54 protein-coding genes and 2 riboswitches (1 of these 56 only partly in view) are annotated in these 57,671 nt (G+C 40.6%); of the genes, 10 read left to right on the forward strand and 44 right to left on the reverse strand.

Annotated features, from left to right (window positions below; translation table 11 throughout):
• Nucleotides 1-34 precede the first annotated feature (34 nt).
• From IWB18_RS00280 to IWB18_RS12680, 3 genes are all read right to left on the reverse strand, one after another.
• Nucleotides 35-415 carry a metallopeptidase family protein gene (locus IWB18_RS00280; protein WP_195681584.1) on the reverse strand — a complete coding sequence of 127 codons (381 nt, stop codon included), beginning with the start codon at nt 413-415 and terminating at the stop codon, nt 35-37.
• A 15-nt stretch (nt 416-430) separates the two neighbouring features.
• Entirely contained in the window at nt 431-1,048 is a 618-nt protein-coding gene (locus IWB18_RS00285) for a hypothetical protein (RefSeq protein ID WP_195681585.1), read from the reverse strand.
• Between the two features lie 198 nt (nt 1,049-1,246).
• Nucleotides 1,247-2,338 (reverse strand): GerMN domain-containing protein, encoded by a 1,092-nt coding sequence (locus IWB18_RS12680; RefSeq protein ID WP_195681586.1) that lies wholly within the window; start codon nt 2,336-2,338, stop codon nt 1,247-1,249.
• Nucleotides 2,339-2,626: 288 nt separating this feature from the next.
• Between IWB18_RS12680 and IWB18_RS00295 the strand changes: the two genes are divergently transcribed.
• Entirely contained in the window at nt 2,627-3,904 is a 1,278-nt protein-coding gene (locus IWB18_RS00295; protein ID WP_195681587.1) for a serpin family protein, read from the forward strand.
• Nucleotides 3,905-3,968: 64 nt separating this feature from the next.
• Here the strand turns inward: IWB18_RS00295 and IWB18_RS00300 are convergent, their stop codons facing one another.
• The 7 genes from IWB18_RS00300 to IWB18_RS00330 form a co-directional block, all read right to left on the reverse strand.
• A complete protein-coding gene (locus tag IWB18_RS00300; protein ID WP_195681588.1) occupies nt 3,969-5,372 on the reverse strand; it encodes a LysM peptidoglycan-binding domain-containing protein in 1,404 nt (467 codons plus the stop codon).
• Between the two features lie 135 nt (nt 5,373-5,507).
• Nucleotides 5,508-6,650: a DUF2974 domain-containing protein gene (locus IWB18_RS00305; RefSeq protein WP_195681589.1), complete on the reverse strand. Its 1,143-nt coding sequence runs from the start codon at nt 6,648-6,650 to the stop codon at nt 5,508-5,510.
• An 81-nt stretch (nt 6,651-6,731) separates the two neighbouring features.
• Nucleotides 6,732-7,469 carry an ABC transporter ATP-binding protein gene (locus tag IWB18_RS00310; protein WP_225877712.1) on the reverse strand — a complete coding sequence of 246 codons (738 nt, stop codon included), beginning with the start codon at nt 7,467-7,469 and terminating at the stop codon, nt 6,732-6,734.
• The gene (locus IWB18_RS00315; protein WP_195681590.1) at nt 7,459-8,154 is read right to left on the reverse strand and encodes an ABC transporter permease; all 696 of its coding nucleotides are present in this window, start codon (nt 8,152-8,154) and stop codon (nt 7,459-7,461) included. The genes IWB18_RS00310 and IWB18_RS00315 overlap by 11 nt, the downstream gene beginning before the upstream one ends.
• 13 nt (nt 8,155-8,167) lie before the next feature.
• Complete coding sequence (locus IWB18_RS00320; RefSeq protein WP_195681591.1) at nt 8,168-9,037, reverse strand: substrate-binding domain-containing protein; 870 nt, start codon at nt 9,035-9,037, stop codon at nt 8,168-8,170.
• A 73-nt stretch (nt 9,038-9,110) separates the two neighbouring features.
• Nucleotides 9,111-10,190 (reverse strand): substrate-binding domain-containing protein, encoded by a 1,080-nt coding sequence (locus IWB18_RS00325; RefSeq protein WP_195681592.1) that lies wholly within the window; start codon nt 10,188-10,190, stop codon nt 9,111-9,113.
• A gap of 129 nt (nt 10,191-10,319) precedes the next feature.
• Nucleotides 10,320-11,510, reverse strand: coding sequence for a cation:proton antiporter (locus IWB18_RS00330; RefSeq protein ID WP_195681593.1), 1,191 nt, complete (start codon nt 11,508-11,510; stop codon nt 10,320-10,322).
• A gap of 196 nt (nt 11,511-11,706) precedes the next feature.
• Here IWB18_RS00330 and IWB18_RS00335 point away from each other — a divergent pair, with 196 nt between their 5' ends.
• From IWB18_RS00335 to IWB18_RS00345, 3 genes are all read left to right on the forward strand, one after another.
• On the forward strand, nt 11,707-12,873 hold the full coding sequence (locus IWB18_RS00335) for a YibE/F family protein (RefSeq protein ID WP_195681594.1): 1,167 nt from the start codon (nt 11,707-11,709) through the stop codon (nt 12,871-12,873).
• A 113-nt stretch (nt 12,874-12,986) separates the two neighbouring features.
• Nucleotides 12,987-13,070: riboswitch (cyclic di-GMP riboswitch) on the forward strand.
• A gap of 256 nt (nt 13,071-13,326) precedes the next feature.
• Nucleotides 13,327-15,789, forward strand: coding sequence for a heavy metal translocating P-type ATPase (locus tag IWB18_RS00340; protein ID WP_195681595.1), 2,463 nt, complete (start codon nt 13,327-13,329; stop codon nt 15,787-15,789).
• 24 nt (nt 15,790-15,813) lie between these two features.
• On the forward strand, nt 15,814-16,020 hold the full coding sequence (locus IWB18_RS00345) for a copper ion binding protein (protein ID WP_195681596.1): 207 nt from the start codon (nt 15,814-15,816) through the stop codon (nt 16,018-16,020).
• A gap of 48 nt (nt 16,021-16,068) precedes the next feature.
• On the opposite strand, the gene IWB18_RS00350 is transcribed toward IWB18_RS00345, so the two are convergent.
• The 14 genes from IWB18_RS00350 to IWB18_RS00415 all read right to left on the reverse strand — a co-directional run bounded on the left by IWB18_RS00350 (nt 16,069) and on the right by IWB18_RS00415 (nt 31,285).
• Nucleotides 16,069-16,371 (reverse strand): hypothetical protein, encoded by a 303-nt coding sequence (locus tag IWB18_RS00350; protein ID WP_195681597.1) that lies wholly within the window; start codon nt 16,369-16,371, stop codon nt 16,069-16,071.
• A 123-nt stretch (nt 16,372-16,494) separates the two neighbouring features.
• Nucleotides 16,495-17,424, reverse strand: a complete 930-nt coding sequence (gene rbsB, locus IWB18_RS00355) for a ribose ABC transporter substrate-binding protein RbsB (RefSeq protein ID WP_195681715.1) — start codon at nt 17,422-17,424, stop codon at nt 16,495-16,497.
• A gap of 62 nt (nt 17,425-17,486) precedes the next feature.
• Nucleotides 17,487-18,455 (reverse strand): ribose ABC transporter permease, encoded by a 969-nt coding sequence (gene rbsC, locus IWB18_RS00360; RefSeq protein WP_195681598.1) that lies wholly within the window; start codon nt 18,453-18,455, stop codon nt 17,487-17,489.
• Entirely contained in the window at nt 18,456-19,931 is a 1,476-nt protein-coding gene (locus IWB18_RS00365) for a sugar ABC transporter ATP-binding protein (RefSeq protein ID WP_195681716.1), read from the reverse strand.
• A 48-nt stretch (nt 19,932-19,979) separates the two neighbouring features.
• Complete coding sequence (rbsD, locus tag IWB18_RS00370; RefSeq protein WP_195681599.1) at nt 19,980-20,387, reverse strand: D-ribose pyranase; 408 nt, start codon at nt 20,385-20,387, stop codon at nt 19,980-19,982.
• Nucleotides 20,388-20,389: 2 nt separating this feature from the next.
• Nucleotides 20,390-21,325, reverse strand: a complete 936-nt coding sequence (gene rbsK, locus IWB18_RS00375; protein WP_195681600.1) for a ribokinase — start codon at nt 21,323-21,325, stop codon at nt 20,390-20,392.
• A 13-nt stretch (nt 21,326-21,338) separates the two neighbouring features.
• Nucleotides 21,339-22,349 (reverse strand): LacI family DNA-binding transcriptional regulator, encoded by a 1,011-nt coding sequence (locus tag IWB18_RS00380; protein ID WP_195681601.1) that lies wholly within the window; start codon nt 22,347-22,349, stop codon nt 21,339-21,341.
• A 143-nt stretch (nt 22,350-22,492) separates the two neighbouring features.
• A complete protein-coding gene (locus tag IWB18_RS00385) occupies nt 22,493-24,364 on the reverse strand; it encodes an ABC transporter ATP-binding protein (protein ID WP_195681717.1) in 1,872 nt (623 codons plus the stop codon).
• Between the two features lie 43 nt (nt 24,365-24,407).
• On the reverse strand, nt 24,408-26,141 hold the full coding sequence (locus IWB18_RS00390) for an ABC transporter ATP-binding protein (protein WP_195681602.1): 1,734 nt from the start codon (nt 26,139-26,141) through the stop codon (nt 24,408-24,410).
• Between the two features lie 159 nt (nt 26,142-26,300).
• Nucleotides 26,301-27,662 (reverse strand): PTS fructose transporter subunit IIC, encoded by a 1,362-nt coding sequence (locus IWB18_RS00395; protein WP_195681603.1) that lies wholly within the window; start codon nt 27,660-27,662, stop codon nt 26,301-26,303.
• A gap of 17 nt (nt 27,663-27,679) precedes the next feature.
• A complete protein-coding gene (locus IWB18_RS00400; RefSeq protein ID WP_195681604.1) occupies nt 27,680-28,123 on the reverse strand; it encodes a PTS sugar transporter subunit IIA in 444 nt (147 codons plus the stop codon).
• A gap of 3 nt (nt 28,124-28,126) precedes the next feature.
• Nucleotides 28,127-29,062 carry a 1-phosphofructokinase gene (gene pfkB, locus IWB18_RS00405; protein ID WP_195681605.1) on the reverse strand — a complete coding sequence of 312 codons (936 nt, stop codon included), beginning with the start codon at nt 29,060-29,062 and terminating at the stop codon, nt 28,127-28,129.
• 13 nt (nt 29,063-29,075) lie between these two features.
• Nucleotides 29,076-29,834: a DeoR/GlpR family DNA-binding transcription regulator gene (locus IWB18_RS00410; protein ID WP_195681606.1), complete on the reverse strand. Its 759-nt coding sequence runs from the start codon at nt 29,832-29,834 to the stop codon at nt 29,076-29,078.
• Nucleotides 29,835-30,814: 980 nt separating this feature from the next.
• A complete protein-coding gene (locus IWB18_RS00415) occupies nt 30,815-31,285 on the reverse strand; it encodes an HD domain-containing protein (RefSeq protein ID WP_195681607.1) in 471 nt (156 codons plus the stop codon).
• A 153-nt stretch (nt 31,286-31,438) separates the two neighbouring features.
• Here IWB18_RS00415 and IWB18_RS00420 point away from each other — a divergent pair, with 153 nt between their 5' ends.
• The gene (locus tag IWB18_RS00420; protein WP_195681608.1) at nt 31,439-31,999 is read left to right on the forward strand and encodes a TetR/AcrR family transcriptional regulator; all 561 of its coding nucleotides are present in this window, start codon (nt 31,439-31,441) and stop codon (nt 31,997-31,999) included.
• Entirely contained in the window at nt 31,992-34,844 is a 2,853-nt protein-coding gene (locus tag IWB18_RS00425) for an efflux RND transporter permease subunit (RefSeq protein ID WP_195681609.1), read from the forward strand. The genes IWB18_RS00420 and IWB18_RS00425 overlap by 8 nt, the downstream gene beginning before the upstream one ends.
• Nucleotides 34,845-34,922: 78 nt before the next feature.
• Here the strand turns inward: IWB18_RS00425 and IWB18_RS00430 are convergent, their stop codons facing one another.
• From IWB18_RS00430 to IWB18_RS00520, 19 genes are all read right to left on the reverse strand, one after another.
• Nucleotides 34,923-35,129: a hypothetical protein gene (locus IWB18_RS00430; protein WP_195681610.1), complete on the reverse strand. Its 207-nt coding sequence runs from the start codon at nt 35,127-35,129 to the stop codon at nt 34,923-34,925.
• Nucleotides 35,129-36,244, reverse strand: a complete 1,116-nt coding sequence (trpD, locus tag IWB18_RS00435; RefSeq protein ID WP_225877713.1) for an anthranilate phosphoribosyltransferase — start codon at nt 36,242-36,244, stop codon at nt 35,129-35,131. The genes IWB18_RS00430 and trpD overlap by 1 nt, the downstream gene beginning before the upstream one ends.
• Before the next feature lie 14 nt (nt 36,245-36,258).
• On the reverse strand, nt 36,259-37,281 hold the full coding sequence (locus IWB18_RS00440) for an alcohol dehydrogenase catalytic domain-containing protein (RefSeq protein WP_195681611.1): 1,023 nt from the start codon (nt 37,279-37,281) through the stop codon (nt 36,259-36,261).
• A gap of 89 nt (nt 37,282-37,370) precedes the next feature.
• Nucleotides 37,371-37,542, reverse strand: a riboswitch (cobalamin riboswitch).
• A 58-nt stretch (nt 37,543-37,600) separates the two neighbouring features.
• Nucleotides 37,601-38,536, reverse strand: coding sequence for a cyclase family protein (locus IWB18_RS00445; protein ID WP_195681612.1), 936 nt, complete (start codon nt 38,534-38,536; stop codon nt 37,601-37,603).
• Between the two features lie 59 nt (nt 38,537-38,595).
• A complete protein-coding gene (locus IWB18_RS00450; RefSeq protein WP_195681613.1) occupies nt 38,596-39,453 on the reverse strand; it encodes a BKACE family enzyme in 858 nt (285 codons plus the stop codon).
• Nucleotides 39,450-40,640 carry an acetyl-CoA C-acetyltransferase gene (locus IWB18_RS00455; protein ID WP_195681614.1) on the reverse strand — a complete coding sequence of 397 codons (1,191 nt, stop codon included), beginning with the start codon at nt 40,638-40,640 and terminating at the stop codon, nt 39,450-39,452. The genes IWB18_RS00450 and IWB18_RS00455 overlap by 4 nt, the downstream gene beginning before the upstream one ends.
• Nucleotides 40,641-40,652: 12 nt before the next feature.
• Nucleotides 40,653-41,588: a 3-hydroxyacyl-CoA dehydrogenase family protein gene (locus tag IWB18_RS00460; RefSeq protein WP_195681615.1), complete on the reverse strand. Its 936-nt coding sequence runs from the start codon at nt 41,586-41,588 to the stop codon at nt 40,653-40,655.
• An 18-nt stretch (nt 41,589-41,606) separates the two neighbouring features.
• On the reverse strand, nt 41,607-42,395 hold the full coding sequence (locus IWB18_RS00465) for an SDR family NAD(P)-dependent oxidoreductase (RefSeq protein WP_207740698.1): 789 nt from the start codon (nt 42,393-42,395) through the stop codon (nt 41,607-41,609).
• 22 nt (nt 42,396-42,417) lie between these two features.
• A complete protein-coding gene (locus IWB18_RS00470; RefSeq protein WP_195681616.1) occupies nt 42,418-42,756 on the reverse strand; it encodes a cupin domain-containing protein in 339 nt (112 codons plus the stop codon).
• Nucleotides 42,757-42,775: 19 nt separating this feature from the next.
• On the reverse strand, nt 42,776-43,426 hold the full coding sequence (locus IWB18_RS00475) for a 3-oxoacid CoA-transferase subunit B (protein WP_195681720.1): 651 nt from the start codon (nt 43,424-43,426) through the stop codon (nt 42,776-42,778).
• Nucleotides 43,427-43,431: 5 nt separating this feature from the next.
• Entirely contained in the window at nt 43,432-44,085 is a 654-nt protein-coding gene (gene atoD, locus IWB18_RS00480) for an acetate CoA-transferase subunit alpha (RefSeq protein WP_195681617.1), read from the reverse strand.
• Between the two features lie 262 nt (nt 44,086-44,347).
• Nucleotides 44,348-45,883, reverse strand: coding sequence for a sigma-54 interaction domain-containing protein (locus IWB18_RS00485; protein ID WP_225877714.1), 1,536 nt, complete (start codon nt 45,881-45,883; stop codon nt 44,348-44,350).
• Nucleotides 45,884-45,953: 70 nt separating this feature from the next.
• A complete protein-coding gene (buk, locus tag IWB18_RS00490) occupies nt 45,954-47,015 on the reverse strand; it encodes a butyrate kinase (protein WP_195681618.1) in 1,062 nt (353 codons plus the stop codon).
• 22 nt (nt 47,016-47,037) lie between these two features.
• Entirely contained in the window at nt 47,038-47,727 is a 690-nt protein-coding gene (locus IWB18_RS00495; protein ID WP_225877715.1) for a hypothetical protein, read from the reverse strand.
• Nucleotides 47,724-48,296 (reverse strand): indolepyruvate oxidoreductase subunit beta, encoded by a 573-nt coding sequence (locus IWB18_RS00500; protein ID WP_195681619.1) that lies wholly within the window; start codon nt 48,294-48,296, stop codon nt 47,724-47,726. Before IWB18_RS00500 ends, IWB18_RS00495 begins: the two co-directional genes overlap by 4 nt.
• Nucleotides 48,297-50,078, reverse strand: coding sequence for an indolepyruvate ferredoxin oxidoreductase subunit alpha (iorA, locus tag IWB18_RS00505; RefSeq protein ID WP_195681620.1), 1,782 nt, complete (start codon nt 50,076-50,078; stop codon nt 48,297-48,299).
• A 12-nt stretch (nt 50,079-50,090) separates the two neighbouring features.
• Entirely contained in the window at nt 50,091-51,002 is a 912-nt protein-coding gene (locus tag IWB18_RS00510) for a bifunctional enoyl-CoA hydratase/phosphate acetyltransferase (protein WP_195681621.1), read from the reverse strand.
• 150 nt (nt 51,003-51,152) lie between these two features.
• Nucleotides 51,153-53,006: a sigma 54-interacting transcriptional regulator gene (locus tag IWB18_RS00515; RefSeq protein ID WP_195681622.1), complete on the reverse strand. Its 1,854-nt coding sequence runs from the start codon at nt 53,004-53,006 to the stop codon at nt 51,153-51,155.
• A 68-nt stretch (nt 53,007-53,074) separates the two neighbouring features.
• Nucleotides 53,075-53,695, reverse strand: a complete 621-nt coding sequence (locus IWB18_RS00520; protein ID WP_195681623.1) for a hypothetical protein — start codon at nt 53,693-53,695, stop codon at nt 53,075-53,077.
• Between the two features lie 186 nt (nt 53,696-53,881).
• Between IWB18_RS00520 and IWB18_RS00525 the strand changes: the two genes are divergently transcribed.
• The 4 genes from IWB18_RS00525 (at nt 53,882) to IWB18_RS00540 (ending at nt 57,105) form a co-directional block, all read left to right on the forward strand.
• On the forward strand, nt 53,882-54,778 hold the full coding sequence (locus tag IWB18_RS00525) for a LysR family transcriptional regulator (protein ID WP_195681624.1): 897 nt from the start codon (nt 53,882-53,884) through the stop codon (nt 54,776-54,778).
• 253 nt (nt 54,779-55,031) lie between these two features.
• Nucleotides 55,032-55,868 carry an acetyl-CoA hydrolase gene (locus IWB18_RS00530; protein WP_195681625.1) on the forward strand — a complete coding sequence of 279 codons (837 nt, stop codon included), beginning with the start codon at nt 55,032-55,034 and terminating at the stop codon, nt 55,866-55,868.
• A gap of 18 nt (nt 55,869-55,886) precedes the next feature.
• Complete coding sequence (locus IWB18_RS00535) at nt 55,887-56,819, forward strand: flavodoxin family protein (protein ID WP_195681626.1); 933 nt, start codon at nt 55,887-55,889, stop codon at nt 56,817-56,819.
• A 61-nt stretch (nt 56,820-56,880) separates the two neighbouring features.
• The gene (locus tag IWB18_RS00540; protein WP_195681627.1) at nt 56,881-57,105 is read left to right on the forward strand and encodes a DUF2798 domain-containing protein; all 225 of its coding nucleotides are present in this window, start codon (nt 56,881-56,883) and stop codon (nt 57,103-57,105) included.
• Between the two features lie 47 nt (nt 57,106-57,152).
• Here IWB18_RS00540 and IWB18_RS00545 read toward each other — a convergent pair whose 3' ends face one another.
• Nucleotides 57,153-57,671, reverse strand: the 3' portion of a protein-coding gene (locus tag IWB18_RS00545; protein WP_195681628.1) for a LysR family transcriptional regulator. The gene runs 405 nt beyond the window's last position; the window shows 519 of its 924 coding nt (coding positions 406-924); its start codon lies beyond the right edge, outside the window; the stop codon is at nt 57,153-57,155.

Below are 57,671 nucleotides of genomic sequence, written 5' to 3' on the forward strand. Positions count from 1 at the left end.
AATAAAGATCCGATACCGAAAAACAGATATCGGATCATAAATTATTTTTTTTATTGTTCAGGTAGTTTTCCAAATATTTTCGATCTTCGATTTCCAAATGTCTCTCTCCTGCCATTGACTCCAGATGATGAATAAATTCGTGCTTCAAAGTTTTGGTCAACTTCTCCTTCAATTTTTTCTTACTCAAATTACCGTATATTCTCATAAAAGACCCGTAATACAGGGTTATGTACCTTCCCATAACTCCCCCCCGATGATACTGACCCAGGATAAAGAGATCTCCACTATCCGAGATATCGTTGGTTTTAACCTCTGGCAATAGAATGATCCCTCCGTTCAAGTCTTTGAACAATAATTCCGGGAACTCTTCGATTATTTCCTCAAGCAAAATTTCCATTTCATCTATTGTGATCATTCAAATCCTCTTCATTCAATTTTTTGCAAACTGCACCAACTCGTCGTTCATATCCCGCATTTCCTTGGATGTAAATCCATTATGATTCCAAATCCGGGTATTATCGCAAGTTTCACTTACCAGTTTTAAAAGATGGTCCAATTGCTCAGCATCTTTAAAGGCTATTCCCCTGTGCTCGAATAATTCCATGAATTCTTCAGCTGAAAAGCACATTTCACAATAGCCTTGTATGTCTTCAGCCAACATCGTAGCCTTTTTCCGGTCCCCGTCATAAAAATTTAGCGTGATGTGATCCAGCAATCGGGTGTACTCTTCGGTGATTTCAAAATATAAACCATTCTTATATTTAAGCAATTCCTCCTTGTCGGGGACATAGAAGGGTTTATTCTTTTTTTCTTCCATGTAAAACTCAAATTCATCAAATTCCATTATGGTCTCGTGAACAAAATAATTGCCAAATACCTCGATAAAATTCTTTTCCATCTCCCGATGAGCCGTATTTAAATAGCTGTCAATGGTTTTTGTGCTGATTTTGTCTGAATGTTGCATGTTATATATCTGCACCACCCTGTTTTTATGCACGAATCCATATAAATTTGTCAACGATATGATGTAGTCTACAACTCTCTCCATTAAATATCCCCCCGGAAAAGGCACGGCTCCAATACTATTAGTATCGGAGCCTTTTGTACGCTGGTGCATATCAGACAAAACTCTGCTATCATGTTGAAATGAAACGTCTTGTCGTAAAAACCCCTCGAAAACTATTATTGCATTAATCTCGGGATTTTACAAGATTCAAAAGCTGATTTTTGGTCAATTTCTTTAATTTTATTCCAACTCTTCCGCATCTTCCATATTTACTGTAAGATACTCACCTTGCTGCAACAAAATATGACCTGATTCATATAGGTCGCCATCTAGAGTCAAAAGAATCCTCTCTACACCGTAGTAGTTTCCTATAGTATTCGCCAATGCTTGCAATATCATGCTTTCATATGCTGCACCAGCATTCATTTCAGTTACAAAATCTCCGCTCACATCTATGTATACCATGCCGTCGTTATTCAAATAGAGCCAGTTTATTTCGGTATTCTCGGTCAAGACAGTGCTTGGAGATTCATTTTTATATTCTTTTTCCAAAACCTTTCGGGTTATGTCATTGGTTTCGAATTCTACCGGTTTTGTCTGATAGTAGTAAGTTTCATCATCGAGAGAAGGATAGAAAAACATTATATGCTGAGTTAATTTTACATCTTCATACATATTTTTCAAAGTAGATGTTATCTCTTCTCCTTCAGTTTTGAAAACTGACTTAATGAGACCCAAATCTTTTGCGTAATAATCTGTCGAAGTTTGACCTTCCACCTGGGCAAACTCAGTACTTACCTCTATAGCTTTATAAACGCCCATTGGTGTCGTAACGCTTACATCAATACTTGTTATGGTACGAACACTTCCATCCTCTAAAGTCCAACTGTTGCCGACTTCTATGGGTTCGGCAAGAAGCACTTCGTTTCTGTTTACTTTGTTTATCTTGTTCTCCCGATAGTAAACCTCGCCTTCAAAATATAATTTAGTAATTTTGTCGTCCCCAACTTCAATCACTTGTATGGTTTCGCTTCCACCATTGTTTATCCTTGATTGAACCTTGTTTCCTTCAAGATAATCGATATACAAATCGTAAGAAGCGAATTCATTTCCCATGCCTTCGTACACGTAGTGAACATTTTCTCTCAATGGATAATAATCCTCCACATTTAAAACGATGGGTTCATTATCGCCGTCTCCGTTGCCACCGTTATCTCCATTGTCACCGTTGTCACCATTGTCTCCGTTGTCCGTCTGACCATTTCCACAAGCCGCTGCAACAAAAATCATTGCCAAAACCAAAAACACGATAAAAAGCTTGCTGTTCTTCACCGCTTTTCCTCTCCTTTACACTTATTTTCCAGTTATGATTCATCTCTTTCTAATTTCTTCTTTATTCTTAATTCTTTTCGCCTACTGCTCTTTTCTCCCCACTTGGATCTCACACCTTACTTATACTACCTTGCGACCTTCATCAATCATGTTTACAGTAAATTTACCATTTTGATGCGATTATGACGAACTAATTTGATAAAAGTGTATTGTAAAAATTAATATTCGGGAACTTTTTCTCTTTCCCTGCGTCAAAATCATTGAAGATACAAAAGGAGTGACTCAGAATTGAAAAATAATAATGTTTCATTTGGAAGATTGGTACTTGTATTCGTGTTGGTCGGGATCATCCCTGCGATTCTTTTTCTGACTTCTTGTTCAACGACTTCAATTCAGATCGAATCTACGGATTTAATGAAAGGCATGACTCCAGTGGTCACGGACGGCAAGGAAACCGACTCCATTTTCATTGAGCGCAATATGGACTTTTCTTTAGATTTGCTCAAAGGATCGTTAAAAGATGATAAAAACACATTGCTTTCTCCCTTATCGGTAATGCTAGCCCTATCCATGACCGCCAACGGAGCGGAAAACAATACTTTATCACAAATGGAAGAAGTGCTTGGTCAAGACCTTACTATCCAGGTTTTAAACGAATACCTGCATACGTACACGAACAACTTGCCCAGCAAAGACAAGTCAAAGCTTTCCATAGCCAACTCCATCTGGTTTAGAGATGATGAGGACAGATTGCACGTTGAGGATGAATTTTTACAAACTAATGCCGATTACTACGGCGCCTCTGCCTATAAATCGGCATTTGACGAACAGACACTGACAGATATAAATCATTGGGTCAAAAATAAAACTGATGGGTTGATCGAAAAAATCATCGATCAAATCGATGAAGATACGGTCATGTATTTGATCAATGCAATGGTGTTTGATGGTGAATGGAAAAACATCTACCGCGAAGAACAACTTAGTACCGGCATTTTCACTGCATCAGATTCCAAAGAACAAAATGCAAGTTACATGACTTCTGAAGAAAACATTTTCTTGTCAGATGGATCTTCAACTGGTTTTATAAAACCTTACGTCGACGAAGATTACAGCTTTTTTGCCATACTGCCCAACGAAAATACGACTGTCGAAAAATATTTAAACGGCCTGGACTCCCAATCGCTGTTAAACATGTTTGACAACAAAGAGGATACTTTAGTAACGGCTACCACACCCAAGTTCAAATTTGAATACGAGCTAAAAATGAATGACCTTCTAAAATCTTTAGGAATGACTGACGCATTTGATCCGAAAGTCGCCGATTTATCCAAATTGGGCAGATCCTCAAGAGGAAATCTGTTTATTGGTGATGTTATTCATAAAACTTTCATAAGCGTTGACGAAAAAGGTACAAAGGCCGGTGCCGTGACCAAGGTTGAGGTAAAGGACGAATCCTACGTGGAAACAAAAACAGTCAAACTTGACAGGCCTTTTATATTCGGAATTTTGGACAATCGAACTGACCTGCCACTGTTTATAGGAGTCCTTAACAAACTCGATTGATTTCGAAATTTAAATATCACCATATAAAATGAGCAGTCGCCCTGTAGCGCCTGCTCGTTTTTGTTTATTGAGGAATTATCAAAACCTGACCTACGTAAATATAATTTGTATTTGTGATCTTATTGGCTACGGCTATCGCCTGCACTGTTACACCGTATTTTTGCGATATTGCCCAAAGGGTATCTCCTGCTTTAACAGTGTATTTCAGCTCCGTTGTTGGAGCAGGCACAGGCTGAGTCGATGTTCCCGGTATCACTAAAACTTGCCCCACATATATGTAATTTACATTGGAGATTTTGTTCGCTGTTGCTATGGACTGTATTGTCACCCCATACTTTTGAGCAATTGCTGAAAGTGTATCCCCTGCTTTTACCGTATATTTTGTATCGGTCGTGGGGGTTGGCACAGGAGCAGGTTGTGGTGCAGGTGTCGAAGAAGATGACGGTATCTTTAATACCTGTCCCACGTAAATATAGTTGGCATTCGTTATATTGTTCAGTGAAGTTATCGACTGTACGGTCACATTGTATTTTTGTGCTATAGCCCAGAGCGTGTCTCCTGATTTTACAGTGTAGTTGATCGTTGTAACGGGAGCAGGGTCTGGGGTGGGTGAAACAGATCCCGTAGGTATTATTAATGTCTGCCCTACATAAATGTAGTTTACGTTGCTAATGTTATTTGCAGTTGCAATTGCCTGTATCGTTACTCCGTATTTTTGTGCTATGGATGACAGTGTATCGCCTGATTTTACCACATAGGTCGTACCTGTAGATCCGGCCAATAATTCTGTAATTGTTACAAGTTTATACCCCTGGGATTTTAAGTTGGTGATTATCCCCGGAAGCGCTGAAGGCGTATTTACCGCGCCCGCACCCACGTGCATCAATACTATTGCCCCATTTCCAGCCTTATCCATGACCCTCTTTGTTATATCTGCTACAGAGTCACCTCGCCAGTCGATGGTGTCGACTGTCCAGTGTATCGTTTTGGAGTATCCAGCACTGCCAACTGCCGCCAAAACATCATTGTTGTAGTAACCAAAGGGAGGCCTGAAGTAAGGTTTTGTCGACTTTCCAGTTATGTTGACGACTAAACTGTCGCACTTCTGAAGTTCTGTGGCGATTTGAGATGCTGTAATTTTGGTGAAATCAGGATGTGAATAAGAATGGTTTCCAATTTCGTGACCAGCTTCGAAAATGTCTTCAATCAATGTTGGATGATCTTCTGCGGCTTTTCCGGTAACGAAAAAAGTGGATTTCACGTTGTGATCTTTCAAAATTTGAAGCACTTGAGGGATACTGTCCCCGTCTGCCCCGTCATCAAAGGTAAGTGCCATCATCTTTTGAGTGGTGTTTACTCGGGAGACAAGTTGTGAGTCTGCCGCCATTACCGGATCGATCATGGTCATTAGTGCAATCAGAACCAGTATGATCAGCAAGCCTCCACCTCTTTTGATTCTTCCGATCATTTTATTCACCTCATTTTAAGATAAGCTTTTGCCGAAATTTCATGATATATGACATTCCCGCCGCATCTTATTTATACCACTTTTATCTTCATTGTAAACCAGAGTTGTTGCCTTCCAGTCTATAATCACACAATATTATTTTTTATTTTTGTTTTTGTCTTTTCTGAAGAAGGATTGAATATCCGCTCCAATTGAATTCTTGAATGTCCTCTGACTTTCTTCGATCAAAATATCCATAACGGTTTTAAGATGCTCTTTAGCATTGCTTTCAAGATTTGTATACGCCTTGATCATCCCAAATGCTACAGAAAATTTTTCTTTATTCATTTCACCTATTGTGGAAACTCCTGTCTCTTCCAATATGGAAAAAAGCGCATCTACAAAACCGGCTCTTTCTTCCTGATTGAGATGTTTCAACCAAGCCTTGATCGTATCATTTATATCTTTGCTTTTTTTGGATAATTCTTTTCCATACAAGAAGGTTTTTCCTTCCACCTTCCAAATAAAAGGATCGTGCTGCATAAGAGCGAGACCTGAACTCTTTACTACTTTGTATTTCGCCTTTTGCTCAAGCATAAGACCTACTATGGAGGATTCCGGAAGATACGTCAGGACTTTTTCTACGGCCTTTTTATACTCTGAGCTTTGAATCACTGTTTCATGAAAACCCGGCCCATCGTAATTATATATTTTTTTGATCCTGTCTTTGATCGTCTCATTACATCTGATGGCTGAGTAAACTGCAATGTTGCCACCCTTTGAATGCCCTCCCACAACAAAATCTCCCCGAAGTTGCTCCATAATTTCGTCAGTATAAACAACTCCTTCTGCCTGAGCCGGTACTTCTTCCAAAAAGCTCATATTGAGATCTTCCTTCCATCCCACAAGAGAATCGTCTGTACCCCGGAAAGCAATAAAATGCGATCCATCCGGCAGAGTAAATGTTACAGCGCAAAACTGAACTGTCTCCTCCATGTCAGTTTCTTCCACGTAATTGGATAAAAGTAAATCCTTGAACCTGTTGCACCTGGATACCAAATATAAAAATTCCGGTATGTCTTTTAAAAAAGGCACTTCTTTCAAATGAGAAATATCCTTTTCGTCAAAAAACCTGTCAGCGGCCTCTCTAAGGGTTATCGTATCGTTCACTCCGCTAACTATGTATTTAAAGTCGCTGTACGCAATGATCGAAAAGACCAAACCGTCTATTTCATTCAATGGATCCTGAGCAAAAGTCAAATCACCTCTCCATTTTATGTACTCTGATATATTGTTCATTCAATCAACCCCCAAGGAAGCACTTATTTACTTACACTTTGATTATACAATAAAAAAGGACCTCCCAAAGATGAAAGTCCCTTAATATATCATTCTTCCTTCAACAAAATCACGGGTTTTGTCCTTGATTGGATCATCAAGCACCCTGTGCATATCTCCGTACTCCAATAAATTCCCATCATAAAAGAATGCCACATGAGTTGCAAGTCTCTTTGCTTGGAGAAGATTGTGAGTGACTATTACAACTGTCGTTCCTTTTTCAAGATTTATTTTTCTGATCAGTGCTTCGAGCATCCCCACATTTGCCGGATCCAGATTTGCAGTGGGTTCATCCAAAAGTATGATTTCAGGATCCAAAACCAAGGCTCTCGCAAATGCTACTCTTTGGGCTTCTCCTCCACTCAGCGTCCTGGCCTTTTGGTCTTTCAATTCAAGCAATCCAATAGTCTGCAATGCTGAAATCACTCTTTTTTCAATTTCGACCTTTTCAAATTTTCGTGCTTTCAATCCAAATGCAATATTATCGTACACACTTCTATCCAAAAGAGTGGGTTTTTGAAAAACCATGGTCATCTTCCGCTGCAACTCTATATTTCCGCTTTGGTCAGTCAGTTTTGTATCGCCGAAGTAAACTATTTCTCCCGCCGAAGGTGTTTCAAGGCGGTTTATAATGCGAAGCAATGTACTTTTCCCTGCCCCGCTTGGTCCTATAATGGCCATCACACTGCCCTTTTCAATGCTCAATTCTTTCACTGACAGCACTGTTCGTTTTCCATATGATTTTTTTAATCCTTTGATCTTCAATATCTCATTCATCATCGCTGGCTCCTCCCTGCTGAATTTGATATAAGATCACGTTGAAAATAAAAGATACTATCAAAAGGATCAATCCCAAAGCCAAGGCAAAATCAAAGTTTCCCTTTCTTGTTTCCAGCACTATGGTAGTGGTCATGACCCTGGTTTTACCTTCGATATTCCCACCTACCATCATAACCGCCCCAACTTCTGCTACTACTCTGCCAAATCCGGCTATAACGGCACCCAGGATCCCATATCTTGCTTCCCAAATTATGGACCTTAGTATAAGTCCCTTCCTTGCACCCAACGAAACCAGAGTTTCATGGATATTTTTCCCTTTACTTCTTACCGCCACTGATGTCATACCTATGACTATTGGCGTGGCCAGTAAAAATTGGGCCATTATCATGGCAGTCGGTGTATACAAAAACCCAAAAGTCCCTAAAAGCCCCTGTCTTCTGATCAGCAAATAAATTATCAAACCACCAACTACTGGCGGAAGCCCCATCAGCGTATAAACAAGTCTTGTAAGTCCCTTCACTTTGCCCTGCTTTTGCATACCTAGCCAAGTGCCCGCCGGAATGCCTAAAAGCGCAGCCAACAAGACTGCGCTTCCAGAAACATATATGGTTAAAAGTACTATCTCTGCAAGTCCGCTGTCAAGATTTGACAGCAGCTTTATTGCATCCCAAAATTCAAGCAACATTCAAAGGTCCTTTCTATTCAGCGTTGGGAAAAAATAGTGTGTCTCCATACGGTTTAAATTCGGATATTAAATTTTGCCCCTCTTCTGAACCCATAAACTCTATAAGCAATTTTGCTCCGTCATAATTGACATCAGGCCAATTTTCAGGATTAACTGCCATTATACCATACTGATTGAACAAACTCTCGTCACCTTCGAAAACTATTTCAAGCTCTAAAGTTTCCGCCATGGACAAATATGTTGCACGGTCTGTCAACGTATAACCAAGCTTTTCATCAGCCATTACAAGAGTATCGCCCATACCTACGCCTGCATTAACGTACCAGTCACCTTCATTGGCGACTTCTGACAAAGTCCACAATTCAAGCTCTTTCTTGTGCGTTCCTGAATCGTCTCCTCTGGATATAAACTCGGAACCGCTTTCAGCAATCTTTGCAAATGCTTCCTTGATGTCAGCTGATTCTTTCACTCCTGCCGGATCTTCTGCAGGTCCAACGACTACGAAGTCATTGTACATTACATCTATCCTGTCAACAAAATGACCTGCTTCCACCATTTCAAGCTCTGTTGCCTTTGCATGTACAAGGGCTACATCGGCATCTCCATTTTGTCCTTGTTCAAGAGCTGCACCTGTACCTAGAGAAACGACATCTACTTCATAATTATGTTCCTCTTCAAAGAACGGCAACAGATAATCCAATAGACCTGAATCATATGTGCTGGTTGTAGTTACTAATATGAGTCTGCCCGGTTCTTCAACAACTGCATCTCCGTTGTCTCCGTTGTCTCCAGCATCACCATTGTCACCGTCTGTCGTTCCACATCCTGTTGCAAATGTAACAAGCATCAAAAACACCATTAAAATTGATAAAAACCTTTTCATTGGAACCCCCCATTATCGTTATGAAATTTATTACATAACGATTTTAACACTTTAAATGTGCGGGTGTCAACAGCTATGACCGTCCCAAAGGTCTAAACAATGGATTTCCATACTGTTGTTTTCCAAAGTCACGGATCAAACTCTGCGCCTTTTGTTCCACCAGCCATTTTGAAAACTTTTCGGCATCCTCCTGATTGGTGGGAACTTTATTTCTGCTCAATGGAATAACGGAAAAAACATTTATCATTTGCGGATCATCGCACATAAGAATTTTTAGTTTATTTCCTTTATACCCGGTGATGTAACTGGCCTTGTCGACCAATGTATACGCACTTATTTCAGAAGCCTTCTGCAGGGAGCCGAAATTTCCGAGAATGCCCTTTGCCCTTATATACCATGACTTGTCAGAGACATCAATATCCGCTTTTGTCCAAAATTCCATCTCCGCGAGATTCGTGCCTGAACAGTCTCCCCGGGTCACGAATTTCGAAATGGTGTCCGCTATGCGCCTGAATGCTTCAATAATGTCTTTCGCATTTTTGACTGAAGCCGGATCTTGATCAGGTCCAACCAAAACGTATTCATTGCTCATGACAGGCTGTTTAAAAACGCCCCAGCCCTCTGCCAAAAACCTATCTTCCAGTTTTGGAGCATGCGTCAAAACTACATCCGCCCTACCTGCCTTAGCCATGTCGAGTGCCTGGCCGCTACCTGCAGATATATGAAAAACCGAAATTCCCGTTTCCATAAAAAATGCTTGTTCCAAAACATCTAAAAGCCCGGTGACTATGGGCTCAGTCGTACTTGCCAACATCAACCTTCCGGTTTGTTCAGGTCCATTTTCGGATATCAGGCTTTTAAGTTGACCCTGAACTTCCCGCTGAAGGGATTGAAGATACCCCAAAAGTTTTTTCCCTTCTTCGGTCAAACTGCTTCCACCGCCTGTACTCCCGCCGCTTTGTCTGTTGATCAGTTTTTTATCCAGTAATTTCTCGGCATTATTCAAAAGATTCCATCCGCTTCTATAGGACATGCCTGCCGCTTCCACCGCCTTGTTGATGGATCCGGTTTCATCTATTCGTTCAAGCAGCAAGAAAAGTTGCTTGCCTGATATTTTTTCGCCGATAGTCAGATTCACTTCCCAATTTTCCATAAAATCACCTTCCAGTTTCAATTATGACATTGAGCTTTTTAATTTGCAATAAAAAGGCGATAAGCAAAGATTCAAAAAACCGACTCCCCGGAGGAAATCGGCATATTTGGAATTTCTTCAATTCAAACGTCACGCTGCAGGCAGCTCAGGATGACGGTGATGAAACGACTTTTTCAACAGGATCGGTGTGATGACGGTGGTAATGACCACCACAATTATTATGGGTGCAAAAAGACTTTGATCCAAGAGACCCGCTGCCGCACCCTTGCTGGCTACGATCAGAGCCACTTCACCTCTGGAAACCATTCCTACTCCAATCCTGATGGAATCCTGCATTTTATAGCCCATGAGCCTGGCTCCAAATCCTCCGCCTAATACCTTGGATAAAATGGCGATAACCAAAAGGATCACTGAAAAAATTATCATGGGTGTACTCATGTGTTCAACTGCCACTTTCACCCCAATGCTCGTAAAGAACACGGGAGACAGCAACATGTATGACAAGACCTCAGCTTTTTCGTTCACGTACTTCGCCATACCTGAGTTGGATATGATTATCCCGGCTAAAAAAGCACCTGTAATATCTGCGATTCCAAAATAGTGTTCTGCTATATAGCTAAGTAGCAAGGCAAGAATAAAACCGAAAATCGGGACTCTTCTTTTTCTTCCATAACGCTTGCAGACAAATTTGAAAGCTCTGTTCATAACAAGTCCCACCACGATTGCAAATACGAAAAACAAAGCTATCCTTAAAAGCACTTGAACCACTTGAACTTCCGGAGTCTTAAAAGACATGACCACCGAAAGTATTATGATCCCCAAAATGTCATCGATGATGGCCGCACCCAAAATAGCAGTGCCTGCAGGTGATTTCAGTTTCCCCATTTCTCTCAGTGTTTCCACGCTTATACTAACTGATGTGGCAGTCAGAATAACTCCCATGAACATATTCTCAAGGAACTGGGTATTGTTCATGTCCCATAGATTCCCTTTGAAGACTGCGGTGGCTATAAAGCCTCCTGCCAAGGGTATTAGCACTCCAAAAATCGCTATGATCATAGAAGCCTTTCCCGTCTTCTTCATTTCGTTCATGTCTGTTTCCATGCCTGCAGTAAACATAAGCACGATAACTCCAAGTTCCGCAAAATTGTTTAACAGAACACTTTCTTCGATGATCCCGAAAATCATCGGGCCAAATATTACCCCGGCCAACAGGGCCCCAACTACCTGGGGAAGATCAAACTTTCTAGAGATGAGTCCAAATATTTTGCTGCTCATCAGAATAATCGCCAGATCCAAAAAAAATTCGTAAGATATCATTTCAATCTCCTCCCGGCAATAATTTAAACCGATCTCCGGTTGGGAAATCGGCATATGGAATACTATCAAACTGAAATACATCTGTCAACTTGATTTTTATGCTAATTTTTTAACGCATTGTGCGCTTGTTTATTTTACAAAATAATTATGCTAAACTGTCATGTGTATCTATACTTGAAAAGAAGGTGGCCAATTTATGAAAAAAAACATCCTTTCAAAATCGAATTTACTATATATCGTCACAGTATTGATTTCAATATTTATATTGGCAATTGCCGGCAGGTACGTTTCCGGCACTGCAGAAATTTTCAAAGACGAAACTGATATGGAAATTGCCCGAACTACCGTAAAATCCATAATCGACAGATCCGTGGAAGATTATTCTTACGACGGTGTCACATCGCAATCCATTCAAGTAACTTTCGAATCAGAAGTCATCTCCGGAGATAGAAAAGGCGAAATTTTAACGGCTGTACAAAATCTTGACTACACTCCACCGTACATATATACGAACGAGGTATCCATAGATGACAAAGTGATCCTTATCGATGCAGGACTTGACGTTTCCGAATGGCATTTTGTAGAATACATCCGCACTGATAAACTAATGATACTAGGCGGAATTTTTGTTCTCGCGCTACTGGCTTTCGGCAGAAAAAAAGGACTCAGCACCTTGTTGTCTTTAAGTCTTACATTCGGTGCAGTATTTACCGTACTGATACCTGCTATTCTTGGTGGAAAAAATATTTATCTTTGGGCCATCATGACTTGCCTTTACTCGATATTGGCTACTCTGCTGATTTTGAACGGGTTCAACAAAAAATCCTTTTCCACCATAATTGGTTGCTTCAGCGGTGTGTTGATTGCCGGAGCCATAACTTTGATAATGGATAAAGCACTGGCATTGACAGGGGTGACCGGAGATGAGTCCTTGTATCTGGCATACCTGCCCACCGATGTACCGATAAACCTTAGAGCCATTATTTTTGCTGCCATCATAATCGGTGCGATGGGTGCAATAATGGATGTTGCCATGTCCATATCATCTTCACTTTGGGAACTGCGCGAACACAACCCAAATACGACGGCAAGGACTCTTTTTTCTTCTGGAATGACCATAGGGAGAGATATTATGGGTACCATGGCCAACACTTTGGTGCTTGCTTACATCGGAAGTTCACTGTCGACTGTTCTCCTTTTGGTGGTTTACGATTCGTCCATAATCTTTTTGCTTAACAGGGAAATGATCGTTATAGAAATCCTGCAAGCTCTCGTGGGCAGCATGGGTATCCTGCTCTCTATCCCGATGACTTCTCTGTTCGCATCCTTTATTTACACAAAGGCACTAAAAAAATTGCATTAACTGCTATAAATCAGATTGACCCTAATATTATTGGGTATATAGTAGACACGTAAGGATATTCCATCCATGTCACAGCGTCAGTAACCGGTTAGTTTGACTTCTTCTATTCAGATTTTTTATAAGGGAACGATGACTCAAAGGGTTTATTTGGACGCTTTATCCTTTGATGAGTTAATAGCGAAACCGACCTTTAAGGTTGGTTTTTTTGTTTGAATTCATCCCCCCCTATCGTTGGTGCCGTCCTCCGGGACGGTGCCTTAATATGTTTTTTCTCATTTTATGTTGTTTAATTTAAGCTTTTATCATATAATGAATTTATACATAAGCATATTCTAATATTTGAATATGATTTTTTTGGGTATCAATTCCTTGTATTGCTATATGTTTACAATATAATATAACTTGACAGCGTGTTTTGAATCCAACAAATCAATTACAGAAAGGAAATTATCCATGGATAAAGAAAATATAAAAATCAGTGGCATGACCTGTGCTGCCTGCGCCCAAAGAGTAGAAAAATCTGTGGGCAAGCTGGAAGGAGTTAAAAATGCATCTGTAAATTTTGCAACAGAGAAGCTGACTGTTGAATTCGATGGCCAGGATATCGATCTCGAAAACATAAAAGAAACCATCGAAAAAATCGGTTATGGAGTCATCGAAGATCAAACTTTGAAAAATGCAACGATCCCAATTGCAGGAATGACCTGCGCAGCTTGTTCACAAAGAATAGAAAAAGTTCTTTCAAAAACTCCGGGAATAACCAGTGCCAGCGTTAATTTGGCCTCGGAAAAAGCAGTGGTGGATTATGATCCCCAAATAATAAAGTTGTCAGGCATCAAACAAATAATTGAAAAACTGGGCTACAAGCCTCTCGAAATAGAAAAAAACACAGTGGATGAAGATAAAATTCGAAAAGAAAAGGAAATAAGAACCTTAAAAACCAAGCTAATCATTTCCGCCGTCTTTGCAGTACCTTTGCTTTATCTTGCCATGGGCCCTATGATACCTTTTTTAACATTACCCATACCTTCATTTTTGGATCCCGCAACACATCCATTGGCATTTGCGTTAGCTCAAATATTCCTAACCCTGCCAGTGGTTATAGCTGGACACAAATTTTACACGATAGGATTTAAAGCTTTGGTACAGAGAAGCCCCAACATGGACTCTCTGATTGCAATTGGCACCACATCGGCCATCCTGTACAGCCTGTATTCCACTTACAGGATCTTTAATGGAAATACACATGCTGTCCACGAACTTTACTTTGAAACTGCAGGAGTCATAATTACATTGATCCTGCTTGGAAAAACCCTTGAATCCATATCAAAAGGCAAAACCTCTGACGCCATCAAGAAATTAATGGGTCTTGCTCCAAAGACAGCTCTCATTATTCAAGGCGACAAGGAGGTGGAGGTGCCCATAGATGAAGTTGAAACAGGTGATATAGTGGTGGTAAAACCCGGCGCCAAGATCCCGGTAGATGGTGTGGTGGTAGAAGGTTACACTGCCATTGATGAATCCATGCTGACCGGCGAAAGCATACCCATCGACAAAAAATCCGGCGACAAGGTCTATGCAGCCAGCATAAACAAAAACGGCGTTATCAGGTTCAAAGCCACAAAGATCGGTGGAGATACCGCTCTGGCGCAGATAATCAAGCTGGTCGAAGATGCTCAAGGTTCAAAAGCTCCCATAGCCCAAATGGCGGACATAGTTTCTGGTTATTTTGTTCCTGCAGTAGTCTTGATAGCCTTGCTTTCATTCGGAGCATGGTTGCTAGCCGGAGAAACCCTGGTATTTGCCCTGACGATCTTTATCTCGGTTCTGGTTATCGCATGTCCGTGTGCATTGGGACTTGCAACACCAACTGCGATCATGGTCGGAACTGGAAAAGGAGCAGAATATGGTATACTCATCAAGGGCGGCGAAGCTTTGGAGACCGCTCATAAGATAGACACGATAGTTTTTGACAAGACCGGTACGATCACTGAAGGAAAACCGGAAGTCACTGATATTTTTACAACGACGGGAATCGATGAAGAAAAGCTGCTTCAAGTTACTGCATCTGCTGAAAAAGGATCTGAACATCCTCTTGGAGAAGCCATAGTGCGTCAAGCGGAATCAAATGGTTTGAAAGCATTGAAAACCTCAAATTTCAATGCAATACCCGGACATGGCATAGAAGTTGTAATAGAAAATTCTTCCATTGTGGTGGGAAATAGAAAACTTATGACTGACCGGAAAATTTCTTTAACCTCATTGGAAAATGAATCCGACAGGCTGGCCGGCGAAGGAAAAACGCCTATGTACATTGCAGTTGACGGCAATCTGGCTGGAATCATTGCTGTTGCAGACGTAGTCAAGGAAAGCAGCGCAAAAGCCATTAAAAAGTTGCATGAAATGGGTATAGAGGTAGCCATGATAACAGGCGACAACAAACGAACAGCCGAGGCCATCGCCAGACAGGTTGGAATTGACAGAGTTCTTGCTGAGGTTCTCCCTCAAGACAAATCCAATGAAGTGAAGAAACTTCAAGCGGAAGGCAAAAGAGTTTCAATGGTAGGGGATGGTATCAACGACGCTCCCGCTTTGGTTCAAGCTGATATCGGCATAGCTATAGGGTCAGGTACCGATGTAGCCATGGAATCAGCAGATATCGTTTTGATGCGAAGTGATTTAATGGATGTACCGACTGCGATACAGCTTAGCAAAAGCACTATTCGAAACATCACACAAAACCTGTTTTGGGCTTTTGGCTACAACGTTGCCGGAATACCATTGGCAGCAGGTTTACTCCACATATTTGGGGGGCCACTTTTGAATCCGATGTTCGCAGCAGCAGCAATGTCCCTAAGCTCTGTATCTGTTTTGACCAATGCATTGAGATTGAAAAGATTCAAACCATATAAATAATTTATCTTTGAAGGAGGAATTCAAGTGAATAAAACAGTTATTAAAGTAGAAGGCATGTCATGTTCCCATTGCGTTAATTCCGTTGAGACTGCTGTGGGAGCAATCGACGGCGTTTCTGGGGTCGCTGTTGACCTTGAAGGCAAAACCGTTACAGTGGATCACGACTCAAGTGTCACTTTAGACAATCTGAAGGATGCAATTGAAGGTCAAGGTTACGACGTAGTCGATTGAAAAAAAGGCAGAGGAATAATTAAATCCCTCTGCCTTTTTACTTTGATTTTAAAAAATCACTGCCCTGTAGGTAATAGCATACCAGATAAACACCAAAACTGCAGGTATGATAAACAACACATATGCTAGCGGTCGTACTTCAAGTTTGCTTGATTCTTGCCCTTGATTCTCCGTTCCCATCGCCTTTGATCTTTTTATGGCCTCAGTTCCCATAAAAGAAGCGATGGCGATTATGGCCAAACTGCCGTACAAGATAATTTCATTATGTCCAAAAAAATATGAGGCAATCAATACTACTAATTCCGCACCAAGTCCTATAAGAAAAAATTTACCCAATATACCAACCGCCATTCCAGTTTATTTATTTCACAGCTTTCAGTTTACCACCTTGAAACGAAGGTTTCAATCGATTTTATGAAAATGGCATCTAAAAAAAGGCCGCTTCATAGAGAAGGGCCTTTGATCCTGACTTAATTATTCTGTTACAAGTTGAAGCTCAACGGGGATATACTCGTCAACAGATTCTCCTGCAAGAATCTTCATTGCTGTATCTACTCCCATGCCGCCGATCTCTTTAGGCAACTGTTGTACTGTTGCAGCCATTTCACCTGCTTGAACTGATGTTACCGCATCTTCAGTTGCATCAAAACCAACTACCAATATTTCTCTGCCGGAAGCTTTTATCGCTTCCAATGCTCCCAAAGCCATTTCATCGTTATGAGCAAAAACCGCATCTATTTCAGCTTGAGCCTGCAGAATATTTTCCATAACTGAAAGTCCTTCTGCTCTGTCAAAGTTAGCTGTTTGTTTTGCAACAACTTCTATTTCAGTTCCTTCAAGGGCTGAATTGAATCCTTCGCCTCTTTCTCTCGCTGCCGATGCTCCAGGTATGCCTTCTAATTCAACAACTTTTCCTGTTCCCCCAAGTTGCGCTACTATGAAATCTCCGGCCATCTTTCCACCTGCTACATTGTCGGAGGCGATGTGAGCTTCGACCTCACCTGAATTTGCAGATCTATCCAAGGTGACCACCGGAATACCTGCTCCATTTGCCGCTGCAACTGCGCTACCTACTGCATCAGAGTCTGTAGGATTGATCATGATAAGATCCACGCCCTGCGTTATCAAGTCTTCAACATTCGACAACTCTGTAGCAGCATCATCCTGGGAGTCAAGAATTATAAGTTCTGCTCCCAACTCTGTAGCTTTCGCTTGAGCTCCGTCTCTCAAATCTACAAAAAACGGATTGTTAAGAGTAGATACTACCAAACCGATTTTTTTAGCTGTGTCTTCACCGTTGCCGTCACCGTTGTCTCCGTTGTCTCCTTCGTCACCATTGCCACCGCAACCGAAAATACTGACAGTCAACAATAGAACCAACAACAACACCAATGCTTTTTTCATTTTTTTCACTTTTCTTCTCCTCTTTCCTTAAAATTTATCTTTAACCTTAAAGGTCAAATTCATTATCTGGAAGTTCTTTGTTTCCTGTCTAAAAGCACCGCTATCAGTATGACGATGCCTTTTGCCACCCCTTGATAATAAGAAGACACCTGCAGCAGATTCAATGCATTGTTAAGAATTCCAATTATCAAAGCACCTATAGCGGTACCAAAGATAGTACCAATGCCACCTGCCATACTGGTACCACCTATGACAACTGCCGCTATTGCATCCAGTTCATATCCAGAACCTGCAGTAGGCTGGGCAGAACCTAATCTGGAAGTAACGATTATTCCAGCCAACGCCGACAGAAACCCTGATATTCCGTATACAAAAATCTTCACATTATCAGTCTTGATCCCCGAATACATGGTTGCTTCTTCATTTGATCCCAAAGCATAAGTGTATCTGCCTATTTTCATATGTCTGAGTATGTAGTAGGCGATCACAAATACGAACAACATGATGTAAACAGGTATGGGTATGCCCAGAAAATAACCTGTGCCGATTTTTGAATATACTGCTGAAGTTTCAGATCCAAAAATACTTATTGGTTTGCCTTGGGTATACACCAGGGTGAACCCTCTAAGAAGTGTCATGGTTCCCAAAGTAGCTATAAAGGGCTGCAGCCTTCCTTTACTTATGAACAAGCCGTTTACCATTCCCATTCCAAGACCCAGCATCAAGGTCAAAAGAATCACTAAAAATATGTTCATACCCGAGGCAACCATCTTTGCTGAAACGGCTCCACATATGGCTAAGACAGATCCAACGGAAAGGTCTATGCCTCCGATCAAAATTGCGAAAGTAAGACCTGTGGCTATTACAGCATTGATGGAAGTTTGTCTAAGTACCGTTAGAGCGTTTGACCAAGTCAAAAACCTGTCGTTCATGATAGACATGGCTACGATCAGGATCAAAAGTACTATAACAGGTTTGTTTTGGGAGAGTATGCTCTTCCAGTCCCTTCCCTTTAAAGATAGTTTTTTCATTCAGCTCACTTCCTTTCCGACGGCCAAGCTCATGATTTTTTCCTGATCGGCATTTTTTATATCCAAAGTCCCGGTCACCATGCCTTCGTGCATGACCATGACCCGATCGCTGATGCCAAGTATCTCAGGTATTTCCGACGAAATCATTAATATGCTCATGCCACTTTCTTTGTATTTGTTTATAAGTTCATAAATTTCTTTTTTGGCACCCACATCCACTCCTCTGGTTGGTTCGTCCAAAATCAAAATCTTTGGATTTGTGTTCAAATTTTTGGCAAGTGCCACCTTTTGTTGATTGCCGCCACTTAAAAATTTAAGTAATTGCTTGGTTCCTGCCGCTTTTATAGACATGCTTTTTACGTAGCTGTCAGTAGACTTTTCTTCTTCACTTTTATTTATTTTCCCAATTTTGCCCACATATTGATCCAATGATGCCAGTGTGACATTTTCAACAATATTGAGCCCTAAAACGATCCCATTGGATTTTCGATCCTCTGACACGTATGCAATTCCTTCTTTGATAGCATCCTTGGGGCTTTTTATGACAACTGGTTTGCCCTTCATCAGAATTTCTCCTTTATCCAGAGGATATACTCCGTAAATGGATCTTGCCATTTCCGTTCTGCCTGCTCCTACCAGACCTGCAACTCCCAGTATTTCTCCTTCTTTGAGTTCAAAAGATATATCCTTTACAAACTTATTCGACAGGTTCTTTACTTCAAGGACCGTATGCCCAAGAATAGTATTGACTCGTGGATATTGCTCGCTTAATTTTCTTCCCACCATCATTTCTATGATTTTGTCTTCATCCAGTTCATCGATAGTTTTTTCTCCAACAAGTGTTCCGTCTCTTAGGACCGTTACATAGTCACATATTTGAAAAATCTCATTCAATCTGTGTGAAATATATACTATGCTGTGTCCCTGACTTCTAAGTTCGTTGACCACTTCAAACAATTTTTCAGTTTCTGATATAGTCAGTGCTCCAGTTGGCTCATCCATTATTATAACTTTTGCATTCAAGGATAATGCTTTTGCGATTTCTATAAGTTGTTGTTTGCCAACGCTGAGATTTTTCACCAATTCTTTTGGACTTTCGTTCAGCCCCAGTTTATCCAACCACTGTTTGGATTCATCATAAAGCTGTTTCCACTTGATTTTTCCACTCTTTCCAACCGGCTCTCTTCCAAGAAAAATATTCTCACTTATGGATAGATCTTGAACCAAGTTCAACTCTTGATGGATTATGGCAACTCCCATATCTTGAGATTCTTTGGTAGTTGTAAAGTTTACTTCTTTACCTTCAAGATAAATATCACCTGAAGTCTTGAGATATACACCGGTCAAAATCTTCATCAATGTCGACTTTCCCGCCCCGTTTTCTCCTACCAGCGCCATGATTTTACCTTTGTATATGTTAAAATCCACATTGTCCAGGACTCTAACTCCGGAAAATTCCTTTACTATATTTTTCATGGATACGATTTTTTCATCCACAGCTATACCCCCTATTACTGTCACATATCAAAATACCACTCCAGATACCAAGATAACGTTTGCATATGGAGTGAATTCTCCAGTTCTTATCACCGCCATGGACCCTTCAGTCATTTTCTTGAATTCTTCATGTGTTACGTATCTTATTTCAACTTCAGGTTCCAATTCACCAAGTAATCTGAGGATCTCGTCATGAAGAGTGATGCTGTTTTCTTTGATCTCTTCAGCCATGATCACCTCTTCTACCTTTTGTTCACTCAAAACTCCTTTTAAGACATCCAAAAATTGCGGCACACCCTTGGAAACAGCCAAGTCGATTCTTTCTACCCATTCCGGTATGGGCAGCCCTGCATCGCATATGGCCAAATTGTCCTTGTGACCCATTCTGGATATCAAAGAAGAAATATTCGAATTCAAAAGATAACTTTTTTTCATTTTCAATCCTCCAATATAGACATTTTTTCATACCACTGATCAAAATTTTCTACTTCATTCAAGTACGGCAAAGATGTTTGAGCTCCAGCTTTCGAAACTGTCATAGCTCCTACTTTCATGGCAAATTTTAAAGCCTCTTCCATTGTTTTCCCTTCATCAAGGGCAACCCCAATGGCACCATTAAAACTGTCTCCGGCTGCAGTCGTATCTACCACCTTTACTTTGTAGGCAGGCATCACACTTATATTTTCCTTGGTAATGTGCATGCATCCTTGTCCTCCAAGGGTTACTATCATCTCCTTTACGCCTTTTTCCATAAGTTTTTCTGCCGCAATTTGGATGTCGTCAAGATTATCCGTTGGCAAACCGCTGAGTATTTCCAATTCGGTCTCATTAGGTGTTAAGATATCTGTCAGGGATAGTATCTCCTCGTCCAGCTCTCTGGCTGGGGCCGGATTCAAAATCGTGATTGCACCAAAATCCTTTGCCATTTTCAGTGCTTTTCTTACGGTTTCCAAAGGTGTTTCCAGCTGTACGATCATTACGTTGGTTTTTTTAAAGCATTCTTCCATATTTTCAATGTCTTCGGGTGTTAACCCGTAATTTGCGCCGGGAGCTACCGCTATAGCATTGTTACCCTTTTCTTCTACAATTATCGCAGCTACACCAGTAGAATAATCGTCTTTTTCCAAAACTCTTTGAACATCTACGCCATCTGATTCAAGGGATCTCTTCAATTGTTCACCCATGGAATCTTTGCCTACCGCTCCTATCATTGTTACGTCAGCTTTGAGTTTTGCGGCAGCATCTGCCTGATTTGCTCCCTTGCCTCCGGGTATCTGTTTGAATGATGTCCCCAATACGGTTTCTCCCGGCCTTGGGATAGTAGGGGCAGTGATAACCAAATCCATGTTAAGGCTTCCAACCACAGTAATCATTTTATTTCTCCTCTCAGCTTGATTTTCTAACAACAAGTTCAGTTTCCAGAATGATTTTTGACTCCGTATTTTTTTCATTGCCCTCGATGGCTCTTATTAGCATTTGTGCAGCTTTATGACCCATTTCATAATTAGGCTGCTTTATAGTTGTAAGTTCCGGTTCTACCAAGGAAGCCATGTAGATATCGTCAAATCCCATGATCCCGATATCTTCGGGTATTCTTTTCCCAAATTCCTTGAGCTTTTTCATTGCACCAATGGCAATGAGATCATTGCCACAAAATATAGCATCAAAATCCACACCCTCTTCAAAAAGCAAAGTTACTGCTTCCATACCCCAAAGGCTTCTATACTCCCCGACTTTTATGTACTTTTCCTCGAATTCGATGCCATTGTCTTCAAGTGCCTTCCTGTAGCCCTTCAACCTGTCCTTTGCAGTCTGAGTATTTAAAGATCCTGCTATATATGTTATCTTCCTGTAACCCTTTTCTATCAAATGGATCACTCCTTTATAGGAAGCTTCCCCATTGTCTATCAGGACCTTGCCTTTAACGTTGTCTGAATCGTAGTCCCTATCGATTAGGATTATAGGGACCCTGCAACGCTCAAGACCTGAGTTGGTGTTGTTTCTATCTGCAGAATGAGTGAATATTATGCCATCCACCATTTTTTCTGTCAGAATTTCAATATATCTGTCTTCCTGTTCCAAGTTGTCATCCGTGTTGCAGATTATAATGCTGTAACCGGATTCTCTAGCTTTGTCTTCAGCCCCTCTGGCTATCTCAGGAAAAAATGGATTAACAATATCAGGTAAAATCAATCCCAGTGTTTTAGTTCTTTTTGTCACCAGGCTTCTTGCCATGGAATTGGGTATATAGTTATGCAACTTTGCAATATTCATGACCCTGTCCCTGGTTCCTTGTGATATGTTCTTGTCTTTGTTATTAAAAATCATGGATACAGTAGCTATTGAAACTCCTGCTTCCTTTGCAATATCTTTGATAGTAACAGATTTTTTTTTCATGTCAGCCTCGCACTCCAATTCAAGTTAAACGTTTAACCAATTTCATTATACAACACATTTTTAATAATTTCCATACTTCTTTCAATTTTTTGTTTATATTTAAAAACTTCTCCTCTCAAAAAAAAGATCGACTTTCGTCGATCTCAATTCAATTCCGCTTGTCCGGTATATAACTGATAATATCTGCCTCTTTGTTCCAGAAGATCTTCGTGGGATCCCCTTTCTATGATCCTTCCGTCCTCTAAAACCAAAATGGCTTTTGCATTTCTTATTGTGGACAATCTGTGTGCAATGACGAAAACCGTCCTTCCTTCCATCAACTTGTCCATTCCTTTTTCTATGAGCTTTTCCGTTCTTGTGTCAATTGAACTTGTGGCTTCATCCAAAATCAAAACAGGCGGATCTGCTACAGCTGCCCTGGCTATTGAAATAAGCTGTCTTTGGCCTTGTGACAAGTTGGCACCATCCCCTGAAAGCATTGTTTCGTAGCCGTATGGAAGATGCTTGATAAATTCATGTGCATTGGCCAGCTTTGCCGCTTGAACCACTTCTTCATCAGAGGCATCCAATTTGCCATATCTGATGTTGTCTGCAACGGTACCTGTAAATAGATGGATGTCCTGAAGAACAATGCCTAAAGACCTTCTCAACGATTCCTTTGATATTTCTCTTACATCGATTCCATCATATGTTATCTTGCCCGATTGGATCTCATAGAATCTGTTTATCAAGTTGGTTATGGTAGTCTTTCCCGCTCCCGTGGATCCTACAAATGCGATCTTTTCACCTGGTTTGGCAAACAAGCTTACATTCTTCAGCACCGGTTTCCCTTCGATATATGAAAAGTCCACATTTTCAAGCTTTACATCACCCTTTAGCGGAACCAGATCTTCCTCTACATATTCCAACTTTACTTTCCATGCCCAGCATTCTGTATTCTCTTGAGTTTCGCAGGCGAATCCGGATTTTTCATCGGTAACTTTTACCAAAGTTATCTTTCCTTTATCAACTTCGTCATTTTTTTCCATTATGTCAAATATCCTCTCTGCTCCGGCCAATGCATTTAAAATCATGTTGGCTTGCTGTGACACGTGGTTTATTGGCATTGATACTTGCCTTGTATATTGAAGATAAGACACGAGGGTTCCTATATCCAAAATTCCCAAAATGGTCAATATCCCTCCCACTGAACTGGTCACTGCGTAATTGAGATAAGCCATATTCCCCAAAACCGGCATTACCAATCCTGCAAAAGTTTGTGCATTTGTTGCCGCCTTTCTAAGTTCCTCATTTCTAGAATTGAACTCTTCGATAGCCTTCTCTTCATAGCAAAAAACTTTTATGTCTTTTTGCCCTTCTATCATCTCTTCGATGTATCCGTTGACGTATCCCAGTTTTGCCTGCTGCATCGAAAAATAATGTTTGCTTTTTTTAGCGATGATTTTAGATAAAAAGAAAATAAGAAACAACATGACCGCCGTAACCAATATCATTAAAGGGCTGAGAACTATCATCATAATAATTACACCCGTGAACGTTATGACGCTGCTGATAATACCTGCCAATGAATTATTCAGAGCCTGACTAATAGTGTCTATGTCGTTGGTATATCGGCTCATCAAGTCTCCATGTGTGTTGCTGTCAAAAAATTTGAGTGGCAGTCCCTGCATCTTGTCAAACATGTCTTTTCTCAAATCAAAAACCGTACTTTGAGAGATGTGTACCATTATCCTTGCATAGGCAAACGAAGCTCCTGCGCCCAGCGAATATATGGCTGCAAGTAAAAGGAGCATCTTAGCCATGCCAGAAAAATCACCGGGAATTATGTACTTGTTTATCAGAGGTTTGAGAAAATACGAACCGGCGATCATGGATACCGAACTCAACAAGATGAATATTACAGTCAGGATCAAAAGACCGTTGTATTTTGAAAGATATTTTCCAAGTTTTCTTAAAGTGCTTTTCATATCTTTTGGTTTATTAAACCCCATTCTTCTTCCAGGGCCGTGTCCCATGGGCGAACTCATGTTGCTTGAATTTTCCTTGCTTGCAAATTTGTCAGACATTAAGATCCACCCCCTCCTGCTGAGACGTATAAACATCCTTGTATATGTCGCTGGATTTCATCAATTCTTTGTGATTACCTGCAGCAGAAATCTTTCCGTTATCCATCACCACGATCAAATCTGCATCCATGACTGAAGCTATTCGTTGGGCTATAATTATTTTTGTTGTTTCCCTAAGCTCGTTCTTGAATGATTTTCGGATCTTTGTGTCGGTGGCCGTATCCACTGCGCTCGTGGAATCGTCCAAAATAAGTATTTTAGGCTCCTTAAGCATTGCTCTGGCTATCGACAGCCTTTGCTTTTGACCTCCGGACAGATTAACACCGCCCTGCTCCAGAACAGTTTCATATCCCTCTTCGAACTTGTTGATAAATTCTTCGGCACATGCTGCTTTGGCTGCAGATTTTATTTGTTCCATGGTGGCATTTTCATTTCCCCATCTGAGATTCTCTTCAATTGTTCCACTGAATAATGTGTTTTTTTGCAAAACCATTGCCACAGAATTCCTGAGAGTTTTGATCTTATAATCCCTGACATCCCTGCCACCAACTAATACGCGTCCCTTGTCAACATCGTATAATCTCGGTATAAGTTGAACCAGGGTAGTTTTGGCAGAACCTGTTCCGCCAATGATACCTACAGTCATTCCTGACTCGATTTTAAGATTTATTCCCTCCAGATTATATTCGTTTCCGTGTACGTCGTATTTAAAATAAACATCTTCAAAAACTACACTGCCGTCAATAATTTCCACATCTTCTTCGGTGTTGTCACTGACATCCGGCATCTCTTCCAAGACCTCCATTACCCTTCTCGCAGATGCAACGGATCTGGTGAGCATCATGAATATCATGGACAACATCATCAAAGACATTAGTATCTGCTGCACGTAGGTTATGAAACTTGTCAGTTTCCCAACCTGCAGATCGCCTGTGTAGACCATGTTTCCGCCGAACCACATGATGGCTATTATAGTAGAAAACATTACCAACTGCATTATGGGCATATTTAGTACGATAAGTCCAAATGCCTTTTCGGCGGTATCCTTAAACTCTTCATTTTTTTTGTTAAATTTTGACTTCTCGAATCTTTCTCTTACAAAAGACTTTACTATCCTGATCCCTACCAGATTTTCCTGAACCACGACGTTTACTCCGTCAGTTCGTTCCTGCAACTCTGTAAAGTAGATCTTTACCCTTTTGATGATCAAATACAATGATATTACCAACACTGGTATGCCTACCGCAAAAACCATGGCCAACCGGGCATTTATCGAAATTGCTATGACAAGAGCTGTAATCAGCATTACAGGTGCCCGAACCAGCATCTTCATGCCCATGGTCACAGACATTTGCATGGTATTGACGTCACCCGTGAGTCTGGTTATAAGCGATGCAGTCGAGAAACTTTCGATATTCTTAAACGAATATCTCTGAATTTTTTCAAACTCTCCTTTTCTCAGTTCCGCTCCAAAGCCCTGTCCCGCAACTGCGGAGAATCTGGCTGATCCTATTCCGAAAGCCAATGCGATCATTGCCATGGCCACCATTAAAAGTCCCATTTTAATAGTATAACCGATATCCCTGTTTACTATGCCTACATCCACGATGTATGACATGACCAAGGGTATTATAAGTTCGAACATTGCCTCCAGTGCAGAGCATAGTATGCCCAAAATCACCGCCGCTCTATATTTGCTTAAGTAGGGAAGAAATTTTTGTAACAAGCTGCCACCTCATTTCAGTATGTTGAATATTGTTGAAAACTTATATTCTATTATACAATACTTCTCCCTGATTTATACACCATTAAAAATAATATATCCCGCTTAGCAATACAAATAAAAAACAGCCGGAATTTACTCCGACTGTCTTGAATTACAATCTTATCTTTTTTTCAAAGTTGCCAGCAGGACTCCTCCAATGACAGTTCCTACTATGATGGAAACAAGGTACATTGGTAGATTTCCAACTGCATTTGGTATAGGCAATACGAACACTCCACCGTGAGGCACTGCCAGTGTAGCTTTAAAGAACATCGATAAAGCCCCTGTGATCGCCGAACCTATCATTATTGAAGGGATTACCCTTATGGGATCAGCCGCCGCAAATGGTATGGCTCCTTCTGTTATAAATGATGCTCCCAGAGCCCAGGCCGCTTTTCCTGCTTCTCTCTCATCCACAGTATACTTGTTCTTTGCAAGAACTGTAGACAATGCTATGGCCAACGGTGGGACCATTCCGGCTGCCATTACTGCCGCCATTACCATTGAAGGTTGTCCTGCAGATATTGTTGCAGCTCCAAATGTGTATGCAGCCTTGTTCACAGGACCACCCATGTCAAATGCCATCATCAATCCTATTATTGCTCCCAAAAGTACTGCATTTGTTCCCTGAAGACCTTCCAACCAAGCCAACATAGCGTCATTGACTGCCTTTACAGGACCGCCCAGAACAAATATCATAATTAATCCCATTATCAGTGTAGACAAGACCGGCAATACCAGAACCGGCATCAAGCCTTCCATGGATTTAGGAAGCTTGATAGTCTTTTTAAGAAGTACCACCGTATAACCTGCAAGGAAACCAGCAAGTATACCACCCAAGAATCCTGCACCAATATTGGCAGAAATAAGTCCCCCTACCATACCTGGTACAAGTCCCGGTCTATCGGCAATGGAGAATGCTATATAACCTGCAAGGATCGGAACCATAAGACCGAATGCGCCAGTTCCTCCGCCTATCTGCATCAACGCCCAAGCCAGAGTTCCCTCTGTTTGAAAAGCGGTAATGCCGAATGCAAATGAAAGTGCTATTAAAATTCCTCCGGCTACAACAAATGGAATCATAAAGGATACGCCGGTCATAAGATGCTTGTAAACGCCCTGCTTTCCTTTTGGAGCTTCAGATTTTTCAACCTTTTGTTCAACATTTTCCTTTGCAACCGGTTTAGCATCGACGGCTCTTTGCAACAAACCTTTTGCATCCTTGATGGCATCCTTGACCGACGCCTCAATCATTGGGATCCCTTGAAATCTGGCTTTATCCACATTTGTGTCTACTGCCAAAACGACAGCATGCGCCGAATTAATATCTTCATCCGTCAAAACATTTTCTGCTCCTACAGATCCCTGTGTCTCGACCTTAATGTCGATGTTCATTTCTTTTGCCGCAAGTTGCAGAGCTTCAGCAGCCATATAGGTGTGAGCTATGCCTGTGGGGCAAGAAGTTACAGCTAAAATTTTCATATTATAATTCCCCTTTCTTATTTAAAAACTTCTATGAGTTCTTCATAAGTTGAAACATTCATCAATTTGTCCCTTACATCCTGATGCATAAGTTTTCGGGATATTTCAGCCAATACCTTGAGATGCACATCGTCAGATTTTTCCGGAACGGCTATAATAAAGAAAAGATGAGCAGGTAATTCATCCATGCTTTCAAAATCTATTCCCGCAGAGCTCCTGCCAAATGCTATTGCCGGTTCCTTTACAGCTTTGTTCTTTCCATGGGGTATGGCCACACCCATGCCTATTCCAGTAGAAAACTCTTCTTCCCTTTTTAGAACAGCACCGATGAATTCCCCTTCGTCCGATATTACACCGTCATTTGTGAGAATCCCTGTCAACTCAGAGATCACGTCATTCTTTGTAGTACTTTTCAGATCAAAACTAACTCTTTTGTCGGTAAGCAACTTTGTCATATCCATTATTCAAACCTCCTTTATTTTTAAAAGTGCCTCTTCCAGCAAATCTTCTGCTTGCTTCAAATTACATGCTTTTGTGCCTTCCAACATAACTGACGCGGCACCTGCACTTTGAGCCATAGCCAAGGTCTTAAGATCGTCAAATCCATTCAAACTGCTGTAAACCATGGCTGCAACCATTGAATCCCCGGCACCTACAGTACTTTTTACAGGCACCTCTAGACCGTACGCCCTGTACACCTTTTCCTTTGTAACGTAAATGCTTCCGTCCTTGCCCAGGGAGACCAAGACCTTTCCTACCCCTTCAGCCACCAGCTTGCTGGCAGCATCGATCAATTTTTCCTCCGTATCAAGGGTTTCACCCATGAGCTTCTCAAGCTCAAAATTGTTTGGCTTGACTAAGTCAGGCTTTGCTTTTATCGCTTCTTTAAACAAGTCGCCCTCTGCGTCTACTACAACTGACGCTCCGGCATTTTTTGCAACTTCAGTCAAATCTTTGTATATCGTCTTCGGGACCCCTTCGCTGACGCCTCCTGACAGAACTACAACGTCATCTGGTGCCAGATTTTCCAAGAAAATTTCCTTGAATTTTTCCAACTCTTCCGATTTAATTTCTCCTCCGGGTTCATTTATATCGGTAAATGTGTTTTTCGTCGTGTCTACAAGTTTGATATTGGTTCTGGTATCGGAGCTTATCGAAACAAATTTTTCCTGTATGTCCCTTTTTCTCAACTCATCTTTAAATGCCTTTTCCAGATTATCTCCTAAAAACCCCATCGCCAGGCTTTTAACATCAAATTCTCTCAATACTTTTGAGACGTTTATGCCCTTTCCTCCGATATCGCACCTAATGGCTTTTACCCTGTTGACCTCTCCGACGTTAAAATTCTCCACTAGCAGAGTCTTGTCCAAGGCTGGATTCAACGTAACAGTTATTACCACACGATCACCCCTTTCAACTCGTTATTATTCTTACCCCAAAATTTTGAAATTCATCAAGTATTTGCTTTTCAACCTCGTCGGTAGTTATTATTGCATCTATTTGCTTGAGATTTTCTATGACAGCAAAATTCACGACACCGAATTTTGAAGGATCACTCAAAACATAAACCTTGTCTCCCGATTCCATCATAGTCCTCTTTGTTATAGCCTCCGTCAAGTTTGGGGTTGTGAGTCCGTCTTTGAGGGTTATACCGTTTGTACCAAGAAAGACCTTGTCTACTTTGAAGTTTCTTAATGAATTTTCACTGAGCTGTCCTACCATGCTTCTGGTATTTTTTCTTAAAGTTCCTCCGGTCAATATTATTTCCATATCCTCTTTTTCCCACAAAATCGTTGCTATATCTATAGAGTTGGTTATTACAGTAATATTTTTTGCATTTAGTGCCTTTGCCAACTCCAGAGTGGTCGTACCGGAATCTATGATTATGCTGTCTCCATCACCTACAAGCTTTGCGGCAACTTTTGCTATTCTGACTTTATCTGAATGCCTGCTGGTTTCTTTCTCTTTGAAAGAAGGTTCAAAATTTCTGCTGCTCAAGGATACTGCTCCACCATGTGTCCTTTTCAACATGTTTTTTTCTTCCATGTCCTGCAGATCTCTTCTGATAGTCGATTCACTTACGTCAAAAATTTCTGTCAGGTCAGAAACTCTCACACTGTTTTTTTCTTTTAGTAATTCCACAATCTTTTGATATCTTTCTTCGATAAACATCTTATCACCCTTCGCGTGATTGTTTATTATTGTTTGTAATCGTTTTTGCTTATTTATGATTGTATTACGGGTTTTTGTATTTGTCAATACGTTTACATAAAATTATTTTAGAATTATCAGTCATAAATGAGCATGTAAAAAGCGGCCATTGGCCGCATTCAAAAATTATTGTCAAGATTGGCATTTGGGACACAAAAAAGTCTTAGAGGATAGGATCAGTTACTTTTATCGATCTCTATCCTCTAAGATACTGATTCATTAGTCATGTAAACTTCCTTTCTATGGCTAATGTTTTTTCAACAAATCGGATCGGTCGCCAATCATCCCTATTTGAATCTCTTTTGGAACCAGTCGAAAAACTTTGAATCTTCTTCTTTGTTACAGTTTTAATTCTTTTACTACCTTACTGTACTTAAATCAGTTAATTCTAAACGGCTGCTTTACCAACTTTAAATCTCTAACTTCTAAACTTACTTTCAACACAAAATTTGTTACTTTTACATCCATGTAGATTTTAATTTGAAGCTTTAGGGATTATGTTTTCCAATCTTTCTTTGTTGTTTCTTATATACCCGGTACCTTTTTCATTAAACATCCAAACCTAAAAATATTTCGTTTTTTTTTTGGATTTCTTCTCGATGTTTTTCCAACAAAAAAATCTTAAAGGACAGCATCTTTATTTCAATTGCCGTCCTTTAAGATTCTGATTCATTAGTCATGTAAATTTCCTTCCTATGGCTAATGTATTTAACAAAGCTGATTTTGTTTGGATCTCTTCGACCACTCCATATCTTTCAGTCATCTTTTTGAGTTTCACTTTATTGCTTGCAAAATCCGATTCTGCAGTTCAACAAGATTCATCTCCGACTGATTCGATAAATGGAATAAATCTAAAGATTTTCCTTGCTCCATCTCTTTGTTGCTTTTATGATACCCGTCAACAATTCTTCTAAACATTCATTTTGAAATTTTTATGCTTTTTAGACCAGTTCCTTTAACACTCTTTCCAATCTTACCTTCTGTTCCGGTCTGGTCATAGGTACATCGTACTGCCAACAATCAAACACATCTGCATCCTTGACGATTTCTTCTATGGGGGTTCCCACGACATCTTTGCTGCTATGGTTTTTAGCTGCAGTTGCCACAATTTCTATTTCTTCTTTTGAAAACTCACCCAGCTCCTTCAAAAATTCTTTTACAGGCTCATATGCATTTCTTGCGTGATCCTTTTGATATCCTGTAACTATCCTTCCATAGTCATGCAATATGCAGGATATGATAGCCATTTCAGGCTCCACACCTCTTTTCAATGCAAGAATACGCCCTAAAGTCCCGCTGCTTGCCATGTGGATCTTTTCGAAATCCAAGGGGTATTCTCTATCCAAACCGTCAGTTTTATAAGAGTCTATCTTCTCAATCAACGCACTTCCAACTTTCATAATTCTATTCACGATATCAACCTCCCTATTATTATCCCATTATATCAAAAATATCACCTCAAAACATTATTGCTCTAAAATTTCCAGTCTGAATCAAATTGAAGTCTTGACAAGAATAACGATTTGCTATAATGTAAGTAAGTACTTACTATATTGGAGGTCAAGATGAAAAAAGCTGAACGAAAAAAACAAATACTTGATTGTGCAATGACTCTTTTCGCCAAATACGGTTACAAGGGCACGACTACCGCAGCCATTGCTAAAAAATCTGAAATTTCGGAAGTGACACTATTTAGAAATTTTTCATCCAAACAAGAAATTTTCATGAAGTGCATTGAGCCGGTGTTTGTTAACACACTCGAAGAGACATTGGACTTTCCCACTGAAACAGACCCTAAAGGATCACTAAAATCGATCCTTCAGGAAAGGATCAAAACTATCTCAAAAAATTATGAGCTCGTTAAATTGATACTGTCTGAATCGGAGTTCATTTCTGATTTCAGAGAAGAGAGTTTGATGCAGATAATGTCAAAAAGATTTATGGCAGTTTTCGAAAAAATCGGTATTCCAAAAGCAAAAAGAGAATTTGTTTTAAGATTGGTGATGGGATCCATCCTTTCATATTTATATCTGCCTCAAGCGGACGAAGAAAAAATCCAACAATATTCAGCGGATCTTGCTGAAATGATAATTACTCATGCAGTCAAGGAGGTACAAAATGCATAATCTATTCTCAAAACTTGGAGCTTTGATCGAGAGAAGGCCAATAAAAGTCTTGCTCATCTCATTGCTGGCATTTGCAATTTTAATATCCGGCGTAAGAAGCATCGGCCTGTCTACTGGTAATGAAACTCTTGTACAAAGCGATAATCCGGTATTTATTAACAACAAGGAAATGGAAGATGAATTTGGTTCCGATTCCATTCTTATACTGTTCGAAGGAGAAAATTTGGATACACTTCTTTCATCGGAAAATATTCGCAAAATGTGGAATATTGAGCAAAAATTGGGCCAAAACGAGAATATATACTCGGTAATGTCCCCGGCTGGGATGATAAATCAGATTTCGACCATGCAAAGTGAAAATATCAAGGATGCCGTATTGGAAATCAGCGACGGTCTGGGAGAAATTGGCAATAAGTTGACTGAAGTAGGTACGGAGTTAAAAAACAAGGATCTTATGGATCCTTCAGAAATCGAAGAAAAGTTAAATTCCTTGTCGGGTGTTACGACTGCCTTCGACAAACTTATCGATGGTCAGACCCAATTATCTTCAGGGGCATTGCAATTGAAGGACGGCTTGTTGAAGGCTTCCGGGGGATTGAACGAAGCTTCTGCTCAGCTTGAAATACTAGGTCAGTCTGCTGCACAAAATCCAGAGCTTCAAATGAAGCTAAACGCAATCGCCCGGAATATAGCACAAAGTGCACAGGGTATTGAGACCATGGGCACTAAATCGTCCGGCTTAAGTGAAGGAGCTCTACAAAGCGCAGGGGCTTTGGAAAACATCAAAACTAATTTGGCAAAAGAAACTGAAAGCATGAAGGCTGAGATGCCAAATGGCATGGATCCTAAAGAAATTGATGAAATGGCTGACGGATTCATTGAAATAGGTGCAAATCTGACGGACATTTCCGAAGCCATGGATACTTTCCACACAAAAAGCCAAATGATGATCGCAGATATACCAGCGCTGCAAAGCGAAATCGACGAGATGTTTTATGACGGCCAAACTATAAGATCCGTATTTTCACAAGTTGTAGTCGATGATTCACATGTTCTCATGGTCGCGAAACTCAATGGAAACGTTGCAGACAGCCAAAAGGATGTGATCGTTTCCGACTTGAAACAGCATATGGAATCCGAAGGATTCGAAACCATCGATTACACCATATCAGGAAAACCGGTTTTGGATTCATCGTTAAGATCAGAAATGCAAAAGAACATGCAAATGATGGTCATGGCTGCCGTTGTTATCATGCTTGTGATCCTTACCCTAATATTCAAGGTCAAGTGGAGGATCCTAAGTCTTGGAATCATAATGATATCGGTCGTGGCGACTTTGGGACTGATGGGTTGGATCAACGTTCCCATAACAATGGTGTCTATGGCAGTGTTCCCGATCCTCATAGGGCTTGGAATAGACTATTCCATACAGTTTCATAACAGGTATGAAGAAGACAAGTCTGTCAAAACAACTATCACTCATATAGGGAAAGCTGTGGCAGTGGCAGTTCTGGCCACTTTCCTGGGTTTCATCTCGCTTTATGCTTCACCGGTGCCTATGATTCAGGATTTCGGCAAGATGCTCACAATTGGAGTAGTGATCAGTTTTATTGGCAGCATATTCATACTTATGAGCATCCTGAAATTAAGAGACGACTTCAGCGATGTAACGGAAGTGAAAGTTAAAAATGACCCCGATCTTAATTCTCCACTTTTAGACAGAATATTTGCAGCGTCAACTAGAATTGTAATCAAATTTTCTGCGATTATATTTGTTGTCGCAATAATTGTTTCCTCCATAGGATTTTCATACGACAGCAAAATAGGAGTGGAGAGCAACATAGAAAACTTCATGCCGCAGGACATGGATGCGCTTTCAGACATACGTTACATAAGAGACACTGTTGGTTCTACAGAGCAGATCATACTTTATTTGAACGATAACGACATACTTTCTGAGGAAAACATAAGCTGGATCGAGTCGAAAAGCGATCAACTTTTAAATGACTATCCAGAAGTAGTCGTGAACGTGAACTCAATATTGACACCTGTTCAAAATATGGATTTCGCTAATGACACCGGAGTAGAAACCGGCATTAGAGAAAAGGTCCTGGATCTTCCAGATCAACAAAAAAAGATGTTCATAAACGAAGATCTTACTCAGGGCATAGTGATCCTTGAGATAAAATACCTTCCTACTGAAAAACTTCAAAGTTTTATTTTCGACTTAAAATCTGAAATCTCTGATTCGCCCATGGATGTGGACATTACAGGTAAAAGCGTATTGGACGTGGAGATGGTTAAGGGCCTTACTTCCGGCAGGGTCGAGATGACCCTCATAGGCTTGGGATTGGTTTTTGCAGCCTTGTTGCTAATATATAGAAACTTCTTCAAGGCACTGATTCCGCTTCTACCGGTAGTACTGATAATCGGAATGTCAGCAGGTTCCATGCACGTTTTAGGTTTGAGCTACACTCCCATAACTGCCACCCTCGGAGCGTTGATCCTGGGGATGGGCACGGAAATGACCGTAATGGTCATGGAGCGTTATTTGGAGGAAAGAAGAAACGGTGAAAACAAGACGGAAGCTATGATCACATCCATAAAAATGATTGGCAAGGCCGTACTGGCTTCCGGCCTGACTACAATAGGTGGATTTTCGGTCTTGATTTTTTCAGAATTCGTCATATTGAAGGATTTTGGATTGATGACGGTTATAAATATATCTCTTGCCTTGATCAGTACTTTTCTGGTTTTACCGTCGATAATATACATATTTGACAGATTTCTCTTTAGCAAGAAAGAAAAAAGAGAACTTTTAAAAACCATCAACGAGACGGTGTAAGTCGAATATCTTTCAAAATCATCTTTAATGACAGAGGACCTTGGCTTAAGCCAAGGTCCTTTCTTTTTACTGCAATGATCAGTCGATCCAATCAGTCTCAGAAATATCCAGTTTCGCCATTCTTAGATCTTTGGGTGTGTTTATAGGATCGATCGACTCGATTTTTAAAAGGCATTCCTCTCTACTCGCATAAACCGATGTCATTGCAACAGATACCAATTCATAAGTACCCCCGCCTCTAAATCTCAAATATCCCTCTTCCGATTTTGCTACGAATAATTCCATTAAATTGCCTGCCCTTCCAAATTTGTTAAAATCTCCATACCTCTGCCGTTTAAACTTTGATTAGTCGTCCATTCTTTCAGCTTTTCATAGGCTTTGCCTTCATCTATGAGTCTGTTGGACAATTCATAACCTTCTGGAATTGTATTAACGACTCCAGTCAATTTGAAGATCAGTGCGCTGTTCAGGCTCACGATATCCCTTGAACATCCCCGGTCTGTACCATTCAAAATTTTTATCAATCTTATGGCCTCTTTTCTTCTATCGCCCTTTGGTTTCAACTCTTCAGGATTACCATTTTCGATCCCAAGTTCTTTCAGAGTTATTTCATATTTTTCTAAAGTCCCATCCTCTTTGAGTTCACATATGATCGTTTTGCCCAATGTGGATGCTTCGTCCATCCCTAAAGTAGATCCTTCGACCTGCCCATAAACTATCATAGCTTTCTTGTATCCAATTTCTTTCATCAATTTTGCAACAGGTTCCAGCATTTCTTCCTTGTAAACACCCCTTACGGCATATTTGGGTAGAGCTGGATTGGCCAAGGACGCCGATATGTTAAGAGTAGTTCCAAAAGCAATTTGGGAAAGGATTCTTCCCAAAGCCTTTGGATGAACCAAGGGGCTCATGCCGTTGAAGATACCTATGCCCGCATTTTTAATGCTTGCAACAGCAAGTTCGGGGCTTTCCTCAACATCGATCCCCAATTCTTCCAATACATCTATGGTTCCACAAACAGAACTTAGGGCTCTTGAACCATGCTTTCCCATTTTAACTCCGCCTGCAGAGGCTATGATCGAAGATGCCGTACTTATATTGAAGGTTTTAAATGTGTCCATGCCCGTACCTGAATTATCGACCAAGTCTATGGAATCCAATTCCTTTGGTTTTATAGTATCCACCTGATATATCGCCTTCCAACATGCAGCCATTTCTTCGATTGTTTCACCCTTTGAAGTAAGGGCTGACAAAAATGCTCCTTGCTGCATGTCCGTTTGCTCATTTTGAAGTAGTGACATAAACGCCCTTTCGGATTCCGTATTGTCAAGATCCTCTTTTCTCACCAACTTGGATATTAACGCTCCAAACTCTCTCATGTCCATTATTTTTTCTTGCATATCAAGCACTCTCCTTATAATTTTATAATAGCCGACATCACACTTTTTTCTTCCAGTGCGAATATGGCCTTTTCAACGTCGTTCAGTGAGTATGTTTCTGCCATCAACTTTTCAAAGGGTATCATTCCAGAATCTAAAAGTTCCAATGCAACACTATTGCCTTTAAATGTACAACCGTAAGAGCCAAACAATTGAATTTCCTTGTAGTGTAATTCATTCAGGATTTTTGTATCTATTTCATCTTTATGAAGACCGCTGAAGTAGCCTATCTTTCCACCTTTAGAGCATAACCTTATTGCATCCACCAGGGATTGTGGTGAAGAATTACATATCAAAACAACATCCGGCCCTTTTCCGCAGGTGATTTCATTTAAAATCGAGTCTGCATCATCCTGACTTAGATCCAAGGTTTTTTTGTATATGGCCGTACTTAGTCTTGGTGAGTAAACATCTGCTATCACTACACTGCCATGGCTGGATTTTTCAGCCAAAAAATAATTGATCATCCCCAGCCTTCCAGCTCCTAAAATCAGAATGTTTTCCGCTCCTTTAATGCTGACCTTTTCTTGAATGTTTATTGCGCAAGCTACCGGCTCGGCAAATGTTGCAATATCAGGCGACAAACCGTCTGGGATCTTGTTCAGCACTTTTTTTGCCGAAGCTCCCTTGATTTCAATGAATTCCTGCATCCCCCCATCCTTATGAAATCCAAGGATCTCCATACTGTCACATAAATTTTCTTTTCCTACATCGCAATATCTGCAGTTATTGCAATAATTGCCCGGAAAAATTTGAACTCTGTCTCCAACTTTGAAGTCCTCTTTCAATTCTGCAGGGACATATTCTATTTCACCTGTTATTTCATGGCCCAGCACTCTAGGATAAAAAAGATCTCTATGACCTTTTCTATAACTTTTCATGTCTGCTCCGCAAACCCCGCAGTACGAAACTTTTATGATCACATCATTTTTTTGCTTCGGTTTTTCACAATTTACAACCACAAGTTTTTCAAGATCTTCCAAAACCAGTTTCTTCACATGACCCTACCTTTCTGAACAAAAATAAGCCCGCACTTAAAAAGTGCGGACTTTCCAACATCCTCACGAACAACTTCCATGACTCGTAGAAGCTAATTCTATTTCAGGCAGGTCTCCTGACTCAAGGCTTGACCAAACATTTCCTTCCCCATGACGAGTGGTTTATAATGTTTCCATACCTTTTACAGTGGCGGGCCCGTTCGGGACTTTCACCCGATTCCCTATTCTCTCATATTGAGCACCTGAAATTTTTATTTTTTTAATTGTATGACATAATTTTGAAGCTGTCAATATAGAAAAATCACAGAATTTAAAATTATTAAAATCCACCATAGGTATATTCTCTATCAGGAACATCATTCAAATCATCTTCATCGATTTCTGCAACGCATCTGACCATGGCACCGTCACCCAACCACCATCTGATTGGAAATGCCATAAATTTAAATCTCTTGCCTACTACTTTATCCAAATCTCCACCTACATTTTCAACACCTACGATACCGTTGCCCATCAAATATTTATGGCAAGGTTCCCAAGTGCCTTGAAGACCTGCATTTTCAAGTTTTCCGTATGCTTCCATGTATTTTTCCATACCGTGCACTTCTATGAATGTATCTTTGTGAAATTCTGCGTAGGCTTCCTTGCCAAATTTTTCAATGTACTCTTCCGATATGGGTTTTCCCGAGTTTCCAATAAGATTCATGGCAGGTGGACCGTTTTGTCCCATAGTTGTATGAAGCGGATGATCCAATGCCTGTTGATCCATAGCCACACATTTAGGTTTATACTTTTCAAACCATTGTCCTGCCTCTCTTCCGCATCCGCATGAATAGTGGTAATAATCCTTTGTATCATCAAACTTCAGGTGCATCCCCGTTCTCAATACAAGAACCATGCCTTCCACTTCTTCATGCGTTACACCGGCTCTGGCCAGCGCATCGTCCAGGTGTGCTCCGGTGATCAATCCCCAGTCATCGACCTTGATGTCGAGACAAACCGCATCTCCGTAGTATGCATCCAGGGGCAGTTCGTGGGTGTATCTTGCGCGTTTTCCGTCGAATTCTCTCTCCATTACGTGACGTGGTGCATCAGCGTGTGTTCCGCAATGCATTACTACATCGATTTTCTGAGTCAAAACTCCACTTTTTGCCAGGTTGTGCATAGTGTCGATTTTTGGCTTTGCAAAATAAGGCCATACAGGAATATCCGCATGAAAAGGATGACTTAAATCTACCAATACTTTTTTACCCATTTTTTATTCCTCCGTTTTGATTAATTTTTTTGTATTTAAACCAACAATATTTTAAAAAATTATTTTGTGTGTCCGCTCACGTTCCAATTCTCAAGACCCAGAATCTCTCTTGTTTCCTGTGGAGTGGCAATTTCTTTACCCATTTCAGCAACTATCCGATTTGTCCTCTCAACAAATTGTCTGTTAGATTCTGCAAGAACTTTTGGTGCATAGAATATGTTGTCCTCCATGCCTACTCTTAAATGTCCTCCCAATGCCATTGTTGCATACATTACAGGCAGGTGCATTTTACCTATTCCCAATGCTCCCCATGTACAATCTTGTGGTATAAGGCTTTTCAGGTAAACCAGGTTTTCAACTGTAGCAGCCATCCCTCCCGGCACCCCAAGAACAAACTGAAAATGAAGCGGGGCTTGTAAAACACCTTTTTTCAAATAATATAAAGCATTGTATACCATTCCTGCATCGAATATTTCGATTTCAGGCTTGACATCCACCTCTTGCATGGCATTTCCCAATTTTTCTAAAAAGCTGGGACTATTTTCAAACACCGTATTGTGTTGCCAGTTCATTGACCCGCAATCGAAAGATGCAATCTCTGGTTTGAGTTCATAAAAAGGTTTGATTCTGACTTCATCGGACAAGCCGATCCCACCTGATGTAGTAAGGTTTATTACAATATCGCACTTCTCTCTTACTAATTTCACGGTTTGTTCAAACTTTTCGAAGCTCATGGATGCCTTGTTTTCGTCGTTTCTGACGTGGATGTGGGCTACAGATGCCCCTGCATTGTAACAATCCAAAATATCTTCAGCTATTTCTTCCGGTTGTAATGGAATATTGGGTGTGTCACTTTTTTGCGGCCACGCCCCCGTAGTTGCTACCGTCAATATTACTTTATTTGATAAATTGCTCATGATTGACCTCCTCTTTTTACTATTATGCTGGTTCCCATTCCTCCACCGATACAAAGTGTGGCAAGTCCGGTTTTTGCATCTCTCTTTTTCATTTCATGCAATAATGTAACAAATATTCTGGCTCCTGATGCACCTATGGGGTGGCCAAGTGCTATGGCACCGCCATTGACATTGACCTTGTCCATGTCAAAATTCAGTTCCCTGGCTACAGCCAATGCCTGCGCTGCAAAAGCTTCATTTGCTTCGATCAAGTCCAGTTCCTCTACATTGATCCCAGCTTTTTTCAATGTTTTCAGAGTGGCTGGTATGGGTCCGCAACCCATTACTTGCGGATCTACACCACCGGAACCATAAGAGACTACTTCTGCAAGTATCTCTACTCCCAGCTCTTTTGCCATGTCTTCGGACATTACCACCATCATGGCCGCCCCGTCGTTTATACCGGAAGCATTTCCAGCAGTGACCGAACCGTCTTTTTTAAATGCCGGTCTCAATTTTCCCAAAGAGTCCTTAGTCGTCCCGAATCTTGGAAATTCATCTGTGTCAACGACCTTGAATTCCCCTTTTCTCTGCGGCACTCTGACCGGGATGATTTCGTCTTTGAATCTGCCTTCCTTGATGGCCTTTTCAGCCCTGTTTTGACTGATGACTGAAAATTCGTCTTGCTCATCTCTTGTGATCCCATACTGTTCAGCAATATTTTCGGCCGTCAACCCCATGTGGATATCTGTAAAGGCATCGGTCAATCCGTCTTTCAGCATCGTGTCGATCATAGTGCTGTCTCCCATTTTTGATCCCCACCTGTTGGAATTTATCACGTATGGTGACTGGGACATGCTCTCCGTTCCACCAGCCAATACTATTTGTGCATCTCCAGCCCTGATCATTTGCGCCGCAAGGCTGACAGCTCTCAGGCCTGAGCCGCACACCTTGTTTATCGTCATGGCCGAAACAGTTTCCGGCAATCCCGAACGTATGGCTATCTGCCTGGAGATGTTTTGACCCAAACCTGCCGACAAAACATTTCCAACTATAACCTCGTCGATGAGTTCTTTATCGACTTTAGCCCGCTTTATCGCTTCATGTGCCGCAGCAACCCCTAAATCCAAAGCAGAAACCGTGGACAAACTTCCTCCAAAACTCCCGATTGGTGTCCTTACAGCACTTGCTATCACTACTTTTTTCATGGTATCCTCCGTTTATTGAATGTCTTTAGTCACTTTTATCAAATATTTGACAAGTCTCTCTCTTGAAACTTTGATGTCTTCATCAGTCCACTCTTGGAATCCTTTGCCTGTTTTAAATCCCAAATCTCCGTCTTCAACTTTTTTTCTGAGCAGAGGAGACGGTTCCGTAGAACTTTCTATATGCTTTAATATGTAATCGTGAATGGAAAGAGTCAGATCAGTTCCCACCATGTCTGAATTTTCCATGGGTGACAATACGGGCAGTCTCATGCCAAAGCTATACTTAATGGCTTCATCTACAGCTGCGGGATCGGCTATGCCGTTTTCAACTATTGATATGGCTTCCCTCCACAGAGCGTGCTGAAGTCTGTTGGCCAAGAATCCCGGTACATCCTTGGCGACCTTTACAGGTTTCTTTCCCATGGATTTCATAAAGTCGAACAAGTCATCAACCACCTCATCTGATGTAAACTCGGTTCTGACTATTTCGACCAATGGAATCAGGTAGGGCGGATTCCAAAAATGCGTTCCCACGATCCGGTCCTTGTTCTTTGCCTTGGATGCGATTTCTGTAATACTCATTACAGAAGTGTTTGAAGCCAGTATCGTATCTTCACGACACACTTCATCCAACTGGGCAAACAAGTTTTGCTTCAACTCCATGTTTTCAGGAATGTTCTCAATTATCAAATCTGCGTCTTTTGTAACATAATCCAAATCGTTGGACACGGTTATCCTGGATAATGCCACATCTATTTGATCTTTCGGATACGCACCTTCTCCAGCCATGATCTCAAGATTTTTTCTTATGTTCTCCAATGCATCTGATTTCTCAGGGTTTCTGGATGAAATTCTTACTTCTATCCCTTTTGTTGCAAATATCTGGGCTATACCGCTGCCCATAAGGCCTGATCCAAATATGGATACGTTATTGATTTTTCTGCTCAACTCTTTTGCCCCTTTCCGTTAACCGGCTAAATATCCGCCATCAACATACACTGTAGTTCCCGTCATAAAGTCACTGGCTGACGAAGCGAGAAACGTGGAAACTCCTATATAATCCTCCGGTTCTCCCAATCTGCCTATAGGCAGTCTTGTCAGGAATTTTGTCTTTGCCGTATCGTCTTCGAACATCCACTGAGTAAGTTCAGATCTGAACACTGTCGGGGCAATGGCATTTACGTTTATACCATATTCTCCCCATTCGCAAGCCAAGGATTTGGCCATCAGGTCTATTGCCGCTTTGGAGGGACTGTAAGCTGTGTAACCCTTCATCCCTAGTTTTCCCCTTGCTGAAGAAACCAATATGACCTTTCCGCCCTTTCCCTGATCCTTCATCACTTCTCCAACGTACTTGCAGTAAAGCCAAGTCCCAAGAACATTGGCATCCATGATTGCCTGCCAGTCTTCTTGTGATTGCTCCAAAATCGGCTGCGGCTTGTTCATTCCTGCGGAACACAAAAGGATGTCGATGCCACCAAATTCTTTTACAGTTGCTGCCACGACTTTTTTAACATCTTCTTCCACTGCTGGATCTCCAACAAAGTAGGAACAATCTATTCCCTGTGCCTTCATTTCTTCATACTCTACTTTAAGCTTGTTCTCCGATCTGCCTGTTAGCATCACTTTCGCTCCGGCATATCCGTAACCCCAGGATACCGCTTTCCCCAGATTACCTGTCGCACCAGTTACAATTGCGACTTTTCCCTTGATATCAAATTGGTTGTTGACCATTTCAGGTTTAACCATGACCATAAGATCTACCTCCTGATTTTATTTAATAATTTACCGACACCAGCATCGTTGCCGGCATGTTCGTGTGATTTATTATGGATCTTCCTTCAAAAGGTTCGATAAAAATAGAATCGTACTTTTTAAGGATCACCTCGCTGTCCTTAAACTTTACAGTCACCTCTCCTTCAAGAACCACATACACCTTTTCGGTTGCCGAATCTTCATATGCATATTCAGCTCCGCCTCCCGGCAAAAAATGAGATATGCCCATCCAGAACTTGGTAGTGCCTGTTTCTTCTGTCCCGTGCAATTTTAGTGTTGAACAATCGAAATGCAGCGGAGCATTGTAAGGTTTAACATCTTTAAAATCAACTTTTTTCATTTTGCTCACCTCCTCTCAATTAAATTTCCATGATTTTTAATTCTTCAGAAATTATCAAATTTGCTTCCGTATCTTTTAGGATATCCTCCAAGGACACTCCCTGACCGATCTCTTTCAACACGAGACCTTCTTCAGTAACATCGATTACAGCCTTTTCAGTTACGATAAGATTTACCTGTCCGGCCGCAGTCAAGGGCAGGTTGCATCTTTTAAGTATTTTGGGCGACCCTTTTGCAGAGTGGATCATACCTATGATAACTCGCTTGGCTCCACTTACAAGGTCCATGGCTCCACCCATTCCGGGCACCATTTTGCCCGGGATCATATAATTTGCCAGGTTGCCTGTTTCGTCTACTTCCAGAGCTCCTAAAACTGTTGCATCCACATGTCCTCCCCTGATGATCCCAAAGGACATGGCACTATCAAAGAACGCTCCACCGGCATTGATCGTTACACACTGGCCACCTGCATTTACCAGATCTTGATCTTCCTTTCCACTATCAGGGGCTCCTCCCAAACCTACAAATCCATTTTCCGACTGCAATACAACTCGGACACCTTCAGGAAGATAATTTGCCACCATAGTCGGAAGACCTATTCCCAAGTTGACAATATCCCCATCCTTTAGTTCCTTTGCAATTCTTCTTGCGATTATTTCTTTTGCGTCCATGGACATCACTTTTCACCTCCTACGATGTACTCAACCAGGATACCCGGTGTCATAACATGATTGGGATCCAATTCCCCCACCTCGACGACCTCTTTGGCTCCAACCATTACCAAATCTGCCGCCATTGCCATTATAGGGTTGAAATTTCTGGTAGACGCGTTATAAAAAACATTGCCGGATTTATCCACTACAGAACCTCTGATCAAAGCGATGTCGGCCCTTAACGGGAGTTCTAGAATATACTCCTTGTCTTCGACTTTTATCTTTTGCTTGTCTTTTTCAACTTCTGTGCCTATTCCTGTAGCCGTTAAAAATCCTCCAAGTCCGTACCCGCCGCACCTTACTCTCTCAGCCAAAGTTCCCTGAGGCACAAGTTCCACTTCAAGTTCTCCTGAATTCATTTGCCTACCTGTTTCAGGGTTGGTTCCTATATGCGATGCGATCACTTTCTTTAATCTCTTCGCCACGACTAGTCGACCCAGTCCTTTGTCGACGAACCCGGTATCGTTGCAGATCACTGTCAAATCCTTCACACCTTTTTCCAGCATCCCGTCAATAAAGATTTCAGGTGTGCCCACTCCCATGAATCCGCCGATCATGATTGTCATGCCATCTTCAATTTTCTCCATTGCTTGATCGATAGTAATAATCTTGTTCATACTTTCCCACCTTTATTTTTACTATGCAATGTATATAAGCAAGTACCATGCCAAAAGCATAAAACCCGTCATTTTTTATTCAACCCCTTTGTTTTCAAGAGTTTCAGGCAATAGATTTTCGTTTGACAATTTTATCCACAAACTTGAACGATTCATTTTTGTATCGGTAATTTTAGACAAAATAAAAAAAAGCACCGCATAAGTGCTTTTTATAACGATTCATTTATAAATCGCATCGATTCATTTTTGCATCGTGAACAAGTTACCAATTTTTAATCCCCAATGCTTTCGCCTTCCTGACCACAGTAGGTTGGGATATCCCCAATTCCAGTGCAGCTTTGTGTGTACTTCCATGTTTTTTCAAAGATTTTTCGATCAAACCTTTCTCAAAAGAATCCATTGCCTGCCTATAAGAAATTTCTGCGGTGTCAATGTATTGAAAATCTGTCTTTTTCATTCCAAGAACTTTTTCTATGCTTTCAGGAGATATCCTGTCTCCAGTTTCCATGATGATCAATCTCTCGATGACATTCATCAATTCTCTGACATTTCCCGGCCAGCCATAACTTTCAATAACCTGCAAGGCTCCATTTTCAAATTCGGTTTCCTTGCTGTATTTGTTGTTGAATTCTTCCAAAAATTTATATGCCAGAATGGTAATATCGTCTTTTCTTTCCCTTACAGGTGGTATTCTTATGGGAATCACGTTGAGTCTGTAGTACAGATCTTCTCTAAATACACCGGTTTCGATGAGCTTCATAAGATCCTGATTTGTCGCGGCTAAAACTCTTACATCCAATTTTATCGGTTGTGTTCCTCCCACTCTGACAAGCTCTCTCTCCTGAAGGACCCGCAATAGCTTTGACTGAAGCACCATTGGCATTTCTCCTATTTCATCCAACAGGATAGTGCCGGTGTTTGCCATTTCAAAGAGACCCAATTTGTCTTTGTTGCCCGCTCCTGTAAAAGCTCCTTTCTCGTATCCAAACAATTCTGATTCGAGCAGAGGTTCGGGTATCGCGGCGCAATTAACCTTGATATAGGGTTTGTCGTTTCTGTTGCTGAATCTCACTATCTCTTCAGCCACCACTTCTTTTCCGCTACCTGTTTCCCCTGTTATGAGAACGGTGGCATCAGTAACTGCCACACTTTCAATTTGCTTTTTAATCATTTCCATTTCATGGCTGTTTCCAATTAAGTTGCTTTTTCTTTTTTTGATCAATCCCAGCTGATCCTGGTACATTTTATTTTCTATTTCCGCCTCTTCCAACCTGTTTTTCAGCTGCAATAACTCTGTCATATCCCTCATTACTGTAAGCACCTGAGTGACATTGCCTTTTTCGTCAAAAAACGGATTTCCCGTAATCAAAACTTTTTTATTGTTGGTCAATATAGTTGATAGAGCAGAAACCTTCTTCTTCTGCTCTATCACCATCAAAGAAACAGCATTATTAAAATATTTTTTTACCACAAGATCCTGGATGTGCTTTCCTACGATCTCCGTGTCCTTCAATCCCGTTATCTTTGTATATCCTTTATTTATAGCAATAACGAGGCCATCCTTGTCAACAACACAGATACCATCGGACACCGCATTTCCGATGGTAAATGAATCTAATTCCCTCTGTTTGTACTTTGAAAGAGATTGACGGACTTTTTCCAATTCGGTAACTAATCGGAAATTCTCCTGCAGAACATCTTCAATCACGGAGTCCAGGGAAATATTTTTATTTTGAGCCATTTCAATCAACTTTTCTTTCGTTTCATTGTTCAAATTGACCGAGTACGATCCAACCATTCATATCACTCCATACAATATTTATTAAAAATATTATATAACATCATAGTCGCGAAAGGTAAAAAAGCTTTTATTCAGTGTATTCTCTCGCCGTTTCTTCATTTCTAAGCACTCTGAGAGTTCCAAAAGCAAGAGCTTCCATCTCATATTCGCCGGGGATTATTTCGACCGGGGCGATGAACTCCACCCTTTCTTTTATCCAGGTCGTCAACATATCTGAATAAGCTATGCCTCCGGTTATTATAATGTAGTCCACCTTGCCTTTTACTACTGTGGAAAGTTCTCCAATCCCTTTAGCTATCTGATAAGCCATGGCTTCATAGATGATTTTTGCATATTCGTTACCCGCGGCTATCATTTTTTCTACTTCTCTGGCATCGTTAGTTCCCAGGTAGGCCACAAGACCTCCCTGACCCCTCAGTTTTTTGTGCATGGTTTTTTCATCGAACTGACCCGAATAGCAAAGATCTATAAGATTTTTACAAGGCAGCTTGCCGCACCTCTCGGGGGAGAAAGGACCCTCATCATCAGCAATGATATCTACTATGTGACCCTTTTCGTGTACAGATATGGATATTCCTCCTCCCAGGTGAGCAACGATGAAGTTTAACTCTCCATACCGATTTTCAACCTTTTTTGCCGTCTTGATCGCCATTGCTCTTGAATTCAATGCATGACATGTGCTGGTCCTCTCTATATCAGGCATACCTGAAATTCTGGCAACTTCATTCATTTCATCAACTCTTACAGAATCGTATATATAAGCATCTACGTTTATGAGTTCTGCAATTTCACCTGCTATTACCGCTCCCAGATTTGAAGCATGTTCATACATGGGATTTTCTTTTAGCCTGCGTATCATGGTTTCATTGACAAGGTAAGCTCCTGATTTCACCTTCGGCAGCATTCCACCCCTGCCTACTATGGCTTTAAAAGATCCCAATTCATGACCTTCCACATTCAAGGTTTGAATAATGCTGTCCTTTCGCATTTGGAGCTGCATCATGGTACTGGGGTATTTGTTTATCTCCTCCGAAGCGTACTCTATATTTTTCGACAATATACAATCCTCATCTTGATACACAGCGATTTTGGTCGATGTGGAACCCGGATTTATCACTAAAATTTTCATCTTTTTTCATCCTCTCATGAACTTATGCTTCTTTTTTCTTGTTGAGTGCTATGAAAAGTCCCAATGCTATCGATAAAAAAGCACTCGCTATGACCCTGTACTGTCCCGGAAGAAGAAAAACCGCCGTATGACACGGTATCCAGAAAAATGGAACAACTTTCAATATGGAAAACTCCACCATTCCTTTGAAATCTATCCTTTCAGATGCACTTATAAAACTGATTGCCCCGATACCTTGTTCGTATGCCAAGTCGATTATTGCATCCGAATACTTGTGAAATAAAAACATGGCAGGCGCAAAAGTGACATTCATTATCAAACTGGTGAAAAAAGCAGCCATAACCGCCATTCCCTCCCCGGGAAGTTTACCGGCCTGCTGAGTGAGGATCACACCATTGTTGAAAATGCTGAAAACCAACACTATTGCCATACCCAGAAGTCCCCATACAATGGCTTTAACAAAAGTGGCAGGGCTTAAAGCCCATTCACCCTTGAGTATCCGTTCTCCGGCCAAGTCTCCCATGGTGGCTAAGATCATAAATTTTACAAATCCAGAAATATATGGTCTTGATTCACTGAATTTCAAGAAGATTTCCTTGGTTTCCGGTATCACCAGTACGGAAATACACGCCAATAATCCCCCTGCCCAGACAATGGTTCCAAAATCAATTTTCTTTGCGAAATTGTTTCCTATCGTGTCATATCTGATCATACGAGTTTCATCCCCGCTTCCAATGCTGTTTTGTTGATGTCTACAAAACCTGGTTTTACATTATCTTCAATAATTTTGTTCCAGTCTATATCAGTCAACTCCATCATCTTTATGGTCGAACCCAGCAAAATAACATTCATAACTTTAGCGTTTCCAAGTTTTAAGGCTTCTTTTCCGGCATCGATTATTTTTGTTTCGACTTTTGAACTTAATTCCTCTAAAATCTTTTCAGAATATTCCTCTTTCCCCGAAAGCGCCGGCATCGGCAAAATCTTGAAGTCATTTACCACTACTTTCCCTTGGGGCTTCAAATACTCAAGCCACCTCAGAGCTTCCATTTTTTCGAAGGACACCAATATATCTGCTCCCCCAAGTTCGATAACAGGAGATTGCACCTGTTTTCCATACCTTACTTGAGATGATACGGAACCACCCCTTTGGCTCATTCCGTGAATTTCGCTCATTTTTACATCATAACCAGCTTCCATCAATCCTGTGGTAAGCAGCTTGCTTGCAAGGATAGTACCTTGTCCGCCAACGCCAACCAATAATATGCTCTTAGTCTCCATTTACATTTCCACCCTTTCTATTGCTTCTACAGGACATACCTGGCTGCATACTCCACATCCAACACATTGAAGTATGTCAATGAAAGATTTCTTTGAAGCTTTGTCAAAAGATATCGCCGGACATCCAGTTTTTATGCATTTTTTGCATCCTATACACTTTTCAAAATCGATTTTGTACTTTGAAGTAAATAGATCTCCAAACTCTTCCTTGTCTTCCTTGGAGAATTTTTTGAGTGCACATGGCCATCTTGTTATTATTACCGAAGCCTCATCCAAGCCGACTGCCCAGTCCAAGGTTTCCTTCATGTCTGCCAAATTATTCGGATCTACAACTCTTATATTTTTAACTCCGCAGGCCCGAACCAAACTTTCGATGTCTATCATTTCAGTGGGATCTCCCTGAAGCGTATAACCGGAACCCGGATTTTCCTGATGTCCGGTCATCCCCGTAATTCTGTTGTCAAGGATAACGCTGATTGCCTTGCTCTTGTTGTAGACGACATTAAATAGACCGTTGATACCTGTATGGAAAAATGTAGAATCTCCCAAAACTCCGACAACTCTTTTGTTTTCATCAACGTTCATATCAAATACCTGTTGTGCCCCATGTGCCGTGCTGAAGGCACCACCCATGCATAGATTGAAGTCCATGGCATTGTAAGGTTCTGAAGCTCCAAGAGCGTAACATCCTATATCACCCGAGATCGCCACATCTTTTCTCTTGGCTATTTCGTAGAAGAAACCTCTATGAGGGCAACCTGCACATAATGTAGGCGGTCTTCCTACAACCAGATCCTTGTTGTAATCGATGGTATCTGCGGCTTTCCCATACAAGGCTTTTCTCAAAACATCCGGTGTCAATTCCCCATATGAAGGGAATATATCTTTACCATGGCATTCGATCCCCAGTTTTTTAACCGTATTTTCCATAATTGGATCATTTTCCTCGATAACGTATATCTTTTCGACTTTTTCCGAGAAATTTTTAATTAATTTGTCCGGGTAAGGAAAGCTGAATCCAATCTTGAGATATGATGCTTCATCTCCGAAAACCTCTTTACCATAGTGGTATGCGCCACCTGAAGCTATAACTCCAATATTTGATTTGTTGTCTTCTATACGGTTGAGCTCAGTTTCATTGGAGAAATCTTCCAGCCTGTTTAATCGTTCCTCCACTTTCACCCTGTTTTTTCTGGAAAAGCTGGGCAAAGTCAAATATTTGGGTCCGTTTTTTTCATACTTTTTCAATGGAATATCCAATCTGTCGCTACATTCCACTATGCTTTTTGAGTGGCACACTCTTGTTGTCATCCTTATTAGAACTATTGTGTCGTACTTTTCACTTATTTCAAAAGCCGTCTTTACCATGTCCAAACACTCCTGGCTGTTGGACGGTTCCAAAACGGGTATTTTTGCGAAAGGACCATAGTTTCTGTTGTCCTGCTCGTTTTGAGAAGAGTGTTGCCCAGGTTCATCAGCAGTTATCAAAACCGTTCCTCCTGTAACTCCTTGGTAACTGTATGTAAACAACGCATCGGCTGCTACATTTACTCCAACATGCTTCATGGCTGCAAGACTTCTTGCGCCTGCAATGGATGCTCCACACACACTTTCCAGCGCCACTTTTTCATTTGGTGCCCACTCAGCCTTGATTTCCTTGTATAGAGCTATATTCTCAAGGATCTCAGTACTGGGCGTGCCTGCATAAGCTGAAGCAAATTTAACTCCGGCTTCATATGCACCTCTGGCAATAGCCTCATTTCCTGTCATAAGTTTTTTCATTTTATTTCCTCCTTAATTTTGTTTTATTGCCGCCGCTGCGGAAATTACAAGCGATAAATACTTTTCTTCTGAAGTTGATCCCCTGGAAGTCAGGACTATGGGAACTTTTGCTCCAAGGATAAACCCGGCCATCTTGGCTCCTGCCGAATAGACCAGAGCTTTGCCCAAAATATTCCCACTTGCAATATCGGGAACTACAAGTATGTCAGCATCACCCACCACTTCGCTAGAATATCCCTTTATTTCTGAAGACTTCCTGCTCATTACCAAATCGTATGATATTGGTCCTTCAAGGATACAGTCGGTTATCTCACCATTCTTATACATATCCATTAGTTTCACTGCGTCTACTGTTTCATCCATTTTTGGATTCATGGATTCAACTGCACAGACCAAGGCAACCTTCGGCATATCTACTCCCATGTTTTTGAAAGCTATTACAGCATTCATTATTATCTGTTTTTTTGCTTCCAGATCAGGTCTGATATTCATACCCCCGTCTGTTACCGCCAAGAGCTTTTTGTAGGAGTCCATCTGGTGGATCGCCATATGGGACATTACTCTGCCCGTCCTCAAACCTTTTTCCTTGTCGACTACAACTTTTAAAATATCCGCAGTTTGTATTTTTCCTTTCATCAGAAAGTCTGCCTTCTTCTCTCTAACTATTTCTACAGCCTTCTCTGCGGCTTCAATAGGTTTTTTTTTGTCGATAATTTCGTACATCTCCATATTTTCAACTTTCAAATTTTCCATAATGCTTATTATCTTGTTTCTGTCTCCGATAAGTACCGGTTCAACTATTCCGGTCTCTTTTGCCTTGACTACTGCTTCTATGGCATGCTCGTCTTCAGCCGCAACAACTGCCACAACCTTTTTTTCTTTTTCTTTCTGAATATTTTCTATCAATTCTTCAAAGCTTTTCAAATCAACAACCCCTTTGCTATCTTTCTTGCTATATTAGTAGCAAGAACCGTGCCAATTTCGAAACCCCCATTTTTCAGGAGTTTTATCCCATAAAACAAACACCGCGTTAACTTTTGTTAACGCGGTGTTTAGATTTATTAACACTCAAGATTAATTATTCTGCATCTTCTTCCACAAGGCCGTCCTGCTTATTCCCAAATTTGCCGCAATCTGCGTTTTATTCAATCCGCTGTCGATCAATTTATTGATTATCTCTTTTTCCAAATTTTTATTCATCTCTTTTAAGTCAATGGAACCCCGATTTTCATCCTTGATCGTCTCATCATTTACGATGTTTTCAGATATGTCTATTTCTCCAAAGATCATATATCTGCGCACCGTATTTTTAAGCTCTCTGACATTTCCCGGCCAGTGCCAATCGTTTAATATCTTCGTCGACTTTTCATCAAGTTTTTCAGCAGTCTCTTCTTCCAAGTTGTCGTTCAAATAAAAGTTGAAAAGGGGAATGATATCTTTTTTCCTTTCCCGTAAAGGCGGGATCTTGATTTCAAGTGTATTGAGTCTGTAAAAAAGGTCATTTCTAAATCTTTCATCGCTTACCATTTCTTTAAGCGATTCGTTTGAAGCACTAATTATCCTTACATCCAAAGGAATGATGTAGTCAGACCCCACTCTCATGATTTCTTTTTCTTCAATTACTCGCAAAAGTTTTGACTGAAGATTGGAGCTGATGCTGTTGATCTCGTCAAGAAAAATAGTTCCGTTGTGAGCCAGCTCAAAAAGACCGGGTTTTCCGCCTTTTCTAGCTCCGGTAAAAGCCCCTTCCTCATATCCAAAGAGCTCGCTTTCTAACAGGGATTCTGTCAAAGCAGCACAGTTCACCGCCACAAATGGGGCATTTTTTCTGGGGCTGCTGTTGTGGATGCTTTGGGCAAACATCTCTTTGCCAGTACCGCTTTCACCATAAATCATTACCGTATCGTCGTATTTGGATATTTTCTTTGCCTTGTCTATTGTGCATTTCATATTTGAAGATACAGTTATGATATCCTCAAACTTGAATTTTGCCCCCAATCCCTTTTTGTTGAGCTCCCAACGGATTTTCTTTTCTAATTTTTGTATTTGCGTTATATCCTGAAAAGTGTAAATATAACCGTTGACGTCATCTTCCACTACTATTGGAGTCTTATTAAAGACCAGGGTATGATTTTTTTGTTTGACAATATTGCCTTTGTATTCACGATCTCCACTCAGGTTTAAATTTTTTAAGTGACTGCTTAATTCGCTTTGGCTTACGTTTTCCTCTCCCGATCCGAAAATTTCCAAAGCTTTTTTATTGGCTGTAACTACGTTACCAAACCTGTCGATAGAAATTATTCCATCTTTGACCCCATCCAATACGTTTTTAAGCATTTCTTCCTTGTATTTCTGCTCGTGAAGGTCTTTTATTAGTTTGTTGGCGTAATTTACACCCAATCTGATGGATTCCTTGCTTGCATTTATAAATATGTTTTCTATTCCAAATTGATCTGCATAACTGCATGGAATTCCTCCACCCACTATTATGAACTGATCTTTTTTACTCTTGTACTTTTTTACCAATTCGCATATCTCTCTGGCATGATCAAATCTTTCTACGATAGTTTCATTCCCCACCAGGTTCGTCCACTCGGCAAGATCAAAAAAATCTACGTCAGACAAAAATAGAACTATTCTTTTTTTGCTGAGTTTGGCCTTTTTAATAGACCTTAAAATATCAACTGTCGTCATCTCCAAATTAACAACGGGAACATCCACAACGTCCAAAGTATGTACATATCCACCACTTCGTCCGATAATGACTTTTGCCCCTTTTTCTTCAAGCAGTCTGCCTTGGAATTCTATTCTGTCTTCATCCAACAGATCTATCAAAATTTCTCCACTTTTGACTTCTTTGGAAAACATTTCACATATGGTATTTTTCATCTCTATTCCTGAAGCGATGATCCCAATGATATTTTTCATAGATTCGACCTCCCATCCGACTCTTCCCTTTATATATCAATAGACCCGGCTTTGCCGGGTCTTAAGTGTCACTTGATGTATTTGTATCTCAAATCCTCGCCCTGTCCTTCTACACTTAAATCGGCATATGGATTGTAATCGGTGTTTTTCACCACTTTATACAAGTCGTACAAAGCAGGCAGGAATACACCCCAATTCCCCACTTCTTCCATGCAATGATCCGCCCAAATCAAACCTTCTTCTTTCGTTTCCTTTTTTCGCATTCCGATAGCTGATGACTTCCCTCTAACACCATAATCGGTTTTTTCCCACTGATGTATCCTGTATCCCATAGGGTCAGGGTTTTTCAGGCATTCATTACCCAGTCCCAAACCCGCTACTACTACACAGTGTTCGTAAACAATGTATTTTTTGACTTCAGCCGGGACATCCTTTAAATCCTCGAATCGAATATAAAGATTTTGTCTTGTACCGTCATTCCATGTCTGAGGAGCGATGTGTATGGATCCCACAGGATTTCCATGTACCGGCGGAATTTCCCATTCCAGAGGTTCATGTTGTGCAGGATGCCATAAAAGCATGGCCTTCTCCATATTGCTCCAAAACCAGTCGATCATTTTTGGGGTCACACTCTCGTGTTGCCAATCAATATGTGTCCCCATATCGTCTTGTATTAAATTTACTTTCATAAAAAATCCTCCTAAAATTACATTTTAATTAGCTCTTGTATTCATTCTAATTCAAAACCCAAATAAATGTACAATTCCATTACTGCATGTCTTTCATAACCAAATAGTTATATTTATGGATAAAGCAGTTGTACTTTCTTAATATTTTTGATATCTTGAATTTAATAATTGAATGAAGGAGCTAATATGAATAATCTGCAAATAGATATCTTTTTGGAAGTAGCTGATTGTCTAAGTTTCACAAAAGCCGCTGAAAAATTATTTGTTTCTCAACCTGCAATCAGCAAACAGATCTCCTCATTGGAAAAGGAATTGGACCTGATCCTTTTTAACCGGGAATCAAGAAATATCACATTGACTGAGTCTGGCCGGATGTTGTATGAATGTTTTGTTCGAATGAAAACTGATTTTAAAACTACCATGAACAAGGTCAAAACTTTGGAAAATGCACCACAATATAATTTAACAGTAACTTTCCTTGAAGGCTGGGACATGTCCGGAATTTTGCCGGTCCTTTTAAAGTCGTTTAAAAACAATAACCCAAATATTAAAATAAATGTCAACTGCCACGGATTCAAGGAAATGATCCAATTATTGAACGAGGGAAAAACCGATCTTGTCCTGACGATTTCTCAAGCTCTACATTCCGTCAAAAACGTTGAGACATTGAGTATTGCCGAAATAGTCGGCCTTCTGACTTACTCTGCCGATCATGATTTTGCAAATAACGGCACTCCAACCATCTTGGATTTCAAAGATGAAACTTTCTTCGTCCCATCTTCATCCTTAAATGACGATCCGGAATCAATTGTAAAAGAAATCTGTTCATATTACGGTTTCACACCAAAAATCGAGGTAGTTCCCAATATTGATTCAATGATACTTAATGTGGAGAATAATCTGGGAGTGGCAATTTTTGACGAGTGGAACAGGATAGTGGACAATCCTAGATTGAGGCATATGGAGACCCGCCATAAGCACTCCATCAAAGCCGCATGGAAAAAAAACAATCTTAATCCGGCAATCAAAATTTTTGTTCAGGAAATAACTCGTTTGTTAAGTCAAAAGTTTCCCAAATCTTGATCCACTTTGTTCAAAATCAAAATATACAAAAAACTCTTTTATTAAAGCCATCACCTGCCGGTTATGGCTTTAACTGTTTTTTTGCTTAAAAACAGCGTTTATTATGAGAAATGATAATATCGAACACTCTAATTCACAACTATAAAGTTGTTAAATATGACAAATTAAGTGTTAGACTTTATAAATTAAACTGTATATATTAATTTCAAACGAAATGTTAATTTTAAGTCAAATTATTTAAGGAGGATTCAACATGGCTGCAGAATTCAAACCAATGAGGAGTCTTATTTATGTAAATCTTGCAAAAGAAGATTACCGCCACAAGCTTTTGCATTGGCTCCACAGATACCACGTTCAAGACAGCATATCGCAATTTGATCCGTATGTTTCAAAGTATGCTTTCTACCAGGCACTTCCCGTCCCCCAAGATGGCGAGAGATTCGGAACTGTTAAAATGCAACTGACCGAGCATTACTGGTTGTTAAATCCGTTTACTCCCGACACGAAGGTAAAAACATTAACGGAGTATTTCCCCATGGATGTTTTGAAGTGGCAGGGCAATATTCCCGACGACAATGTAAACGATGAACAATTGGATGGTGATTCCGCAAGATCCAGCGGTGGAAATAACGGTTTACCTCCATTCATGTTCGCTTTTGTTCCAGTCTGGTGGGAGGAAGATTTCAAAGGTTCCAACAGAACTGTCGAAGACGGACCAAATTACCGTTGGCAATGTACAATCAGATATCCTGAAGGAGTTTTAGTGGAAGAGGGTGACAAGTGGCTTTTCGAAGAAGTTATTCCAAAATTCAAAGAAATGCCGGAAGTAACCAGAATACTTACCAGCAAGATCATGAAAGAAGTCAACAATTGCCCGTATTACAGGGTAATGGAGATGTGGTTTGACGGTCCGTCAAGCTGGCATAAATGCGCAGTTGAAAATACAAAAGATATTAAGAAACCCGATTGGGCCTCGCAAGAATCATTCCCTTATTTAGAATCCGGTTTCGAAATTCAAAGCATATTTTTAACAGATATCGCCTACAGCGATAATTTGACCCAACATCGTGGTTGGATAACAATGAGATAAAAATCAGGAGGGAAAAAAATGAAAATATTAGGCATTTCCGGAGGAATGAAGGACGGCAGCAATGATTCAATGTGTAAAGAAGCTTTGATGGCAGCAAAAGAAATGGGTGCAGATGTAGAATTTGTAAGATTGTTGGATCTGGATCTAAAATATTGTACAGGGTGCGTTACCTGCTCCATTTCACTTGTTACAGGCAAAGGCAATCGATGCGTTTTAAAAGACGATTTTGAATGGCTCCTTGACAAGATGCTGGATGCAGATGGAATCATTATCTCATCACCTATATTTGTAAAAGGCGCACCTGGCATCTTTCAAACATTGAGAGACCGATTTGGTCCCAGAATGGACAGAGGCATGAACATCATTGCCACTAAAATTGCAGAAAATGGCGGAGGAAAAATGCCCGATCCCAGAATTCTCAAGGACAAGGTTATTTCCTACATAGGAATCGGCGGATCAGATTGGGCAACGAGGATCGCATGCGACCATACCATGCATGCCCTTTCGCCAATGTGGAAAATTATTGACAACGAGGTTTTCAAATGGTCCAAAACAATCGTTTTGGATGAGGAAAAGGTAAGCAGAGTAAATCAAATCGGCAAAAATTTATTTGAAGCGGCAAAAGATATTGAAAGTGCTCAATACAAAGGAAACAAGGGCATTTGTCCACATTGCCACAACCAAAATTTCTATTTGGAGGAAGGATCTACCGATGCGATTTGCTGTACCTGTGGAATTGAAGGGAAACTGGAAATCGTTGATGGAAAAGTGGCTTTTGTCTTTCCTGAGGTTCAACTTCAACTTGCCCATGACACACTCAGCGGGAAGTTCAAACATGTGGACGATATCAAGGAAAACGAAGGAAAGAACATGCAGTTAAAAAAATCTGACGAGTACAAAACAATGATAGAAAAGTATAAAAGTTTCATCAGTCCAAGCAAACCAAATTGATCAACAATAGTTTTCAGGCCGGAAATGAATCGTTTCAATTAAATACTTTGGGGGTTTATACATGAATTTAAAACAAGTTATTTTTATGAATTTTTTAATTGCACTATCTTTCAGCGTTGCCATGGGTTTTGCCATGCTTTATATCAACGTGGGAATGGTTCCAGGATTTATGCAAATGTGGATGGGGTCAACATTGACAGGTTTTTTAGTAGCACTTCCACTTTCTTTTATAATTGTTCCGCCTATACAAAAATTATCAATGAAACTTTTCACTTCAAAAAACTGATATTATTCCCGGTCTGAAAATATTTTCTACTCAAATAAAGAAAGTCATCATAATCGATGGCTTTCTTTATTTATTGGCAAAGCTCTGTCAGTGAGAAATTCTACCAACTCCAGAGCTGATTTCGAGCATTTCTTTTTCATTGCCACTACGACCTTTTGTGCACGAAGACCAATTTTCTGATTGACAGGATAAAACTTCAAAAGATTGTTTTCATTTCTAAAAAAAGCGCTGTAGGATATCGTTACACCCTTTCCCGTATTAAGTGCCAATTCCATACTGTGGACATTGTCAAACTGAATGACATCCTTGGGTTCGAAGCCTTCTTTTCTACAGTGGGAAATTATTTTATCCTTGGCATCGCTGGAATAATTTTTGGAGAAAACATACAGGGTCTCATTAGAAATATCTTTAACTTCCAAAGCACCTCTGTTGCTCAAAGGATGTTTCTTGGATAAAAATATACCCAGGTTTAAATCCAACAAAGTATATACCAAATAATCGTCCAGTTTTTCCTCAAATTCGGTGAGCAGGCTGACCACAATGTCCAACTCGTCTTTTTCCAACAT

It is taken from the genome of Alkalibacter mobilis (genome assembly GCF_015594845.1).
GTDB classification, from domain to species: domain Bacteria; phylum Bacillota; class Clostridia; order Eubacteriales; family Alkalibacteraceae; genus Alkalibacter; species Alkalibacter mobilis.

Coding starts and splice junctions, on each gene's coding strand:
- IWB18_RS00280 (WP_195681584.1), bottom strand. CDS start 415: ATGATCACAATAGATGAAATGGAAATTTTGCTTGAGGAAATAATCGAA.
- IWB18_RS00285 (WP_195681585.1), bottom strand. CDS start 1,048: ATGGAGAGAGTTGTAGACTACATCATATCGTTGACAAATTTATATGGA.
- IWB18_RS00300 (WP_195681588.1), bottom strand. CDS start 5,372: ATGATCGGAAGAATCAAAAGAGGTGGAGGCTTGCTGATCATACTGGTT.
- IWB18_RS00305 (WP_195681589.1), bottom strand. CDS start 6,650: ATGAACAATATATCAGAGTACATAAAATGGAGAGGTGATTTGACTTTT.
- IWB18_RS00310 (WP_225877712.1), bottom strand. CDS start 7,469: ATGATGAATGAGATATTGAAGATCAAAGGATTAAAAAAATCATATGGA.
- IWB18_RS00315 (WP_195681590.1), bottom strand. CDS start 8,154: ATGTTGCTTGAATTTTGGGATGCAATAAAGCTGCTGTCAAATCTTGAC.
- IWB18_RS00320 (WP_195681591.1), bottom strand. CDS start 9,037: ATGAAAAGGTTTTTATCAATTTTAATGGTGTTTTTGATGCTTGTTACA.
- IWB18_RS00325 (WP_195681592.1), bottom strand. CDS start 10,190: ATGGAAAATTGGGAAGTGAATCTGACTATCGGCGAAAAAATATCAGGC.
- IWB18_RS00330 (WP_195681593.1), bottom strand. CDS start 11,510: ATGATATCTTACGAATTTTTTTTGGATCTGGCGATTATTCTGATGAGC.
- IWB18_RS00335 (WP_195681594.1), top strand. CDS start 11,707: ATGAAAAAAAACATCCTTTCAAAATCGAATTTACTATATATCGTCACA.
- IWB18_RS00340 (WP_195681595.1), top strand. CDS start 13,327: ATGGATAAAGAAAATATAAAAATCAGTGGCATGACCTGTGCTGCCTGC.
- IWB18_RS00350 (WP_195681597.1), bottom strand. CDS start 16,371: ATGGCGGTTGGTATATTGGGTAAATTTTTTCTTATAGGACTTGGTGCG.
- rbsB (WP_195681715.1), bottom strand. CDS start 17,424: ATGAAAAAAGCATTGGTGTTGTTGTTGGTTCTATTGTTGACTGTCAGT.
- rbsC (WP_195681598.1), bottom strand. CDS start 18,455: ATGAAAAAACTATCTTTAAAGGGAAGGGACTGGAAGAGCATACTCTCC.
- IWB18_RS00365 (WP_195681716.1), bottom strand. CDS start 19,931: ATGAAAAATATAGTAAAGGAATTTTCCGGAGTTAGAGTCCTGGACAAT.
- rbsD (WP_195681599.1), bottom strand. CDS start 20,387: ATGAAAAAAAGTTATCTTTTGAATTCGAATATTTCTTCTTTGATATCC.
- rbsK (WP_195681600.1), bottom strand. CDS start 21,325: ATGATTACTGTGGTTGGAAGCCTTAACATGGATTTGGTTATCACTGCC.
- IWB18_RS00380 (WP_195681601.1), bottom strand. CDS start 22,349: ATGAAAAAAAAATCTGTTACTATCAAAGATATTGCAAAGGAAGCAGGA.
- IWB18_RS00385 (WP_195681717.1), bottom strand. CDS start 24,364: ATGGGACACGGCCCTGGAAGAAGAATGGGGTTTAATAAACCAAAAGAT.
- IWB18_RS00395 (WP_195681603.1), bottom strand. CDS start 27,662: ATGAAAATTTTAGCTGTAACTTCTTGCCCCACAGGCATAGCTCACACC.
- IWB18_RS00400 (WP_195681604.1), bottom strand. CDS start 28,123: ATGGATATGACAAAGTTGCTTACCGACAAAAGAGTTAGTTTTGATCTG.
- IWB18_RS00410 (WP_195681606.1), bottom strand. CDS start 29,834: ATGTTTATCGAAGAAAGATATCAAAAGATTGTGGAATTACTAAAAGAA.
- IWB18_RS00420 (WP_195681608.1), top strand. CDS start 31,439: ATGAAAAAAGCTGAACGAAAAAAACAAATACTTGATTGTGCAATGACT.
- IWB18_RS00425 (WP_195681609.1), top strand. CDS start 31,992: ATGCATAATCTATTCTCAAAACTTGGAGCTTTGATCGAGAGAAGGCCA.
- IWB18_RS00430 (WP_195681610.1), bottom strand. CDS start 35,129: ATGGAATTATTCGTAGCAAAATCGGAAGAGGGATATTTGAGATTTAGA.
- trpD (WP_225877713.1), bottom strand. CDS start 36,244: ATGCAAGAAAAAATAATGGACATGAGAGAGTTTGGAGCGTTAATATCC.
- IWB18_RS00445 (WP_195681612.1), bottom strand. CDS start 38,536: ATGGGTAAAAAAGTATTGGTAGATTTAAGTCATCCTTTTCATGCGGAT.
- IWB18_RS00450 (WP_195681613.1), bottom strand. CDS start 39,453: ATGAGCAATTTATCAAATAAAGTAATATTGACGGTAGCAACTACGGGG.
- IWB18_RS00455 (WP_195681614.1), bottom strand. CDS start 40,640: ATGAAAAAAGTAGTGATAGCAAGTGCTGTAAGGACACCAATCGGGAGT.
- IWB18_RS00465 (WP_207740698.1), bottom strand. CDS start 42,395: ATGGTCATGGTTAAACCTGAAATGGTCAACAACCAATTTGATATCAAG.
- IWB18_RS00470 (WP_195681616.1), bottom strand. CDS start 42,756: ATGAAAAAAGTTGATTTTAAAGATGTTAAACCTTACAATGCTCCGCTG.
- IWB18_RS00475 (WP_195681720.1), bottom strand. CDS start 43,426: ATGGACGCAAAAGAAATAATCGCAAGAAGAATTGCAAAGGAACTAAAG.
- atoD (WP_195681617.1), bottom strand. CDS start 44,085: ATGAACAAGATTATTACTATCGATCAAGCAATGGAGAAAATTGAAGAT.
- IWB18_RS00485 (WP_225877714.1), bottom strand. CDS start 45,883: ATGGTTGGATCGTACTCGGTCAATTTGAACAATGAAACGAAAGAAAAG.
- buk (WP_195681618.1), bottom strand. CDS start 47,015: ATGAAAATTTTAGTGATAAATCCGGGTTCCACATCGACCAAAATCGCT.
- IWB18_RS00495 (WP_225877715.1), bottom strand. CDS start 47,727: ATGATCAGATATGACACGATAGGAAACAATTTCGCAAAGAAAATTGAT.
- IWB18_RS00500 (WP_195681619.1), bottom strand. CDS start 48,296: ATGGAGACTAAGAGCATATTATTGGTTGGCGTTGGCGGACAAGGTACT.
- iorA (WP_195681620.1), bottom strand. CDS start 50,078: ATGAAAAAACTTATGACAGGAAATGAGGCTATTGCCAGAGGTGCATAT.
- IWB18_RS00515 (WP_195681622.1), bottom strand. CDS start 53,006: ATGAAAAATATCATTGGGATCATCGCTTCAGGAATAGAGATGAAAAAT.
- IWB18_RS00520 (WP_195681623.1), bottom strand. CDS start 53,695: ATGAAAGTAAATTTAATACAAGACGATATGGGGACACATATTGATTGG.
- IWB18_RS00525 (WP_195681624.1), top strand. CDS start 53,882: ATGAATAATCTGCAAATAGATATCTTTTTGGAAGTAGCTGATTGTCTA.
- IWB18_RS00530 (WP_195681625.1), top strand. CDS start 55,032: ATGGCTGCAGAATTCAAACCAATGAGGAGTCTTATTTATGTAAATCTT.
- IWB18_RS00535 (WP_195681626.1), top strand. CDS start 55,887: ATGAAAATATTAGGCATTTCCGGAGGAATGAAGGACGGCAGCAATGAT.
- IWB18_RS00540 (WP_195681627.1), top strand. CDS start 56,881: ATGAATTTAAAACAAGTTATTTTTATGAATTTTTTAATTGCACTATCT.